48 protein-coding genes and 2 pseudogenes are annotated in these 51,908 nt (G+C 68.3%); 24 read left to right on the top strand and 26 right to left on the bottom strand.

The features are described 5' to 3' along the window. Positions 1–143 precede the first annotated feature (143 nt). Positions 144–551, bottom strand: coding sequence for a phage holin family protein (locus EUC46_RS09810; RefSeq protein ID WP_128773979.1), 408 nt, complete (start codon positions 549–551; stop codon positions 144–146). Positions 552–598: 47 nt separating this feature from the next. On the opposite strand from EUC46_RS09810, the gene hisC reads away from it, so the two are divergent. Next, positions 599–1,687, top strand: a complete 1,089-nt coding sequence (hisC, locus tag EUC46_RS09805) for a histidinol-phosphate transaminase (protein ID WP_421701667.1) — start codon at positions 599–601, stop codon at positions 1,685–1,687. 4 nt (positions 1,688–1,691) lie between these two features. Here the strand turns inward: hisC and EUC46_RS09800 are convergent, their stop codons facing one another. Next, positions 1,692–2,825 (bottom strand): YwiC-like family protein, encoded by a 1,134-nt coding sequence (locus EUC46_RS09800; protein WP_206645960.1) that lies wholly within the window; start codon positions 2,823–2,825, stop codon positions 1,692–1,694. 255 nt (positions 2,826–3,080) lie between these two features. Then, positions 3,081–4,763, bottom strand: a complete 1,683-nt coding sequence (gene pgm / locus EUC46_RS09795; RefSeq protein WP_128773977.1) for a phosphoglucomutase (alpha-D-glucose-1,6-bisphosphate-dependent) — start codon at positions 4,761–4,763, stop codon at positions 3,081–3,083. Between the two features lie 419 nt (positions 4,764–5,182). Between pgm and EUC46_RS09790 the strand changes: the two genes are divergently transcribed. Next, entirely contained in the window at positions 5,183–5,578 is a 396-nt protein-coding gene (locus tag EUC46_RS09790) for a RidA family protein (RefSeq protein WP_128773976.1), read from the top strand. Positions 5,579–5,709: 131 nt separating this feature from the next. Beyond that, on the top strand, positions 5,710–6,579 hold the full coding sequence (locus tag EUC46_RS09785) for a DUF5926 family protein (protein ID WP_128773975.1): 870 nt from the start codon (positions 5,710–5,712) through the stop codon (positions 6,577–6,579). Positions 6,580–6,725: 146 nt separating this feature from the next. On the opposite strand, the gene EUC46_RS09780 is transcribed toward EUC46_RS09785, so the two are convergent. The 3 genes from EUC46_RS09780 to EUC46_RS09770 all read right to left on the bottom strand — a co-directional run bounded on the left by EUC46_RS09780 (position 6,726) and on the right by EUC46_RS09770 (position 9,745). Beyond that, entirely contained in the window at positions 6,726–7,313 is a 588-nt protein-coding gene (locus tag EUC46_RS09780; protein ID WP_128773974.1) for an NAD(P)H-dependent oxidoreductase, read from the bottom strand. A 393-nt stretch (positions 7,314–7,706) separates the two neighbouring features. Beyond that, positions 7,707–8,765 carry an ABC transporter permease gene (locus EUC46_RS09775; RefSeq protein WP_128773973.1) on the bottom strand — a complete coding sequence of 353 codons (1,059 nt, stop codon included), beginning with the start codon at positions 8,763–8,765 and terminating at the stop codon, positions 7,707–7,709. Next, the gene (locus EUC46_RS09770) at positions 8,762–9,745 is read right to left on the bottom strand and encodes an ABC transporter ATP-binding protein (RefSeq protein WP_128773972.1); all 984 of its coding nucleotides are present in this window, start codon (positions 9,743–9,745) and stop codon (positions 8,762–8,764) included. The genes EUC46_RS09775 and EUC46_RS09770 overlap by 4 nt, the downstream gene beginning before the upstream one ends. Before the next feature lie 453 nt (positions 9,746–10,198). On the opposite strand from EUC46_RS09770, the gene EUC46_RS09765 reads away from it, so the two are divergent. From EUC46_RS09765 to EUC46_RS09755, 3 genes are all read left to right on the top strand, one after another. Continuing rightward, positions 10,199–11,890 carry an aspartate kinase gene (locus tag EUC46_RS09765; protein ID WP_128773971.1) on the top strand — a complete coding sequence of 564 codons (1,692 nt, stop codon included), beginning with the start codon at positions 10,199–10,201 and terminating at the stop codon, positions 11,888–11,890. Next, positions 11,887–12,972, top strand: a complete 1,086-nt coding sequence (locus EUC46_RS09760; RefSeq protein WP_128773970.1) for an aspartate-semialdehyde dehydrogenase — start codon at positions 11,887–11,889, stop codon at positions 12,970–12,972. Before EUC46_RS09765 ends, EUC46_RS09760 begins: the two co-directional genes overlap by 4 nt. Positions 12,973–13,116: 144 nt before the next feature. Further along, positions 13,117–13,812, top strand: a complete 696-nt coding sequence (locus tag EUC46_RS09755) for a GNAT family N-acetyltransferase (RefSeq protein ID WP_206645959.1) — start codon at positions 13,117–13,119, stop codon at positions 13,810–13,812. On the opposite strand, the gene EUC46_RS09750 is transcribed toward EUC46_RS09755, so the two are convergent. From EUC46_RS09750 to EUC46_RS12760, 4 genes are all read right to left on the bottom strand, one after another. Beyond that, entirely contained in the window at positions 13,726–14,502 is a 777-nt protein-coding gene (locus EUC46_RS09750) for a hypothetical protein (protein WP_128773969.1), read from the bottom strand. The genes EUC46_RS09755 and EUC46_RS09750 overlap by 87 nt on opposite strands. A gap of 84 nt (positions 14,503–14,586) precedes the next feature. Next, the gene (locus EUC46_RS09745; RefSeq protein ID WP_128773968.1) at positions 14,587–15,846 is read right to left on the bottom strand and encodes an ATP-binding protein; all 1,260 of its coding nucleotides are present in this window, start codon (positions 15,844–15,846) and stop codon (positions 14,587–14,589) included. A gap of 207 nt (positions 15,847–16,053) precedes the next feature. Then, the gene (locus EUC46_RS09740; RefSeq protein WP_128773967.1) at positions 16,054–16,737 is read right to left on the bottom strand and encodes a GNAT family N-acetyltransferase; all 684 of its coding nucleotides are present in this window, start codon (positions 16,735–16,737) and stop codon (positions 16,054–16,056) included. Next, complete coding sequence (locus EUC46_RS12760) at positions 16,734–17,390, bottom strand: TetR/AcrR family transcriptional regulator (protein ID WP_206645958.1); 657 nt, start codon at positions 17,388–17,390, stop codon at positions 16,734–16,736. The genes EUC46_RS09740 and EUC46_RS12760 overlap by 4 nt, the downstream gene beginning before the upstream one ends. Positions 17,391–17,762: 372 nt before the next feature. Here EUC46_RS12760 and trxA point away from each other — a divergent pair, with 372 nt between their 5' ends. Continuing rightward, positions 17,763–18,125, top strand: a complete 363-nt coding sequence (gene trxA / locus EUC46_RS09730; protein WP_128773966.1) for a thioredoxin — start codon at positions 17,763–17,765, stop codon at positions 18,123–18,125. Between the two features lie 114 nt (positions 18,126–18,239). Here trxA and EUC46_RS09725 read toward each other — a convergent pair whose 3' ends face one another. Further along, entirely contained in the window at positions 18,240–18,500 is a 261-nt protein-coding gene (locus EUC46_RS09725; RefSeq protein ID WP_128773965.1) for a PspC domain-containing protein, read from the bottom strand. A 228-nt stretch (positions 18,501–18,728) separates the two neighbouring features. On the opposite strand from EUC46_RS09725, the gene EUC46_RS09720 reads away from it, so the two are divergent. From EUC46_RS09720 to EUC46_RS09710, 3 genes are read left to right on the top strand one after another with little or no spacing between them, the layout of a single operon-like run. After that, entirely contained in the window at positions 18,729–19,541 is an 813-nt protein-coding gene (locus EUC46_RS09720) for a TetR/AcrR family transcriptional regulator (RefSeq protein WP_128773964.1), read from the top strand. After that, a complete protein-coding gene (locus EUC46_RS09715; protein WP_128773963.1) occupies positions 19,538–20,632 on the top strand; it encodes an ABC transporter ATP-binding protein in 1,095 nt (364 codons plus the stop codon). The genes EUC46_RS09720 and EUC46_RS09715 overlap by 4 nt, the downstream gene beginning before the upstream one ends. After that, positions 20,629–22,320 (top strand): hypothetical protein, encoded by a 1,692-nt coding sequence (locus EUC46_RS09710; protein WP_128773962.1) that lies wholly within the window; start codon positions 20,629–20,631, stop codon positions 22,318–22,320. Before EUC46_RS09715 ends, EUC46_RS09710 begins: the two co-directional genes overlap by 4 nt. A gap of 138 nt (positions 22,321–22,458) precedes the next feature. Here EUC46_RS09710 and EUC46_RS09705 read toward each other — a convergent pair whose 3' ends face one another. Continuing rightward, positions 22,459–23,283 carry a sulfurtransferase gene (locus EUC46_RS09705; protein WP_128773961.1) on the bottom strand — a complete coding sequence of 275 codons (825 nt, stop codon included), beginning with the start codon at positions 23,281–23,283 and terminating at the stop codon, positions 22,459–22,461. A gap of 202 nt (positions 23,284–23,485) precedes the next feature. Next, positions 23,486–24,184, bottom strand: a complete 699-nt coding sequence (locus tag EUC46_RS09700) for a DUF1345 domain-containing protein (RefSeq protein ID WP_128773960.1) — start codon at positions 24,182–24,184, stop codon at positions 23,486–23,488. Positions 24,185–24,662: 478 nt separating this feature from the next. On the opposite strand from EUC46_RS09700, the gene EUC46_RS09695 reads away from it, so the two are divergent. Together EUC46_RS09695 and EUC46_RS09690 are read left to right on the top strand one after the other, a co-directional pair. Continuing rightward, entirely contained in the window at positions 24,663–25,472 is an 810-nt protein-coding gene (locus EUC46_RS09695) for a chlorite dismutase family protein (RefSeq protein WP_128773959.1), read from the top strand. A 163-nt stretch (positions 25,473–25,635) separates the two neighbouring features. Then, positions 25,636–26,127, top strand: coding sequence for a Dps family protein (locus tag EUC46_RS09690; RefSeq protein ID WP_128773958.1), 492 nt, complete (start codon positions 25,636–25,638; stop codon positions 26,125–26,127). 64 nt (positions 26,128–26,191) lie between these two features. Here the strand turns inward: EUC46_RS09690 and EUC46_RS09685 are convergent, their stop codons facing one another. From EUC46_RS09685 to EUC46_RS09670, 4 genes are all read right to left on the bottom strand, one after another. Further along, entirely contained in the window at positions 26,192–26,677 is a 486-nt protein-coding gene (locus tag EUC46_RS09685; protein ID WP_128773957.1) for an NUDIX hydrolase, read from the bottom strand. A gap of 4 nt (positions 26,678–26,681) precedes the next feature. Continuing rightward, a complete protein-coding gene (locus EUC46_RS09680) occupies positions 26,682–27,440 on the bottom strand; it encodes a type 1 glutamine amidotransferase (RefSeq protein ID WP_206645957.1) in 759 nt (252 codons plus the stop codon). Then, complete coding sequence (locus tag EUC46_RS09675; protein ID WP_128773956.1) at positions 27,437–28,963, bottom strand: Mur ligase family protein; 1,527 nt, start codon at positions 28,961–28,963, stop codon at positions 27,437–27,439. Before EUC46_RS09675 ends, EUC46_RS09680 begins: the two co-directional genes overlap by 4 nt. Before the next feature lie 81 nt (positions 28,964–29,044). Next, a complete protein-coding gene (locus EUC46_RS09670) occupies positions 29,045–30,625 on the bottom strand; it encodes a bifunctional phosphatase PAP2/diacylglycerol kinase family protein (protein WP_206645956.1) in 1,581 nt (526 codons plus the stop codon). A gap of 403 nt (positions 30,626–31,028) precedes the next feature. Between EUC46_RS09670 and EUC46_RS09665 the strand changes: the two genes are divergently transcribed. Next, on the top strand, positions 31,029–31,421 hold the full coding sequence (locus EUC46_RS09665; RefSeq protein ID WP_241655520.1) for a transcriptional accessory protein: 393 nt from the start codon (positions 31,029–31,031) through the stop codon (positions 31,419–31,421). A 170-nt stretch (positions 31,422–31,591) separates the two neighbouring features. Here EUC46_RS09665 and EUC46_RS09660 read toward each other — a convergent pair whose 3' ends face one another. From EUC46_RS09660 to EUC46_RS09645, 4 genes are all read right to left on the bottom strand, one after another. Continuing rightward, positions 31,592–32,848, bottom strand: a complete 1,257-nt coding sequence (locus tag EUC46_RS09660) for an ATP-binding protein (protein WP_128773954.1) — start codon at positions 32,846–32,848, stop codon at positions 31,592–31,594. A 232-nt stretch (positions 32,849–33,080) separates the two neighbouring features. Beyond that, a complete protein-coding gene (locus EUC46_RS09655; protein WP_128773953.1) occupies positions 33,081–33,296 on the bottom strand; it encodes a hypothetical protein in 216 nt (71 codons plus the stop codon). Positions 33,297–33,575: 279 nt separating this feature from the next. Next, positions 33,576–34,172, bottom strand: coding sequence for a DUF4352 domain-containing protein (locus tag EUC46_RS13080; protein WP_241655519.1), 597 nt, complete (start codon positions 34,170–34,172; stop codon positions 33,576–33,578). A gap of 786 nt (positions 34,173–34,958) precedes the next feature. After that, positions 34,959–35,981 (bottom strand): AAA family ATPase, encoded by a 1,023-nt coding sequence (locus EUC46_RS09645; protein WP_241655518.1) that lies wholly within the window; start codon positions 35,979–35,981, stop codon positions 34,959–34,961. A gap of 277 nt (positions 35,982–36,258) precedes the next feature. On the opposite strand from EUC46_RS09645, the gene EUC46_RS09640 reads away from it, so the two are divergent. Beyond that, complete coding sequence (locus EUC46_RS09640) at positions 36,259–37,674, top strand: plasmid pRiA4b ORF-3 family protein (protein ID WP_206645955.1); 1,416 nt, start codon at positions 36,259–36,261, stop codon at positions 37,672–37,674. Positions 37,675–37,807: 133 nt separating this feature from the next. After that, a complete protein-coding gene (locus tag EUC46_RS09635; protein WP_128773950.1) occupies positions 37,808–38,089 on the top strand; it encodes a hypothetical protein in 282 nt (93 codons plus the stop codon). Here the strand turns inward: EUC46_RS09635 and EUC46_RS09630 are convergent. From EUC46_RS09630 to EUC46_RS09620, 3 genes are all read right to left on the bottom strand, one after another. Further along, positions 38,073–39,146, bottom strand: a complete 1,074-nt coding sequence (locus tag EUC46_RS09630; protein ID WP_128773949.1) for a Gfo/Idh/MocA family protein — start codon at positions 39,144–39,146, stop codon at positions 38,073–38,075. The two genes, EUC46_RS09635 and EUC46_RS09630, sit on opposite strands and share 17 nt — an antisense overlap. Before the next feature lie 27 nt (positions 39,147–39,173). Continuing rightward, the gene (locus EUC46_RS09625) at positions 39,174–40,292 is read right to left on the bottom strand and encodes a Gfo/Idh/MocA family protein (protein WP_128773948.1); all 1,119 of its coding nucleotides are present in this window, start codon (positions 40,290–40,292) and stop codon (positions 39,174–39,176) included. 300 nt (positions 40,293–40,592) lie between these two features. Further along, a complete protein-coding gene (locus EUC46_RS09620) occupies positions 40,593–41,594 on the bottom strand; it encodes a sugar phosphate isomerase/epimerase family protein (RefSeq protein ID WP_128773947.1) in 1,002 nt (333 codons plus the stop codon). A gap of 261 nt (positions 41,595–41,855) precedes the next feature. On the opposite strand from EUC46_RS09620, the gene EUC46_RS09615 reads away from it, so the two are divergent. Continuing rightward, positions 41,856–43,013, top strand: coding sequence for an ROK family transcriptional regulator (locus EUC46_RS09615; protein WP_164918804.1), 1,158 nt, complete (start codon positions 41,856–41,858; stop codon positions 43,011–43,013). On the opposite strand, the gene EUC46_RS09610 is transcribed toward EUC46_RS09615, so the two are convergent. Next, the gene (locus EUC46_RS09610; RefSeq protein WP_164918803.1) at positions 42,957–44,039 is read right to left on the bottom strand and encodes an FUSC family protein; all 1,083 of its coding nucleotides are present in this window, start codon (positions 44,037–44,039) and stop codon (positions 42,957–42,959) included. The two genes, EUC46_RS09615 and EUC46_RS09610, sit on opposite strands and share 57 nt — an antisense overlap. Positions 44,040–44,213: 174 nt before the next feature. On the opposite strand from EUC46_RS09610, the gene EUC46_RS09605 reads away from it, so the two are divergent. The 8 genes and pseudogenes from EUC46_RS09605 to EUC46_RS09575 all read left to right on the top strand — a co-directional run bounded on the left by EUC46_RS09605 (position 44,214) and on the right by EUC46_RS09575 (position 50,991). Next, positions 44,214–45,383 (top strand): ROK family transcriptional regulator, encoded by a 1,170-nt coding sequence (locus EUC46_RS09605; RefSeq protein WP_128773944.1) that lies wholly within the window; start codon positions 44,214–44,216, stop codon positions 45,381–45,383. A 155-nt stretch (positions 45,384–45,538) separates the two neighbouring features. After that, positions 45,539–46,834, top strand: a complete 1,296-nt coding sequence (locus EUC46_RS09600; RefSeq protein ID WP_128773943.1) for an MFS transporter — start codon at positions 45,539–45,541, stop codon at positions 46,832–46,834. A 34-nt stretch (positions 46,835–46,868) separates the two neighbouring features. Continuing rightward, positions 46,869–47,321, top strand: coding sequence for a C-glycoside deglycosidase beta subunit domain-containing protein (locus EUC46_RS09595; RefSeq protein ID WP_128773942.1), 453 nt, complete (start codon positions 46,869–46,871; stop codon positions 47,319–47,321). A gap of 44 nt (positions 47,322–47,365) precedes the next feature. After that, positions 47,366–48,490, top strand: coding sequence for a hypothetical protein (locus EUC46_RS09590; protein WP_206645954.1), 1,125 nt, complete (start codon positions 47,366–47,368; stop codon positions 48,488–48,490). Further along, positions 48,487–49,665, top strand: a complete 1,179-nt coding sequence (locus tag EUC46_RS09585; protein ID WP_128773941.1) for a lactonase family protein — start codon at positions 48,487–48,489, stop codon at positions 49,663–49,665. The genes EUC46_RS09590 and EUC46_RS09585 overlap by 4 nt, the downstream gene beginning before the upstream one ends. A 193-nt stretch (positions 49,666–49,858) precedes the next feature. After that, positions 49,859–50,035, top strand: a pseudogene (locus EUC46_RS09580) (transposase); the annotation flags it as partial. Beyond that, a pseudogene (locus EUC46_RS13470) lies at positions 50,023–50,159 on the top strand (IS256 family transposase); the annotation flags it as partial. The pseudogenes EUC46_RS09580 and EUC46_RS13470, both read left to right, overlap by 13 nt. A gap of 112 nt (positions 50,160–50,271) precedes the next feature. Further along, entirely contained in the window at positions 50,272–50,991 is a 720-nt protein-coding gene (locus EUC46_RS09575; protein ID WP_128773940.1) for a hypothetical protein, read from the top strand. Positions 50,992–51,381: 390 nt separating this feature from the next. Here EUC46_RS09575 and EUC46_RS09570 read toward each other — a convergent pair whose 3' ends face one another. Further along, a complete protein-coding gene (locus EUC46_RS09570; RefSeq protein ID WP_277750488.1) occupies positions 51,382–51,777 on the bottom strand; it encodes an integrase core domain-containing protein in 396 nt (131 codons plus the stop codon). Positions 51,778–51,908: the final 131 nt, after the last annotated feature.

Genomic DNA, 51,908 nt, shown 5'->3' with positions numbered 1-51,908 from the left:
AACACGACACCCCCGAGCAGACCTACACCGCGTTCACCGACTACATCACCAGCCGCACCTTCGACTACGACTTCGAACACCTACCAACAATACGGCCCGACAACGATCTTGTTTAAAGCCGGCCATAACTGTCCTTTCGCCCTTTAACTGTCCTTGGGGCGGAACACCGACACAATGATTGCCGAGACCACTGACACGATCACCGAGCCGGCAATGGCCGAACCGAACGAGGACACCTCCAGGCCCAGGGCCACCGAGCCGCCGGCGCCAAGAGCATCCAGGTGGTCGGTCAGCCACCCGGCCAGGGTGAGCATCGCCCCATTGACCACCAGGGCGAACAGCCCGAACGTCAGTACGTAGACGGGGAAGGCCACGATCTTGGCCACCGGCTTGACCAGGGTGTTCACCACGGCCAGCACTGTCCCCAGCACAATGAGATTAATCCACAGGTGGGCGGCCGTGCCCTCCCCGGGCACGCTCAGGCCGGACAGGACACGGGTCGCCAGCCACAGACCGGCCGCGTTCCCCAGGCATCGAACAACGAGTTCCATAAGACGCATCCTGCCCGGAGAACCTGAGAGGTGCCAGGATGAGGGCCATGAGCACCGGCAGCACCGTCCGTATCCGCCACGCCGTCCAGACCCTGCCCGCCTATGTGCCCGGGGCCCGCCCCGGCACCGAGCAGGTCGCCAAGCTTTCCAGCAATGAACTGCCCTGGCCCACCCAGGAGCCGGTGGCGCGCGCTATTGCCCAAGCGGCCGCCGGCGTCAACCGCTACCCCGAGATGACCGGGGAGAGCCTCCTCGCCGCGCTCGCCCAGCATTACGGGGTCGGCGCCGAGCAGGTCGTCGTCGGGGGCGGCTCGGTGGCCCTCATCCAGCACGCTCTGGACGCCGTGTGCAATGAGGGCGACAACGTGGTCATGCCCTGGCGCTCCTTCGAGGCCTACCCCATCTGCGTGGCCGTGGCCGGGGCCAACGCCATCACCGTGCCGCTGACGCCACAGGGCCGCCACGACGTGCCCGCCATGCTCTCCGCCATCACCCCGCGCACCCGTGCGGTCATGGCCTGCACCCCCAACAATCCCACCGGACCCGCCCTGAGGGCCCACGAGCTCAAGGCCCTGGCCGACGGCGTCCCGCCCGAGGTGCTGCTGCTCGTCGACGAGGCCTACCTGGACTTCGTCACTGACGCGGCCGTCTCCAGCGCCTTGGACCTGCTGGGCGAGCACCCCAATCTGGTGGTTTCCCGCACCTTCTCCAAGGCCCACGCCCTGGCCGGCATGCGGGTGGGTTATCTCGTGGGGGAACCGGGAGTCCTCGGCGCCATCCGTGCGGTGGCCACCCCCTTCGGCGTCAGCCTGCCCGCCCAGGCCGCCGCGCTGGCCGCCCTGGAACCGCAGGCCCTGGCCGAGACGGCGCGGCGCTGCGCCGTCGTCGTCTCCGAACGCGACCGAGTGACGACGACGCTGCGAGCCCAGGGCTGGGAGGTTCCCGACGCTCAGGGCAACTTCTTCTGGCTGGGCGTCGGCGAGCAGGCCCTGGCCCTGGCCGCCCACTTCAATGCCGCCGGCATCCTGGTGCGGCCCTTCGCCGGGGAGGGCGTGCGCATCTCGATCGGCACCCGGGAGGAGAACAACCGGGTCATCGCCGCCGCAGCCGCCTGGTCGGGGGTCCGCGAATCCTAGGCGCCTAGTGGGGGGCGATGGTAATGAGGAAGGCCAGGCAGAACACGATCTCAAGGACCCCCATGGTCCCCGGGCGCAAGGGCCGGCTGCGGGCGCGCACCAGGCGCCACTGCCAGATGGGCATGGCGCAGGAGCGCACCGCCAGCAGCACCCACAGCACCGCATGCGGCCAGGGCAGCAGCCCGGACGAGGCCAACCACAGGCTCGCCCCCGCCACCGCGGCGTGCACCGCCACCGTCCCCGCCAGCAGCCTGTAGTTGAAGCGCTCGCGGATCATTGACTTAATGTAGGGGACCGTCCCGCAGAAGTAGGCGGCCGTCAGGGCGGTGACCAGCCACATCCACGGCCAGCCGCTCAACTCCCCGTTCGGGCTCGCACCGGGCAGGCCCTGCGCATCGCCCAGGCCCAGGAATCCGCCCGCACCGCCGACGGCCAGGGAGTAGGTGACGGCCGACATGAGGCTCGCGGCCGCCGTCGTGGCCAGACCTGAGGCCAGGGAGCGCTCCTTGCCCCGCCACACCTGGTGCGCGGCAATGGCGAGGAGAGGCGCCAGCGGCACGGCCCACTGCAGCAGGTAGGGGGCCACCAGCACCGTGATCAGCCCCAGTGCCGCCGTCCCCGCCGAGTACATGCCCAGTGGCAGCAGCAGGACCGCCCGCTTGCGGGCGCTGCGGGTGCGCAACCACTGCGACCACGCCCAGTAGGCGAGGTAGGCGCCCCACCAGGCGGGCAGGAACAACAGGTTCACCCAGCTGAAGCCGCCCACCACCCAGCCGACCATGGGCGGCAGCACCAGCATTGACCAGGCGCCGTGCTGGTTGGGCACCCAGGCGCGCCGCCCGGGCTGGCGACGAATCTGCTCCTGGGTGGGTTGGGGCGCCGCCCGTTTGCGGCCGGTGGCGAGCATAATGTCGTCCTCGGGTCCGGGACGGGACTGCTGGGAGGGGATGGCGCCCTGCCGGCCGGCGCCGGTGGCCGGGTCCGACCTGCTGTCCGGCGTCGCCCCCTCCCGGCCGGTGTCGGAGTCGGTGGGGGCGGCTTCACCGGAGTCATCCGGGCCCGCCGAGGTGGCCGGTTCCTCGGCGCGGATGTGCTCGACGTTGCGGTCGGAGGGGCGGGATGGACGGGATTGACTCACATTGGTCAGCCTAGTCGGGCCGGGCGCTCCCGCGCCGGGCAGAGGCGGGGGGCGCAGCCGCGTCGACGATACACATTGCCCCCGGATCCGCAGTGCGGACCCGGGGGCAACGCCGGGCAGGCGACCTGGGTGGACAGGTTGCCGCCACGGGCCACGGCCGGCCGTCGCGGGGCTAGGTGGCACGCCCCGCGGCAGCCGCGCCGAGGTCAGCTGCTGAGGAGTGGAGGTCGCACACCCCTCACCAGTTGCATGGGGTCAGCTGCCGAGGGCGGCGGCGACGACCTTCTTGGCCTCCTCCTGGACCAGTGCCAGGTGCTCGGCGCCCTTGAAGGACTCGGCGTAGATCTTGTAGACGTCCTCAGTGCCCGAGGGGCGGGCCGCGAACCAGGCGTCCTCGGTGGTGACCTTGAGGCCGCCAACCGGAGCGTCATTGCCGGGGGCGCGCACCAGGCGCTCCTTAATCTCCTCGCCGGCGAGTTCGGTGGCGGTCACGTCCTCGGGGGCCAGGGCCGCAAGCTTGGCCTTCTCCGCCTTGGTGGCGGCGGCGTCAATGCGGGCGTAGGCGCTGGCGCCGAAGCGCTTGACCTGCTCCTCGTGCAGGGCCGACGGCGACTTGCCGGTCACGGCAATGATCTCGGAGGCCAGGAGCGCCAGAATAATGCCGTCCTTGTCCGTGGTCCACACGGTGCCGTCCTTGCGCAGGAAGGAGGCGCCGGCGCTCTCCTCGCCGCCGAAGCCGACCGAACCGTCCAGCAGACCGGGCACGAAGTGCTTGAAGCCCACGGGGACCTCGACCAGGCGGCGGCCCATGGCGGCGACGACGCGGTCAATGAGGCTGGAGGAGACCAGGGTCTTGCCCACGGCGCAGTCCTCGCCCCAGCCGGGACGGTGGGTGAACAGGTACTCAATGGCCACCGCCAGGAAGTGGTTGGGGTTCATGAGCCCGCCGTCGGGGGTGACAATGCCGTGCCGGTCGGAGTCGGCGTCGTTGCCCGTGGCGACGTCGTAGGGGGTCTTGCCACTGGCGTCAGGGGTCATCTTCTCGCGCAGGGAGGCCATGGCGTTGGGCGAGGAGCAGTCCATGCGGATCTTGCCGTCCCAGTCCAGGGTCATGAAGGACCAGGCCGGGTCGACCTTGGGGTTGACGACAGTCAGCTCCAGGCCGTACCGCTCGCCAATGGCCCCCCAGTAGTCCACTGAGGCCCCGCCCAGCGGGTCGGCGCCAATGCGCACGCCGGCCTTGCGGATGGCCTCCATGTCCACGACGTTCTCCAGGTCGGAGATGTAGGTCTCAAGGTAGTCGTGCTTAATGACCAGGGGGCCGTCGAGGGCTTCGGCGATGGGGACGCGGGGGATGTTCCTCCATTCCCCGGCCAGCAGCTCATTGGCGCGGTTGGCGATCCAGCCGGTGGCGTCCGAACCGGCCGGGCCGCCGTGCGGCGGGTTGTACTTGAAACCGCCGTCGCGGGGCGGGTTGTGGGACGGGGTGACCACAATGCCGTCAGCCAGGCCCTTCCCGGTGGTACGCACACCCTCAGGGGTCTTGGCGCCGTTGGCCAGAAGAATCGAGTGAGACACCGCCGGCGTGGGGGTGTAGGAGCCGCGGGCGTCGACTGCTGTGGGGACCCCGGCGCCGACAAGCACCTCGATGGCGGTGCGCCAAGCCGGCTCGGACAGGGCGTGGGTGTCGCGGCCGATGTAGAGGACGCCGTCAGTGCCCTGGGCGCGGCGGTACTCGACAATGGCTGCTGTCGTGGCCACGATGTGGGCCTCGTTGAAGGCCGTGTCCAAGGAGGCGCCGCGGTGCCCGGAGGTCCCGAACACCACCTTCTGGGCCGCAATAGCCGGATCGGGGACAAGGTCGTAGTAGGCGGAAATGACCTCGTCGACGTCGATGAGGTCCTCTGGCTGAGCTGGGAGTCCTGCGCGTGCGTGCATGAGGGCAGTGTGTCATGCACCACTGCCCCTCGGGGTCGTATTCCGCTGAGCGAAACACGAATGTTGTCCCTTGCGGACCGCACTTCTCCGGTTCAGAGCCGACTTTCTGCCGAATTCTCCAGGGCCACGGCTAGGACGTTGGTCCGCCGCCCTTGTTGCGGCTCGGCCCGCTGCGCCCGCCGCGCAGCAAGACGGCGAGCGGTTCAGCCGGTGGGGCGCCCCGGGCGGCGACTGCGGGCCTGTTGCCGGTGCCGGCCGCGGCCGCCTCCCCGTGCCGCAGGCGCGAGCGCACAGTGAGACGTTCCGCAACAACATGGTGGCGCCGCCTCCCCGTGCCGCAGGCGCGAGCGCGCCGCGGGCCCGGCGGGCTCTAGTCTGGCCGGGTCGCAACAGTCGGTTCAACCGTGAAGGAGTCGCACATGCCCACCGCCATTCGTACCGCTCATGCTCCTGCCGCCGTCGGCCCCTACTCCCAGGGCGTCAGCACCGGGGAGGGCTCGGGCTCCCTCGTCTTCGTCTCCGGGCAGGTGGCGTTGGATCCCGCCACCGGGGCGCTCGTCGACGGCGGCGTCCAGGCCCAAGCCGAGCAGGCCCTGACCAATGTCGGGGCCATCCTGGCTGAGGCGGGCCTGGGCATGGACGACGTCGTCAAGACCACGGTGCTGTTGGCGGACATTGCCGACTTCGCCGCCGTCAACGAGGTCTACGCCCGTTTCTTCACCGGTGGAGTGCTTCCTGCGCGCGCTGCTTTTGGCGTGGCCGCCCTGCCCCTGGGCGCTGAGGTTGAGATTGAGGCCATTGCCGTGCGGCCCTGAGGGGTTGCCGTGCGCCCCTGAGGGGGCGTGCGGCCCGGGGGTCGAACCGCGGCGGGGCGGCTCCGGGTCGGCCGCGCTGGGGAGGCGGGCCCTGCTCCTGGGCGCCCGACGTCGCCGGTAGGCTGACCGGCATGTCGAAGAAGAAGCGCCAGGCGCGCCGCAAGACGACGACCCGGGTCAAGAGGCAGAGGATCGAGTTCGTCGCCCGCCCCTTCGAAGGCCTCCCCAACGAGCGGGGCCTGGTGGCAATGACGCAGATTATCCCCGCAGCCACCGCCACTGCCCGTCTCACTCAGGACCGCGGCGGGCGCGAGGTCCAGATTGTCACTCTCCTGCCCGACCTCGCTCAGGGCATGAGGCGTGCCGACGGCGAGGTGCTGGTGGCCCTGCAGACCACCATGCACTCCGGGGACGCCTCCCGTGATGTGGCTGCTGCGCTCCTGTCCGCCCTGGAGCTTCCCGACGCCGCCGGCCTGGTCAAGGACGGCCTGCCCGAGCCCGGCCCCCGCCTCCAGGACATTCTTGACCCGTCGGTGGTCCCCGAGGTCAATGTGCGCGACTCCTTCGACTTCTGGCTCGACGCCCAGCGGGCGCAGGACCCCGAGGCCCGCAAGGCCATTGAGGATACCAAGGGCGAGATCGTTCCTACGCGTCCCGTGCCGGGGGTCGAGCACGCCTACTGGTGCCGTATGAACGGCAAGGAGTACGTGCGCTGGGTGCGTGGCGAGGACGAGGACGACTTCTTCGACGCCCTGGCCCGTGTTCACGCCGCCCGGGAATCCGACCTGGAGGAGGGCGCCCGATTCATCGGGGCCTTCCGCGCCTGCGGCCTGGCCATCCCCGTGTGGGAGCTGGTGCCCGGCACTGAGGCCGAGGAGCTCAGCGGCCCGCTGCAGGCCATGGAGGAGCGGCTGGATGCCGCCCTGGCGCAGACGGCCCCTCTGGACGCCGCCGCGCGCCGTGCCAAGGCCGGGATCGTCTCCCGTCAGGTGAGTCTGTAGGCGCTCGGCCGACGAGCCTCCCTCCAACCCTCCCCTCCAACCCTCCTCTCCAACGAAATCCTCACCGCACAACGTCCATGGACGTTGTGCGGTGAGGATTTCGTTGGAGAGGAGGAGGGGCGGGGATGGGCGCCGTCGTCGGCGTGTCAGGGGCGGGCGAGGCGGGCGACCCTCTTCAGGTGCTTGTTGTGACGGCGCTTGCCGCCCTTGTCGACCTTCCCGAAGTTCACCCAACGGCGCCTGCGTATGCCGAGCTGGCGCAGGGTGGTGCCCAGGAAGACCTTTTCAATGGCGTTCCCGCAGCGTCGACGCAGGTGCCGGGTGGGAGATGTCGAGGTTGACAGGTACAGGACCTCGCGAATATGTCCCAACTTGCCGCGCACGCCCCTGACAGTGATCTTATAAGCCCAACCCTGCTTCATCACCTTCTCCACAAAACCGTTGAGGATGGACGGCGCGCCGGACCACCACACGGGGGCGATAATGATGAGGCGCGTGGCGGTGTCGAGCAGATCCTGGTAGCGGGTGACCAGCGTGTCGAGCGTGCCGCCCTCGTGGAATAGGGCCAACTCCTCCGGGGTGTAGCGCGGGTCGAAGCCGTCGGCGTAGAGGTCAATGACGTCGTAGGGCCGGGACTTGCGGTCCAAAGAGTCAGTGACCGCTTGCAGCACGGCGTGATTGAAGGAGCCGGGGGATGGGTGGGCGTAGATGATGAGTGTGTGGGGGCGGGTCATGGCTGGCCTCCGATCGTGAGGAGTCGTGCGGGGCTGAGGGTGCGTCGGCGGCTCGTGTCGAGCAGGCGCCTCATCATGAAGGTCAGCATGACATTAAAGACCCGTCGCCGTCCGCCCCAGGCCCCGGCAGGACGGTGTCGCCATCCTGTGATGGTGAAATGCTGAAGGCGTTAATGTTCCGCGCCGACCGGGCCCGACGGCGTTCGTCGAGTATAGCGCGTACGCCAATGGCAGGGTCGGCGCGGTCGGCGCGGTCGGCGGGGACAGCGCGGTCGGCGCGGCCAGCAGGGCTCAGGGCCGGTGCAGCCGGCTGACAGGGGTGAGCAGCAGGACCGGTGCAGCCGGCGCGGCCGGCGGAGGCCCGGGCGGCCGCGCCGGTCACGGGAGGTCAATTCAGGCCAGGCGCACTCCCCGGGGCAGGGGGCCCACAGGCACGCGCAGGCGGCGTGCCGCCGTCCACACGCCCCCGACCCCCAGCAGGGCCAAGCCCAGAAGCGTTATTGGCCAGAAGGCAGGGTGCGTTGGCCGCGCCTTGAGGTAGTCAATGTCTGTGTCCGGCTGGTTGTAACTGCAGCCGTCATGGATCACGTGGGCCGGTGGGGTGTCGCGTATGGTGTCAATGGACGTGCCCAGCATCTCCAGGGGTGAGTAGTTCCAGTAGAGGGAGTCGACATTGCGCGGGGCCCGAACCGCCACGTCGCTCAGGGCCACAAAGGGGTTGGGGATGAGCTGCCACCAGATGAGGTCGGTGCGCACGGCCATGTCCGTGCGGTTCATCTCGGTGCACGTCGATTGATCTTCCTCCCCCGGCAGGAGGGTCTCTGGGTAGCGCACCGTCACCTGCTGCTCAAAGCGCGCCGGGATTGTCGACATGCCGGTGACCATGGGTGTTCCCACAACCAAGAACGTCACCACAAGGTAGGTCAGAACCGCCGAGGCAGAAGTCCTGGCCGTCATGGCCGACAACCCCAGGCCAATCGCGCACACAACCCCCAGGACCACCAGAAGCACCAGCAGATTCACCGGCAGTCGCACCCATGTCGACCCGCCCAATGCCGTAAGCAGAATCAGGAAAGGCGCGGCCGTGACCAAGAAGGCCAGGCTCGCCGCCCACGCCGCCAGGAGCTTGCCGACGGCGATCTCCCAACTGTTCAAGGCCGTCGCCTGGAGAAGGGCGAGGGTGGCGTCCGCGCGGTCACCGTTGATGGACATGGCTGACAGTGTTGGCGCCACCACCAGTCCAATGGCCAGAACGAAGCAGAGGATGAGGTCGTGGATGGTGGGTATCGCGTCTGGGATGCTGCCCTCGAAGGCCGCCACTAAACCCAGCATGCCCACGGTGATGATGAGGAGCACCACCGCCCACACGATCAGGGCCGCCCTCCAACGGGTCGCCCGCACCCGCTGCCGCAACTCCAGCACCATGACGGTGCGCACGCCCGACCATCTCATCGTCGCTCCTCCTCCAATGCCAGGTAGGTCTGCTCCAGCACTCCCGGCACGGGCGCGAAGGAGCAGACCTCTACCCCCGCCTCCAAGGCCTCGCGCAGCAGCTGCGCCGCCGCGCTGTCATCGGGGACCGCCAGACGTACGCCGTCGCCGGGCGACGTGGGTGCGGCCAGGGTCCGCTCGGCCGCCCACGTCCGCAGCCTCTCATCGTTCAGGGCCCGCATTCGCCACATAGTGCGCACCGGCGCGGGAGACGACGGCTCGGACGGCTCGGACGGCTCGGCTGCTGCCGGGCCGTCCCGGTGCGGCGTTGCGGTCGGGGAGGGAGCCCGGTCGCCGGGCGCGCTCACGGTGCGACCGCGCGCCACGAAGACGACGCCGTCGACCATTTCCTCCAGCTCGGACAGGACGTGGCTGGAGACCAGGACAGTCGTCCCCTGGTCCGCCAGGCCGCGCAGCAGGGTCCGCATGTCGGAGCGCGAACGCGGGTCCATGCCTGCGGCGGGCTCATCGAGCAGCAGCACTGACGGGGAGTGGATCAGGGCGCGGGCCAGTCCCAGGCGCTGCTTCTGCCCGCGCGAGAGCACCCGTGCCGGGGCATCGGCCATGTCCGTTAAGTGGACTGCCTCCAGAACCTCGTGGGTGCGCTCCCGGACAGAGGCGGCGCCCAAGCCCTGGGCGGCAGCGAAAGTCGAAAGGATCTCGGTGCAGGTCAGGGAATCCCAGGTGCCGAAGGCGTCGGGCATCCACCCCACCGCCAGGTGCACCTCGCGGGGCTGGGTGACCGGATCGAGGCCCGCCACGCGGATGGTGCCGGAGTCGGGGCGCAGCAAGGCCGCCAGCATGAGCAGGAGCGTGGTCTTCCCCGCCCCATTGGGGCCCACCAGGCCGGTGATGCTCCCAGCCGGCACGGACATGCTCATCCGCGACACCGCCAGTGTTCCCCTGAAGGACCGGCTCACCTCACTGACTTCGACGCTCATGGGCCCATGCTATGAGGCGTTGCTTTACCTGAGGAACCATGAGGGGCCAGGGTGTTGCGGCAGGCGGCGGGCCGTGCTCCCCATGCGAAGGGGCGCAGGCGCGTCCACGGGCGGGCAGCGGCGACGGTCGCCCCTGCTCCCCATGCGCTCCCCATGCCGGTCCGGCCCCCGACGCCGTCCTGCCGAGTCCGGTCCACGGGACCAGTCACACCGGCGCCGTCGTCCACCCGGGCCCGGCGCCGTCATGGTCCACCCCTGCCTCGCGCACCACCCGGCGCCGTCGTCCGCCTGGGCCCGGCGCCGTCATCCCACGAAAGGAGATTCACAGTGTTCGTCCTTCTGACACGCCGTATGCTGGCGCCAACGCCACGCCGCCGTGGGCCGGAGCCCACTTAAGCGCCCCGCCCACCTCAGGTGCGGCACGTGCTGGCCGCGAGGTGAGGAGCACCCCACATGGCATTGGTCGTGCAGAAGTACGGCGGGTCGTCCGTCAGCGACATTGAGGCGATGCGTCGCGTCGCCAAGCGGGTCGTCGCCACCCGTGAGGCTGGGAATACGGTCGTCGTCGTCGTCTCGGCCATGGGGGACACCACCGATGATCTCCTTGATATGGCGGACGCCATTACCTCCAACGCCCCCGGCCGTGAGATGGATATCCTCCTGTCCGCCGGCGAGCGCATTTCCATGGCCCTGCTGGCCATGGCCATTACCGAGCTCGGCGTACCGGCCCGCGCCTACACCGGGGCGCAGGCCGGGGTCCTCACCGATTCCAGGTACGGGCGCGCCTCTATTGTCGGGGTCCTGCCCGAACGCATTGCCCGCGCCATCCAGGTGGGCGCAGTCGCCATTGTCGCCGGCTTCCAGGGCCTCAACGAGGTTGAGGATGTCACCACTTTAGGGCGCGGCGGCTCAGACACCACCGCCGTCGCCCTGGCCGCCGCCCTCAACGCCGACGTGTGCGAGATCTACACCGACGTCGACGGTCTATTCACCGCCGACCCGCGCATTGTGCCCACCGCCAGGCGGGTGGAGGCCCTTTCCAGTGAGGAGACCCTGGAGTTGGCTGCTCACGGCGCCAAGATCCTGCACTTGCGGGCCGTGGAGTACGCCCGTCGCTTCGGGGTGCCCCTCCACGTGCGCTCCTCCTTCTCAGACAAGACCGGCACCTGGATCTACGACGGCTCCCGCGCCGGCGCCTTCGTCCCGCCGTTCATCCCCGCCTTGGCCGACGACGCCGAACTTCTCGCCACACCGGCCCCGTCCGCGGCGCCCATTGCCTCCCCCGCCTCCCCGCCGTCTACCGCGTCCGTTATCCCGACTGCTCCCGCTCCAACGGCGGCCGCCGTGGCCCCGGCTGCGGCCGCCCCGGCCGTGGTTCCAGCCGTGGTCGACTCGCCCGCCGCGGTTCCAGCTGCGGCCGGGGCGGCCGTGCCCGCTCCAATCCCAGCCACCGCCGTGGAGGTGCCGGAGGGCCAGCGCCCGGTCGACGATGCTGTCACCGGTCTGGTCGTGGCCCCCGTCGGAGCCCAAGCCCCCACCTCGCAGAGCGTGGATGCCGCCCACCGCCGCGCCATTAGCAGCCGGGCCCAGGCCCGCCCCCGTTCGTCCGCCAAGGAGGACACCGTGGAAGCCCCCGTCATCTCCGGCATCGCCCACGACCGCAGCCAAGACAAGATCACGCTCGTTGGCGTACCCGACATCCCGGGCGCGGCCGCCCGCATCTTCGCGATTGTCGCCAGCACTGACACCAATATCGACATGATTGTCCAGGATGTCTCCGCCGAGGGCACGGGCCTGACCAACATCTCCTTCACTTGCCCTGACGGCGACTCCGCCGCCGCCCGCACCGCCCTGGAGGCCGCCCAGACCGAGCTCGGTTTCCGCTCCCTGCACTTCAACCCCGACATTGGCAAGCTCTCCCTGGTGGGCGCCGGCATGCGCTCCAACCCGGGCGTGTCCGCCCGGCTCTTCAACGCCCTGAGCGAGGCCGGGGTCAATATCCACATGATCTCCACTTCCGAGATCCGCATCTCGGTGGTGGTCGACGACACCGTGCTCGACGAGGCCGTGCGTGCCGTCCACACCGCTTTCGGCCTCGACGCCTCCACCACCGAGGCGGTCGTCTACGGAGGGACTGGCCGATGAGTAGCACCGTGGTCAATGAATACGCAGGGCCCGACGACGGCGTTGTTGTCGCTGTTGTGGGCGCCACCGGCCAGGTGGGGCGCGTTATGCGCGAGATGCTCGCCGAACGCGACTTCCCGGCGCGCACCATGCGCTTCTTCTCCTCGGCCCGCTCCGCCGGGACCGTGGTGGACTTCCGCGGCGCCCGGGTGGAGGTTGAGGATGTGGCCACCGCCGACTTGGGCGGCATTGACGTGGCCATCTTCTCCGCCGGCGGGGCCGCCTCGAAGGAGTACGCCCCGCGTTTCGCGGCCGCCGGCGCCGTCGTCGTGGACAACTCCTCCGCGTGGCGCCAGGACCCGCAGGTCCCGCTCGTGGTTTCCGAGGTCAACCCTCACGCCCTGCGCGAGCGCCCCAAGGGGATTGTTGCCAACCCCAACTGCACCACCATGGCGGCCATGCCCGCCCTCAAGGCGCTCCACAAGGAGGCCGGGCTCGTCCGGCTCATCGTGTCGACCTACCAGGCGGTCTCCGGCTCGGGGCGGGCCGGAGTAGCGGAGCTGGCGAGCCAGGTGCGCGCGACGGCCGACCAGAACCTGGAGGCGCTCGCCCTTGACGGACGCGCTGTGGAGTTCCCGGCCCCCGAGGTCTACGCGGACACGATTGCTTTCAACGCCGTCGCCTGGGCCGGGGACGGCGTCGACGACGGCTCCGGGGAGACCAACGAGGAGCAGAAGCTGCGCAACGAGTCCCGCAAGATCCTGGAGATCCCCGATCTGCTGGTGTCGGGCACCTGCGTGCGCATCCCCGTCTTCTCCGGTCACGGCTTGAGCGTCAATGCGGAGTTCGCTCGCGAGATCTCCGTGGAGCGCGCCCGCGAGCTGCTGGAGGCGGCCCCGGGCGTGACCCTCCAAGACCTGCCCAGCCCCTTGAAGGCCGCCGGGCGCGACGGCACCTTCGTGGGCCGCCTGCGCGCCGACCAGGCTGTCGCCCCCGGGCACGGCCTGCAGTTCTTCGCCGTGGGGGACAACCTGCGCAAGGGTGCGGCCCTCAACGCCGTCGAGCTGGCCGAACTCGTGGCCGCCGAGATTCGCGCCGACTGACCGGGCCCCCCAACGAAATCCTCACAGCACAACATCCCGGGACGTTGTGCTGTGAGGATTTCGTTGGAGGGTGCCGTCTATCGTGTCCACGGGGCGCCTTCGTAGCGGCCCCTGCTGCGCTTCGTCTTGCGAAAGGACCTTGCCGTGCCCCAGGCCTCCAGCAATCATTCGGCCGGGTTGACCTCCCGTCCCGTGACCCCCTTGCTGCCCGAGTACGACCAGGTCAAGGACCTCTACCGGCGCGCCTTCCCGGAGTCGGAGCGCGAGCCCTGGTGGACACTCATGGGGCTCTCAATACACCCCGGCAATGCTTTTCGCGCCTGGTTCGACGGTGAGGTCCTGGCCGGGATGACCTACACGATGGCCAGTAAAACAGCACTGCTCGCCCTCTACCTGGCCGTCAATGACGCAGTGCGATCACGTGGATACGGCACCAGGATCCTGTCCATCCTGCGCAAAATCGCTGGGCCGCGCCCGCTCCTGGTGGAGATCGAGCCCGTGGACGACGACGCCCCGAACGCCGAGCAGCGCCGTCGCCGCCTCGCCTTTTACGAGCGCGCAGGCCTGCGCCTGACAGGGTTCACCCTCCAGGAGGGCACTGAGTGCTATTCGATTATGACCAGCGCAGGCTCCTTCGATCCGTTGGCCTACCAGCGGCTCCTCAGTCGGGCGGGCCTGGCGCTGCGGCCGATCACCGTCACCAGGACCCGGGCGTTGCCGGCACCGACGACGGCGCCCCCTCGGCCCCCGGTCTCAGGCGGGTGTGCGGGGGCGGGCGCTGGAGGGCGCGAGGATGAGCGCCAGGCACACGGCGAGGGTGAGCGTCTGCCAGGCCGTTGAGTTCAGGACCTGCCGGTAGGCTGCGTTGAGGGGCGTCGAGTGGGGGTCGAGCCGCATCATGGTCACCACGGCGACCGTGGACATGATCGGGCCCAGTGGGCACAGGATGGCCGTCAGGGACAGCACGGCGCCCACGGACGGGAGCAGGAACACGTCCCCCCGCCCGGTGCCGCCCCTACCCACCGTGCTCAAGGTCTGGGCGAATACCCCACCGACCACCAGGCCGGCACTCAGACCAGGGAACATGCGCCCCGGGAGGAACGGGTTCTCCAGGGCGAAGGGCGGGGGCCCACCCGGCCAGTCGTCCCGTTTCCCCTGCTCCAGGATTGTGCACACCACCGCGTGCCCGAGTAGCACCCCTCCGGCCAGTGCGGACAGGACGGCCAGATCGCCCAGGACGGCGGAGCTGCCCCGGACGTTGCTGACACCGCGGGCCAACACCGCCTCGACGCACGCCACCAGGGTCAGCGCCGCCCCGCTGCTTGCGGCGACACGGGCGCTGCGCCACACCAGGAGCGACAGGACGATTGCCGCGACCACTCCGCCGACAGTGGTTGCGTTGACGACGATCGCGGCGTGGCGGCTTTGCTCGAAGTCGTCGATCGTCCCGGTGCCGCCCACCACGAGCAGGCCGGCGACGACGAGGGCGCTGGGGGTGCGCAAGGCCTTCCACGGACTGGGCTGGGACATCTCAGGGACTTCCTCGAGTGAGACGGCCCACATCCTATCGTGGGGGCCACAGCCGAGCTGCGGGGCTGAGGGGTACCGCCGGCCTCACTGCCACAGCACGGAGACGGGCAGGCCCCACAACCCGGGCGCGTAGCGCAGTGGCGCGTCCAGGGGAGCCAGGACGATACCCGCGCGCAGTCGCTCACCCAGGCGCTCCCGGAGGAAGTCCAGCCCGGTGAAGTGGCGTGCGGTCAGGGACCGGGCACTCTTGACCTCCAGGGCGATGGCTGAGCCGTCGGTCAGCTCGATAACAACATCGACCTCCTTGCCGGATCGGTCGCGCCAGTGGAAGAGGCGGTAGTCGGTGTCGGCCCACTCCTGCTGGGCTCGTAGCTCGCCGACGACGAAGCCCTCCAGGAGGGATCCCAGGGCCTTCGCTCCGGCCACGACGTTGTTGAGGACGGCGGAGGTGATGCCCATGAGGCGGGCGGCCAGGCCGGAGTCCGCGACCAGGACCTTGGGGCGGCCGATCTCTCGCGTGGTCAGGTTCGGTGACCATGGGCACAGGGTCTCCACCAGGTAAAGGCGGCTCAGCGCGTCAAGATACGCCGTCACCGAGGACGCTGGCAGAGCACCCTCCTGTGCCAGGCGTGCCTTGACGAGCTCGCCGGACTGATTGGCGGCGAGGAGCCGCAGCACGGCCTCCAGGCGCCCCGGGTTGAGGCGGCTGCCGCCCTCGACGGCGTCGACCCGCAGGAGGTGGTTGGCGTAGTCGCTGAGCCAGCGGCTGCGAAGGCGAGGGCTGGCGTTGCGGATCGCCGGGTAGCCTCCGCGGACGACCCGCTCTATGAGCTCGTGGCGATCAATGGCAGGGGCGTCGTGCAGGGAGTCAAGGTCGGTGCCTGCAGCGAGGAGACGGTCCACGAAGGTGGTGGGCGCGGAGCCGTCAGCCTCCGCCTGACTCAGCGGGAACATGCGCAGACCCATGGCGCGGCCGGCCAGGGAGTCCTTGTCCCCGCGTACCCGAGCGAGGTCGGAGGAACCGGTGAGGATGAAACGACCAGGCCTGCGATCACGGTCCACCGAGGCCTTGACAGCGATCGTCAGCTCAGGCACACGCTGAATCTCGTCAATGATGAGTGTGCGGTCGGGCGCCTGGTCGACGAAACCGCGAGGGTCGCGCCGGGCAGCAGCAAAGGCGCCTGGGTCGTCCAGGGTGATGGCTGTGGCGGGACGTGAGGCGGCCAGCATCTGCGCCAGTGTCGACTTGCCGACCTGCCTGGCACCCTCCAGCGTCAGGACGGGAGAGAAATCGAGAATCTCCTGCGCGCGAGGCTCCAGGGCGCGAGGGAGGAGTGTGCTCATAGGGCGATGGTACCCGCTTGACCAGATCTGCTCGTAGATTTGCGGAGTTGAACTCGCAGGTTTGCAGGGCTGAACTAGCAGGTTTGCGGAGCTGAACTCGCAGGTTTGCAGGACTGAGGGGCCCGCGTAGATACGGTGGCGCAGAGACTGGCCCGAGGGTGCCGCCAGGAGGTGGGACGCTTAGTGTTTACTCCGGGGTGCACTGCCTCAGCCAGCGGCACTGGAGCTGAGGCGGCTGAGGGCCTGCTCCGGGACGCGCCCGGTGTAGAGGTAGACCTCCACAGCGCCCGGCAGGCCCTCCACGCGCAGGGCCATGTCCTCCTCGGCGACGCGCACCATCCCCTTGCGCTCGTAGAACTGGTAGGTGCACAGCGAGTCGGTGTACAGGTAGAAGCCGGTGCGGTCGTGGGCGCGCAGATGCGCCATGTAGTCGCGGAACAGGGCGCTGCCCACCCCGAGTCCCCGGGCCGAGGCGTCGACGGCGAAAACCGTCACCTCATTGCTCAGCGGCTCGCGCACCGAGGCGCGCAGGCGCTCGTAGACCCGCTCGAACTGCGAGTAGTAGCGCAGGGTCCTCCTCTCGGGGAAGCCGGTGAGGAGCAGGCACAGCATGTCACCGACGACGCGCAAGTGGTTGCCAAGGCGGCCGGGCAGGCGCGGCTGGCCTTTCACGCGTCCCGCAAGGATGCCGATGACGCGCCCGTCCTGCTCGGCAACCCGGGCGTAGGTGGACTCCAGTAGGACTTCTCGCAGGTAGGCGTCTATGGCGGCGGTGTGCAGGCGCGGGGCGCGGGCGTAGCGGTGAATGTGGAAGGCCTCGTCGATAATGGACTTCACGGCCTCGGCGTCCTCAGGTTGGTAGGGACGGTAGCTCACGGTTGTGGTGGTCATGCGCTTTCTCCTGCATCTGGCTGATCAGTTCGTATATGGGTAATGAGCACGCTGGCCAGCTCATCCATGGTGGAGCGGGCGAGCCCGGGATCGTGGCTGGTCAGCCACATCCAGGTGGCGCCGTCGAGGGCGGCGAGGATGAGTCCGGCCAGCGGCCGGACGGGGCTGGCGAAGCGAAATCCGGCCTCCTCCTGGAGCCGGGTGAGGCTGGCCGCGGCCAGGTCGAGGGAGGCCTCGTACTGCTGGTCGAGCAGGTCGCGCAGCTCGGGGCTGCTGAGCACCGTGGACTCCAGGTCGAAGAGGACCCGCTGGGTGTCGGGGTCGACCTCCACCTGCGACCACAGGGCCCGCACGAGCATCGCGATCGCCTCGTCAGGTGAGGCGTGGGTCACCTGTGACCAGGCCTCGGAGAGGTCGGAGATGACGTCCATGGACAGCACCTCGGCGTAGAACTCCTTCTTCGTGCGGAAGCAGTAGTGAAAGGCGCCGTGAGGCATGCCCGCCTCGGCGCAGACCGCGCGGGTGGTGGCCGCGGCGACGCCGTCGCGCTTCATCACGCGCAGGGCCGCCTCTGCCAGGAGGCGACGGCGCTCTCCGACGGCCAGGCGCGTGCGTCCCGGGGGGTGGTGTTGATGTGAATCCTCAGCGCTCATGCCGGAACACTAACTATTGGCCATTTGACTTGTCCAGATGGCCAAGTAGGTGATTGCGGCCGTGTCGGGATGTCGGGGTGCCGAGGTGTCGGGGTGGGGGGACCCCGGCTCAGTTGCACAGAGCCGCTCTCTGTACTGTCCTCGATGTCGTCAATACCCTGAAGAAGGACGGCGACCCGCGCCGGCTCCTGGAGCCTGGCCGGGCAAGCGGTCCGTAGCGTTCGGCCAGCCAGTCATGAGAGTCGAGGTTCTCCGGCCGTCGGGCCGGCACTGTGGGCGAGAAGACAGGTCCTGCCCCACCTCGGGAGGGGAATAGGGGCTGCCTGGGTCTTGTTGCCCGGATGATCACGTTAGCTTTTGAAAGGACACGAGATGGCCACTCAGAACATCACTGGCGAGCAGTTCAACGACACCGTCCGCGGCGAGGGCATCACGATCGTCGACTTCTGGGCCTCCTGGTGTGGCCCGTGCAAGCGCTTCGCGCCGGTCTTCGAGAAGGCCTCCGAGGCCAACCCCGACATCACCTTCGCCAAGGTCAACACCGAGGAGGAGACGGCCCTGGCCACGGCGCTGGGTATCTCCTCCATTCCGACCCTCATGGTCTTCCGCGACGACGTCCTGGTCTATCGCGAGGCCGGCGCCCTGCCCTCCTCCGGCCTGGAGTCATTGATCACCCAGGTGCGCGAGCTCGACATGGACGCCGTCAAGGCCCAGGTCGCTGCCGAGCAGGCTTGAGCCCGCCAGGCGCCGGGCCCTCCAGCCCAAGCTGGACGCCGCGGCGCTCTCCTCGTCTCCTTTTGCGGCGTTCACCCGCCTTCAGCAGTGGGTGAACGCCGCAAAACGTTGCAACTAATAGGCCTGTGCCGGGCGAAGCGATTCGGCCTCCGGCATGAGCGCCCAGGCCGCAACATAGACCACCCACATGGGTCCCGGTAGGACGCACAGGGCCAGCGTCGTCAAACGCATCAGGGTGGGGTTCATGTTCCAGGACTCGGCCAGACCCGCGCACACACCGCCCAGCAGACGGTGGCGCGAGCGGCGCGGCAGGGCCGACCGCCAGGATTTGGTGTCGGCGGAGAAAGCGGGGTGAGAGGGGCGCTGCTGTGTCATGCCTCCAGAATGATTGCTGGCGCCGCCAGTGCCCATAGGGGAACCCCCTGGAAGACCCCTGGTCGTCGCCTCAGTGCGCGGGGGTCTGTCGCGTTGCGGAGGCCGCATCGAGGGGCTGAGTGGGGGCCTGTCGCGTTGCGGGGGCGGCGCCCGGGGACCGCATTGGGGCGGTCGTCCCAGCGTCGACGCCCTTGCCCCCAGGTTGAACACACGTATAGGGTATTGGTCATGTGTTCAGCAGTGCATGCTTCTGCGGCGGATCTCACCGCCGCCGCCCGCATTCGCAACGCCGCCATTCTGCGATTCGCCCGCGACGGCTTCACCGTCAGCCTGCGCGTCATCGCCGCCGACGCCGGCGTCACCGCGGGCCTGATCACTCACCATTTCGGCTCCAAGGAGGGGCTGCGCCGCGCCTGTGATGCCGAGGTGCTGCGCCTGACTGCGGAGGTCAAGGGCTCCTCGACCTATTTCGGCGGCCCCGTGGATCTGGTGACCCAGATGTCCCAGATGGAGGAGTACATTCCGGCCACCGCCTACGCCATGCGCTCGATTATGGAGGGCGGCGAGCTCGCCACCGCGCTGCTGGACCTCTTCGTGGAGGATGCCGTGTCCTACATGGCCGACGCCGTCAAGGCCGGGACTATTACCCCCTCTCACAACGAGGAGGCGCGGGCCCGCTACCTCTTCTACTCCGGATTCGGCGCCATGCTGATCTTCCTGCGCTACGAGGCCATCGACCCCTCCGACATCGAGTCCGCCACCAGGCAATTCGTTGAGAGCTATGGCCCTGTCGTCGCCGAGCTCCACTCCCGGCCCCTGTTCACCGATTCCGGCCTCTACGCCGACTACACCCGGGCGGTCTCCGTCGACCGCGCCGCAATACCCGCCTCCTCCGGCTCCCCGACCGAGGCCGTGCCTGGCGCCACCGCCCCCGCCGAGGCCCCTGAGAGCGATGCCGTCGATGCTCCGGCCGGCCCCCGGCCCGCGGAGACCTCCCAAGCACCTCTGACCACATCCCCCGACCCCCAGGAGGAACTATGAGCACCAGCGAGCCCAGCGACGTCGACCATGTCATCGACGTCAAGGGCCTGACCAAGACCTTTGGCCGTGGCGCCGGCGCCACCCGCGCCCTGGATGGGCTGGACATGAGCGTCACCGCCGGGGAGGTCGCGGGCTTCCTCGGCCCCAACGGCGCGGGTAAGACCACCACCCTGCGCATCCTGCTCGGCATGATCCGGGCCGACTCCGGGCGTGCCCGCCTCTTCGGAGCCGATCCCTGGGCTCACGCGGTCGCTCTCCATGAGCGTCTGGCCTACGTGCCCGGCGACGTCGCCCTGTGGCCGGGGCTCACCGGGGGACAAACCCTTGAGGCGCTGGCCTCACTCAGGCGACGCACCGGGCCCGGGGCCAAGGAGGTCGCCGTCCGCCGAACCGAGCTCATTGAGCGCTTCGACCTGGACCCGAGCAAGAAGGTGCGCGCCTACTCCAAGGGCAACCGTCAGAAAGTCGCCCTCGTCGCCGCCCTCAGTGAGCCGGTGGACCTCCTCGTCCTCGACGAGCCCACCTCCGGCCTGGACCCCCTCATGGAGGAGGTCTTCCGCCAGTGCGTGGCCGAGGCGGCCGAGCGCGGCACCGCCGTCCTGCTCTCCAGCCACATCCTGTCCGAGGTGGAGAGACTTTGCGACACCGTGACCATTATTCGCGCCGGGCGCACAGTGGAGCGCGGCTCCCTGGCCTCCATCCGCTCCCTGCTGCGCACTCGCGTTGACGCCGTCGTCGAGCGCGACCCGCGCACCCTGGCGGGTTTGGCCGGCGTTCATGACCTGAGCGTCGATTCTCCAGCAGCCGCCAGGGACGACGGCGGGGCCGGCACCAGCCGGAGCGCCCACCGGGCCGACGGCTGGGACGTGGGCCTGAGCGTGGATCCCGCCCACAACCCGGAGGTGATGAGGGCGCTGGCGGATCTGGGCCTGCGGTCCCTGACCGCCACCCCGCCGAGCCTGGAGGAACTGTTCCTGCGCCACTACGGGGCAGGACCGGCCGAGTTGAGCGGGCCGGGTGCGGGCACCACCGGGGGCGCCGTCGGCTCCTCCGCCACAGTCGCGGCCCGGGGCGAGGGGGTGCGGTCATGAGCACGGGTCTGACTGCGCTCGCCCCGTCCACGGTGGGCCGCGCGGCCGCCACCTACTCCCCGCTGACCCGCCTGACCCTGCGGCGCGAGCGGCGCAGCCTCCTGGCCTGGGCGCTTGGCGCGGGGCTGCTGTCCCTGTACTGCGCGACCGCCTTCACCGGCATGTACGGCACGCCCCAGGAGCGCGCTACTGCTGCTCTGACGTATACGACGCCGGGCAGCCTCGTCTTCACCGGGCCCGGCTTCGGACTGGATGCCCCCGACCCCACGCTCGGCGCCCTTTTCGCCACCGCAGTCCTGGGCTACCTGGCCCTGGTGGCCTGCCTCATGGGAGTGCTCACGAGTGTGGCGCGCACCCGCAAGGACGAGGAGGACGGTCCCGGCGAGCTCCTGCGCGCCGCGCCCGTTGCGCACGGAGAGGGCGCCCGCGCCGCTGCGGCCTGCGTCGCATCGACCTCCCTGGCCATTGGACTGCTTTCGGCCCTGGCCGCGATCTGCGGGAGCCTGGAGGTGGTCGACTCCCTGGTCATGGGCCTGACCCTGGCCCTTGCCGGAATGGTGGCCGGGGGCGCCGGTCTGATCCTGGCGGCCCTGGCACCCTCCGCGCGCGCCGCCAGCGGCAGCGGCTCCCTGCTCGTGGTGCTCTGGTTCCTGTTGCGCGGTATTGGCGACGTCAGCGACTCGGCGGGCCTCCTGTCCTGGCTCACGCCCATCGGCCTGGTCCAGCAGGCCCGCCCCTATGCGGGCCTGCGCTGGCAGCCGGCGGCCCTGCTGGCCCTGGCCGCAGCGGTCCTCATAGGTGTCGGCCTACTCCTGCACTCCCGGCGCGAGCTGGGCGAGGGGCTGCTGGCAGGGCGCCGCGGCGGCGGGCGCCACCGCCCGGGCCCGCGCGGCGCCGTGGCCCTGGCCCTGCGCACCTGCGCACCCACCCGGTGGTGGTGGATGCTCGGCGGAGTCGTCTTCGGCGCCTGCTACGGGGTGTTCGCCCCCAGTATTGAGGACACCTTCGCCGAGATGTTCCGGACCAGTCCTCTCCTGAGGGACTTCATGGGCGGCGACCTCACCGTGCGGACCTACCTGTCCCTCCTCATTGGTTACGGGAGCCTCCTGGGCGGGGCCTGCGCCGTGGCGCTCGCGGCCGGCGGCGTGACCGAGGAGGGCAGCGGGCGGGCCGCGACCGTCCTGGCCGCCCCCGTCTCCCGGGTGCGCCTGCTGGCGGGCCGGGTGGCCGTGGTGGCGGTCGGCGCCGGGGGCGTGCTCGCGGCGACCGCCGCGGCGCTGTCAGCCACCGCCGTGTCCGCGCTTGTCGCCTCCGGTTCCCCGGTGGCCGACGAGCCCTGGCGGCTGGTTGCCGGCATTGCCGTGGGTGCCGTGTCCGCGTGGCCGGCCGGGCTGCTCGCGGGGGCTATCGTCCTGGCCCTGCACGCCCTGGTGCCGCGCCTGGCCCGTCCCGTGGGGTGGGGGCTGTTCCTGCTGGTCACGACGATCCAGGTCCTTGGCCCCCTGGCCCGCGCCCCCCAGTGGCTACTCAACCTTTCCCCGTTCGCGCACAGGCCGGACCTGCCCGCTTCGACCGGGCTGTGGGGGCAGGCCGAGTCCTGGGCGGGGCCGGGAGTGTGCCTGCTGGGCGCTGTCGCGCTCACGGTACTGGCCGGGTTCGTGGCGCGCAGGCGGGACCTGGTCGGCTAATGCCGGCCGAGTCCGCCCCGGCGGGTTGGCTCACCGGGCCGGGCTCACCTCGGCGGGCGGGGTTCACCTCACCGGGCGGGGCTCACCGCTCACCTCGGCGGGCGGGCCGGTCCCAGGGCGAGTCCGCCCCGCGACCGGTCACGACACCGAGGCGGCAATGGGCAGGCCGGAGAAGGCGTACTGCGACCATGAGCCCACGTACAGGCGGCCGCGTCCCAGACCCGCGCGCTCCATGGCGAGCAAGTCATGGCAGGCGCTCACCCCCGAGCCGCAGTAAACGGTCACTCCAGCCGCGTCGGTGATGCCCAGGGCCGCATAGTGCTCGGCGAGGACGGCAGGGGGCAGGAAGCGCCCGGCGTCGTCAAGGTTGTCGCTCATAGGAGCGCTGAGCGCCCCCGGGATGTGCCCGGCGGGGGCCTCGGTCGGCTCCACCTGCCCGCGGTACCGGGCGGCGGCGCGGGCGTCGAGCACCGGTGGCGCCGCCGGGTCGGCTGCCTGCGCGGCCGCTTCCCCCATGGTGGCCAGGGCGTCAGCGGGCCAGGGGCGGACGGTGAGATGCGCGGGGAAAGGGACGACCGGCTCGGTGGACAGCTCCCCATCCCAGGCCCCCAGGCCGCCGTCGAGTAGCGCCGCATCCACGCCCATGAGGCGCAGCATCCACACCAGGCGTCCCGCGGACAGCCCGCCGGCATCGTCATAGGCGATGACTACGGCGCCGTCCCCAATGCCCAGGCGGGACATGGCGGCCGCGAAGTCCTCCGGGGCGGGGAAGGGGTGGCGGCCCTGCTCGCGCGAGGGCGGGGCGGCGAGATCGGCGTCGACGTCGACCCATACGGCGCCCGGGATGTGTCCACTGGCGTGGGCGGCGGCACCGGAGCGCCCGTCAAGATACCAGCGCACATCCGCGACGACGGCGTCAGGGTGGCCGCGCAGCCAGGTGGAGTCGACAACAGGAGGCATCATGGGACCAGGCTACAGGTGGCGCCCCGGGATCTATGGAGGCTTCGCCCGAGCACCCCCGGGCTCCATGGACGGTGGCGTCCAGGTCCGTGCAGAGCCCGCTGCCGCACCACTGGGGCCCGGTGGGAACGACTCGCCTGGGGCGCGCCTCACCGGCGTTGGGCGGAGGCCGGGGAGGCAGCGGAGCGGGCGCGGCGGCGCGTCCTCAACCGTCCGTCAGGAGCTTGACCACCACACCGACCACGATGGCGTTGTAGAGGAAGGCCAGGACCGTATGGGTCATGACGATCCACCGGGTCCGGGACGAGCGCACCTCCACGTCAGAGGTCGCGAAGGTGGCCCCGATCGTCATGCCCAGGTAGAGGTACTCGACGCTCGTGGGCGCCGCGGCCCCGGGGAAGCGGAAGCCGCGGTGGGACTCGAGTTGGTCGTAGCGCTCGTACATCTGCGCGAACCCGATGTGGAGCACCAACCACCCCGGCACGCCAATGAGCACGGTGAGGGCCTGGCTGCGGTCCAGGGCCAGGTAGAAGCGGCAGATGCTGTCGATCGGGGAGGTTCCGGTCACATTGACGGTGGGATCGTTGAGGTGGATGACCGCTGTAATGAGGCCGATGAGGGCGGCCAGGAGCGGGGTGAGGTCGGACAGCTGGCGGAGCCGGGCGCGGTAGGAGGCCGGCATCCGGGGCTCCAACGGCGTCCGGTCACCGGCGCCCTCGTCCCCGCCCTCACCGGGGCGATCGCCCCGGGCCACCCGCAGGGATTCGACGATGTAGACCACGGACAGGACCACCCAGGCCAGGGCCCCCACGGCGGCGACGATCAATCGGGGGGCGAGGACCTGGGCAAGGCCCGCCGCGAGGAGCAGCACCTCACTGACGGCCAGGGCGCGGGATTGATACATGGCCTCTATCCTCTCAGCCCCTGACCCGTCCCCCGCACGCGGCCCCGGCCGACCACTGGGCCGGCTACAGGTGCCCGGGCAGGTGCCGCACGCCCCGCGGCTTGGCCGGTTCCCGCGGTCCCCGCAGTGCGAATGCCGTCTCGACAATCGGAGGAGCATTCCCCCGGCCCCCGCACCCGTCCGCAGTGCGAACGCCATGTCGGGTGGGGAGAACGCCGACGACGGATATCGGCCAAGAAACGGGAAGGCGAACGCCATGTCGGGTGGGGAGAACACCGCCTGGACGTGCGTTCGCATTCCCTGCGCAGGGTTCACATGCGGGGCTGTCTGGCACGAAATCCCCCACGGGGTTCGGCGGAGCGGGCATGCTGGAGCAGGGTCGGCCGGAGGGCGGGCCCGCCGGCGCCCCTCGTCCCCACCGCGGCGGCGTCGAGCACCCCTGAGACCACGCTCCGACCATAGACACAAGGAGATCCCCATGACCGCCCCCCACGAGAACAGCCACCCTGACGTCGACAGCGGCGACGGCGCCCCCCGTCTTCAGCGCTTCGAGGACGACGAGCGCCGCGCCCACCACGACCCGCGCGACGCCGCTGACATTGACCCCGATGTGGTCAACAGTCGGAACCACTACGCCCTGTTCGCCGTCTTCCGCCTCACTGCCCCCCTGCCGGCGCTGGGGTCTACGCGCGAGCGCATTATTGAGGACACCGTGGGCTTCGTGGAGGGCAGCGGGGCGACCACACGCGGCTGGTACGACATCGCCGGGCTGCGCTCGGACGCCGACCTGCTCGTGTGGTGGCTTGACGAGAGTCCCGACACCCTGCAGGACGCCTACCACCGCATGCGCGCCAGCTCACTGGGGTACCAGCTCGGCCCGGTGTGGTCCTGCCTGGGCCTGCACGCCCCCACTGAGCACGACCGCAAGTACGTTCCGGCGTGCCTGGGCGGGGTGGCGCCGCGCGACTGGTGCTTGGTTCGCCCCTTCGTGCGCTCCCACACCTGGTACCGCCTGCCCGCTGAGGAGCGCGCGCGGATCACCTCCGCCCACGGCGGCGGTGGCGCCTCGTCCCACCCCGACGTCAAGGACTCAATGCTGGCGGCCTACGGCATGAGCGACTACGAGTGGATCCTGGCTTTTGAGACGGACACCCTGGAGCGTCTGGAGAGTGTTGTCCACCACCGGCGCCACACTGACGCCCACCTGCACGCGAGCGTGAGCACACCCTTCTACACCGGCAGACGGGTGGGCCCGCGGGAGTGGGGCGAGCGTCAGCCCCGGGCCTGAGAACGGCGCGCCGTGCGGGTCTGCGTCCAGTGCAGCGGGTCGGCTCCCGGGCCTGAGGAGCCTCGGTCGGCTCGCAGGCGGATTCCTGTCTTCTTGCTCCCACTTATCCGAAAACAATCTTTTAAAGGTTGTTCTTTCAGGAAAAATCCGTAGACTCGCGGTCATGAGCATGAAGCCTGTCAAGGACCCGGCCGTTACACCCTCTTTCACTGCCTCGGCGGAGCTGGCCGCCAACCTCCAGCGCGCCCTGGTGGACATCACCGCCCTGAGCCTGGTGGGCAAGCAGGCTCACTGGAACGTCGTCGGCCCCAACTTCCGCGACCTCCACCTCAACCTCGACGAGGTCGTCGACATCTCGCGCGAGGGCTCGGACACCATTGCTGAGCGCATGCGCGCCATCAACGCCTTCCCGGACGCGCGCCCCGCCACCATTGCGGCGCAGACCTCGGTGCCGGTGGCCCCGGAGGCGGCCGTCATTACCTCGGACACAGTGGACTACATTGTCTCCGCCATTAACGCCGTCGTGACCACTCTGCGTGACATTCACGACGCTGTTGACGACGAGGACCCGTCCTCCTCAGGCATCCTGGAGGACTTCACCCAGCGCCTGGAGCAGCAGAGCTGGTTCCTGGCGGCGCAGAACTACAGCGCCTGAGCGCGGAGTCAACGTACGGGGCGGCCAGGACGGGGCGCAAGGTGCACCAGCACCTTGCGCCCCGCTATCGGAAGGAAGCCCCGCCGGCGGGGTCGGCCAACCAGGCCAGGGCGGAGCGGATGCGCGGCGGCGTCGATGCCACCACCGGCTCGGGCAGGGCGCCGGGATCGAACCAGCCGACCTGCGTGGATTCCTCGTCGGCCGGGTGCGCCAGGTGCGGGTCGCCGGTACGGGCCGCGAAGCAGATGTCCATGAACACGCAGCGGTCCCCGTTGGGGAAGACCAGGGGAGTCCCGGCCTCCACGCCGCACACCCCGAGAAGCTCGGGGACGATCCCGGTCTCCTCAATGCACTCGCGCACCACCGCGGCGCCGGGCTGCTCCCCCGGTTCAGGGATGCCCGAGACCACCGCCCAGCGACCATTGTCTGCGCGCCTCCCGAGCAGGACACGGCCCTCATCGTCCAGGACGACGACGCTCACGCCCGGCAGCCACAACTGCTCATGGCCAATCTTCTCCCGCAGGGACAGGATGAACTCGGGGGTGGCCATGTGTTCAGCGGGGACGGGTGCCGGCTACGCGACGGGCGTTGCGCGCCCAGGTGTCGTCGAGGTCCTCGCCCTCCCAGGTCAGGCCCGCCTGCTCGACGGCCCGTGCTAGAAGCCAGTCGGCAACGGCCGGATTCTTAGGCAGCAGGGAGCCGTGCAGGTAGGTGCCAATGACATGGTGGACGCGCCCGCCCTCGGTGCCGTCCGAGCCGTTGTTACCGGCGCCTTCACCCAGCACCGTCCCGAAGGGGCGCGCTCCCGGGCCGAGAGTGGTGAGCCCCGAATGGTTCTCGTAGCCCACAACTCTCCCCAGGTCCGGGGTGTCCAGGGAGATATTGCCAATGAGGCGTTCGCGGCCGGCGACAGTTTGAGCGTCGAGGAGTCCAATGCCCGGGATTTCGGAGCCCTCGGCCGTCAGGAAGCGGTGCCCGAAAAGCTGGTAGAGCCCGCAGATGACGAGCATGGGCACGCCGTCGGCCGCCCAGGCCCGCAGTTCGGGACCGCGGGCCGCCAGGTCCGTCTGGATCCGCTCCTGCCCCGAGTCCTGGCCCCCGCCGCCGACGAGTAGGTGCACCTCGTCGGGCAGGTCCTCGCCCGGGTCGTAGGAGAGCAGTTCGACGTCGTAGCCGTGCCACTGGGCGCGGCGCGCCAGGACCAGCGTGTTGCCCCAGTCCCCGTAGATGTTCATGTCCCGGGGGTAGAGCTGGAGCAGGCGGAGGCTGCCCTTGGCGGCGCCCTGCGTGGTATGCGTGTACATAGTCGTCACGACATGACCTCCTCAACCTCGGTGAGCTCACCCAGGCGCGCGCGCAGCGCCAGCATGGCGGTGTAGGTGGTGAACACGCGCATGGGGCGCTCCTGGCGCGCGGCAGTCTCGCGCCAGGCGGCGATCGCCTTGTCCAGATCCGGTTCAACCACCCCGATCGGGACCTCGTCGTAGCGCAGGCGCAGAGCCATATCCCAGGCCCTCACCCCGGTGACCACCGCGACCCCCTCGGCGCGCAGGGCGGAGAAGTCCACGTCCCATAGCCAGGACATGTCCCGCCCGTCAGCGTACTCGTCGTTAATGGCGATCATGATGGTCTCCGGGCCTGCGACCGTCGCGGTGGACAACAGGCTCATGCGGAAACCCGCGGGGTTCTTCACCAGGGCCAACTGGACGTCCCGGTTGTCGAGGCTGAGGACCTCTCCACGGCCGAACGCGGCCTGTACTTGGGACAGGGTGGACAGAAGCCGGGGCAGGTCGGCGTCCTGCCCCAGCACCTCCAGGCACAGAGCCAGGGCCGCGCAGGCGTTGAGCTGGTTGTGGATGCCGGGGATGGCGAAGTTGATCGTGTGCACTACCCCGTCAATGGAGACCTCCGCCCGCTGCCCGGTCAGGGACATGAGGAGGACCCGCGCGGGCCCGGGCGCCGGGGCGTCGGGCTCTGCGGGAGCGGCGCCGGCCGGGGAGGCGCCGTCGCCGGCGGGCTCGGGTGCCGAGCCGGGGGCGTCGCCAGAGACGACGGCAGGGCCGGGGGCGTCGTCGGGGGCCGGGACGTCGCTGGGGGCAACGGCCGGGGTAGGGGCGTCACCGGCGGATTCGGGCGCCAGGGCGGGGATGTCGCTGGGGGCAACGGCCGGGGCGGGGGAGTCGTTGGGGGCGCCAATGCGCAACTCGTCGTCGGATAGGAACAGGGAGCGCAGGCCCGGCCCCGCCCCGAAGGCTCGGGTCCGAGCACTCAGCCCCGTCAGGAAGTCCGGGCCGGACAGGCGCGGGTCGTCAGCGTTAACGACCACCACCTCGGTGGTGGCCGCGGCCACCTTGCGCAGCAGGGCGGCGGTGTAGTCGATCTCACCGAAGCGGTCGAGTTGATCGCGCATGACATTGAGCAGCAGGCAGGCCCGGGGGCGCACCAGCCTCACGAAGCGCACGGCGTGCGCCTCATCAAGCTCCAGGACGGCGACGTCGGCCGCCAGCTTTCCAGAACGGTCCACCTCTGTGAGCAGGGCCGCCAGGACCCCGCGCACAAAGTTAGAGCCGGTGCGGTTGGTGAAGACCCTCAGCCCTTGGTCTCGCAGAAGCTCGACGACCATCTTGGTGGTGGTGGTCTTGCCGTTGGTGCCTGAGACAACAATGACGCCCATGGGCAGGTCTCCCAGGGTGCGGGCCAGAAAGCCCGGGTCGGTGCGCTCCATGACGAGGCCGGGGAACGCGGTGCCACCTGAGCCGCCCCCGCGCAGACGGGCGGCGACGCGGGCCGCGCGCCCGAGCGCGACCGTGACTCGGGAACGGGGACGAGAACGCATGGGGCTCCTGCCTGGTCGGGGTCGTGGCGTGCCGTATGGCAGCGCGGTCAGTGTAGGCCAGGCCGACGGGGTGACGGCCGCTCAGCGCCGGGGCGCGACCACCAGCAGGGCGCGGGGCTCAACCGTCACCTCCAGGTGGCGGGTGAGGCCCACCGTGTCCCCGTCGAGCTCGAAGGGGACCGCCTCGTTGGTGGTGATCGACAGCCTCCGCGCCTGCGCCACCTCGAAGCCCTCCATGTTCTTGCCGGTGATGATGTGGGCGCCCAGGCGCGCCCAGTCCACGACGCTGTCGGGGCTGGCCAGCATGAGATCCAGGACGCCGTCGTCGGGATGCGCCTGGGGGAATAGGGCCATTCCGCCGGTGATGGTGCCCACATTGCCCATCAGGGCCATCACCATCTGTTGTTCGGCGGGCTGGGCGTCATCCAGGGCGACGACGGCGGTGAAGGGGTCGGGGACGGCGTTCTGCACCGCGGCCACGGCGTAGGCCCCGGCGCGGAGCACTCTCTTGAGGTCGTCGTTGGTGGATTCCATGATCTGGGCGTCGAGGCCCAGCCCGGCCATGACCACGAAGCGCTCTACGCCCTTGTCCCAGGTGCAGCGGACCACGTCAATGGGGCGCGCCCGCCCGTGGAGGGCCAGGTGGAGGGCCTCGTCGGTGTCCAACGACACCGAGAGGTTGCGGGCCAGTAGGTTGCCGGTGCCCGAGGGCAGGAGCGCCAGGGGGGTAGTGGTCCCAGTCAGCTCAGATGAGACGGCGCGCACGGTGCCGTCCCCGCCGGCCACCATGACCAGGTCGACCCCGGCCTCCAGAGCGCGGCGGGCCATGTCGTGCCCGGCGTCCTCCGGGGTGGTCTCCAGCCACATGGTGGGCCGCCAGCCGACGGCCAGGACCTCGGCCTCGACGCGCCTTCGCAGTAGGGAGAGGTCGTCGAACTTGGTGGGGTTGACGATGATTGCCGCGTGCTTGTCCACTGTGCCGGGGGGCAGTCCCAGGTGGGCCCAGCTGCTGAGGATCGAATCAATTCCCCCAATGGACAGGCCCAGGTTCGCCGCTGTGGCGCCCAGGAGGAGCCCACCAACAATGTCGGAGACGCTTGCCAGGCCCATGGCCCACTGACTCAGCGCGGTCAGCAGGACGGCGGCGATGCCGGCCAGTGACCAGGCGAGCACCGATGTGGCCCGACGACGGTGGGCGCGCGTGAGGGTGACCATTACCCAGGCGGCCAGCGTCATGGCGGTGACATGCCCGCTGGGGAAGGCCCCGGCGATATTGGACAGCGAGTCCGCGAAGAGAGTGACCGGTCGGGGGTGGTCGATAATGGCGGACAGCAGGTGTTGTACGGGGATGCCCAGGGCGGCGATCCCCAGGGCCACCCCCAGGCGACGCATGCGCGCCTTGAAGGAGACCACTGCTGCCACAAGGATGGCGATGAGGATGAGCACTGGATGAGTGGCCAAGGCGAAGGCCTCGGCGATCTGCCCGACCATGGAGCGCGGCTGCAGAGCCGGCGCGGCCAGGTGCGCATCCAACGCGTTCATCCGACCTGCGGCCACCATGAGGGACCAGGCCAGGAAGCACAGGCAGAGGACGCCGAACAGGCCGGCCTCGCGGTCCTCCAGGCGCGAGTGATGTTTTGAACGGGTGGTGGCTAGGGCCATAGCACCTCCTGCGGCTGGGTGTGCTGCCCGGTGCGCGCGGCCTGACGGGCGTGCGCGCGGCCTGACGGGCGAATATCCCACCGAGCGCGACCCAGTGGGCAGTGCTGTCGGGCGGGGCGGGCAGTGCTTCCAGGTGAACGTTGCATCATGGCGACGCTTCCTCAAGCCTACAGTCGTCGACCCGCCCATTGGAGACGCCCACAATGTGGTTCGGGTGGGTCGGAGTGGGTCGGGCGCGGCGGAAGCAGGAGTGGCGGAAGCAGGAGCGGCAAGGGCCGGTAAGAGCGGCGCATTGCGGGGCCACGATGTCTTCAGTAGTATCCGAATCGTGATTATTTGGCGCGGTTGGGGAATATTGGCCCTGTTTGTCACACTGGCCTGTATCTTCGTCATCAGCTTGCCCATGGAGGCTCTTCTCGGCCGTGACGCGGTGGGGTCTTTCGGGGTGGGGTTGGGACTCGTGGCGGCGGGGGCAGGCAATTTCTTCCTGGGGAAGTGGCTCAATGAGAGCCGGCCCCTGAACCAGGTGGGGGAGCACAAGGAGAAGCTGCGCACCGAACTCAGGCAGCGTGCCGCCGTCGGACAGTTCCAGGCGGCACCCGGCGTCCCCGTCCCCACCAACCCCTACGAGGCCGAGGCTCAGATCAACGCCGTCGTCGAGGCCCAAACGCAGAACATTGCTAGCCGGCTGCGCAACATCCACACTCTTTTCTTCATCCCCATCCAATGGGTCGGTGTTCTTGAAGGCGTCGGCGGTGTTGTCCTTATGGTCATCGCGCCCCTGACCGCGTCCTAACTCGCGGCCCTCGTGTCGGTGAGAAACGCACACATACCGGCTAATGCCGATTCCCATGAGAAGGTCTGAGGGACTGTGTGCGCCCGGGCCTGGTGCGAACGGTGTTCTGACCGGACCCCTTCGTGTTGGTGGAGCAGTTGCAGCCCGCGCCCTGCCAGTACGTCGCCCGCTCAGCACTCCCACAGTGCGGCGATCGGTAGCGCGTACAGGCCGGTGGCGTACTGGTACCCGTGGGATACCATGCACAGCACGACGCCGGCTACGAACCTCTCGCCCAGCCGTTCCTGAAGTGCTCTCAGCCCTTTGAAATGCTTGCCCTTGGGTGTGGAGGAGGACTTCACCTCGATGCCAATGACGCGGCGGTCCGGTAGCTCGACGACGATGTCTACCTCCGCCCCGGAGCGGTCGCGGTAGTGGAACAGGGAGAACTCGGTCTCGCTCCAGGTCTGCTGCTTGCGCAGCTCGGCGGCCACGAAGCCCTCGATGTACCCGCCGATCGCCACGCTGATCAGTGGCTCCAGCTCCTGGGGTCGCACGCCGCCCAGCCCCAGTGCCAGCGCCGAGTCCGTAATGTAGACCTTGGGGCGGGCCACCTCCCGTGTGGTGAGGTTCGGGGTCCACGCGCGCAGCCGCCCCAGGAGGTAGACGTCCTCCAGCGCTTCCAGGTAGCTGGTGACCGTGCTCGGGGAGACCTCTGCCTGCCGCCCGATCCGGGCCTTGATGAGCTCGCCCGCCTGGTTCGCCGCCACGAGCCTGGCGATGGTGGACAGTCGCCCGCGCGCGACGGCACCCGCCACGGAAGGAGCGTCCTTCTCGAACACGCGGTCCACATACGAGGTGAGCCACCGCCTGCGCAGCCGCGCGGGCATGGACTGCAGTTCTGGGTAGCCGCCGGTGGCCAGCAGCTGGATGTAGGACTGGCGCGTCTCGTCAGTGGTGACGTCCAAGACGTCCTGGACGGTGGCGGTGGTCAGCCAGGTGACCAGGTCGTCCTTCCGACGTCGAAGCTCGCCCTGACTCAGGGGCTGCAGCGGCAGGTCCAGGGCGCGCCCGGCCAGGGAGTCCGTCTCGCCGCGCAGGCGCAGTAGATTCGCGGAGCCAGTGAGGATGAAACAGCCGGGGCGTCGGTCGCGGTCCACACTGGCCTTGACGGCGAGGAGAACCTCAGGGCGCAGCTGGACCTCGTCGATGAGGAGCGTGCGATCAGGTGCCTGAGACACGAAGGCGGTGAGGTCCGCGTCGGCGGCGAGGCGCTGCTCGGGCTCGTCCAAGGTGACGGCGCGGCCACGACCCTGGATGAGCCTGTCGCCCAGCGAGCTCTTGCCCACCTGCCGTGCGCCCTGGATGACGAGCACGGGAGCGTGGGCGAGGATGTCCTCGGCGAGCTCCTGGCTGTGTCGCGGGTACCAGACAGGGGCAGCGACCATGGCGGTAGTTTACCTGGAACGACGCCGAAAGATGGCGCTTCACCGACGATTCGCAGTCCGTCCACCAACGATTCGCAGCACGGTCGCCGACGATTCGCAGCTGACTTCAGGGCAGGGCGCGCGCCCGGATGAGTAGCGGTCGATGACCTCCTGGACGGCTGCGACTATCCCCTCGGAGGTGTGGCGCGCCGTCGTCCGGATCGAGTCTCGGTCCGCCGCCCTTGCTGGGAGACTATTTCCCCACACCGAGCTGCTCGACGAGATATGTCGCCGTAGTCAGATCGTAGTCGAGCTCGCTTTCCCTGAGCAGGCGGATCGCCTGCATCGTGCCGGTCACGCCTTCCCGGTCCAGGACCGCGCGCGCATCTGCAAGGGCCTTCGCCTCGGGGTCGGCCTCTGTGGGGTACCGCTTGCTGATCTTCCGGAGCGCCTTGCTCTTGCCGATCATGGTTCCTCCGTCCCTGTGACGTACGGTCGTTGCTCTGATGAGGTGGCTCAGCATTGATGTCTGCTCAGAGCGTGGTGATCAAACCATGTCCGGGCCCCTTTTGGCTAGGTTGGTTCTGGCTAGGTTGGTTCCCCCGCTGGTTCCGGTGGCGAGCAAGCCGGTCTTGGGCGGCTCGGGTTAGGCCCTCGCGGATCGCCTTGCCGCGGCCGGCATGTTCCTCATGGCACGAACAGATCTGTTGCTGGACTTGGTGGAGGCCGAGCGGCACCGCACCGCCCGTCAGAACTCGTTGACCCAGGCCATGCGGTTGGAGAACAGGGTGTACACCGGCTCGTACAGCAGGATGTACTGTCCACCACTAGACAGGTTGGAGTCGAAGCAGACATCACCACTCAACGTGCCGCCGGCGATGAGAGTGGCGGCCGAGATGTGATCATCCGTGCCGAAGAAGCCGACGCTCACAATGACCCCGTTCGGGTCCTGAAGACTGAAGTCAAGAGCGTTGACATCGAGCGAACCGGAGCCATTGTTGACGATCGTCACGGTGGAGCAGGCAGTTGGCCCGAAGGTCGAGTCTCCGGCGGCCAGAGGGGTGGCTGTGACCTGGACGCCGTCGTCGTCGATCGTCTCCCCGGCCGTGGCAACGAGGTCGCCCCTCTTCATCCCGGGGAAGGTCACGCCTGACGCGGTCTCCTCCTGTGCTTGCGCCGTGGGCTCGGCTGGGGCGGCGGCGTCGGGCGATGCGGTTCCAGGGGCGGAGCCATCCTGATCCGCAGTGACTACTGAGGAGCGGGAGGCGACGGCGTTGGAGGCAGGGGTGGGCTTGGTGTCGCTGCCACCGCCACCTAGGGCGCTGCCGACAATGACAAGAGCCACCACTGCGCCGACGCCGGTGAGGACCTTGTGGCGTGCGAACCACGATCGCTTCGCGGGCGGTGTCCGGTAGGGAAATGGTCCGCCCGGGGGTGGTCCGGGGTGGGCGGGGCCGGTGGGGATCGCACCGGTCGGTGGGGTCGGCCCGCCCGGGACAGCGCGAAATGGGGCTGTCTGCGGGATCTGGCCTCCCGGGGTAGGACTGCCGGCGTAGGGTCCGCCCGGGGGTGGTCCGGGGTGGGCGGGGCCGGTGGGGATCGCACCGGTCGGTGGGTTTGACTGAGCGTGCAGGTCAGACTGCGGGTCGTGGGATCCGCTGGGAACGTAGCTGCTCATGATCGATCCTTGGTATGTGGGGGCAGTGAGATTGAATCTAAGTCATTTTATTTTAATGCCCTGGGGTCAGTTCGTGAAGAATTTGCTGCGCGATGTCCGTTGATGTTGATGATGACTTCCTGGAGTCTGCGCAGTTCGTAGATGATTCGTTTGATATCCATGTCGGTTCTCTATTGTAAATAGAGGATTATTCATGGGGCGTTGTAGGTTAAGATAAGGACAAGTACTGTGATGATGGTTGTTTTTGAATGTGTAGAAGGGTCGTCTGTAGTCAGAGTGAAGTATGGGGAGACTTCCTGGCTGCGTTCACGAGCCAGACGAGCCAGTTGGTCCAGATAGGTCCTCTCCGTGACGGCGCCATTGGTGACAAGGAGGACGGTGCGTTTCTCCTGGCGAGGCCGGTGGCTCCTTCGCTTCCCGGTCTGACGGCGGTCCTTCTCCCGCGGTGCCGCCTCAGGGCGCCTCGTGGTCGGTGGCCAGCAGGCGCCGGATCTTGGAGGTGTCGACTGTCGGAATCGCGCCGAAAGAACCCACGAGGTACCGGCGTTGCTTGTTCGTGCCTTTGCGCATGCTGGTGAAGTCCGCCAGGGAGAACAGCTCGCTGCTGCCTTCGCTCGACTTCTCGCACATCCAGACCTCGCCGCTGTCCAGGAGCTGGGTTGGGGAATTATCCAGGAGAGAGGTGTCGTGGGTGGTGAAGACGAGCTGGGCGCCGGTGCGGTTGAGAGTAGGGTCTTTGAAAAGTTCCACCAGGGTGGTGCTCAGTGTCGGGTGCAGGCTGGCGTCGAGCTCGTCGACGAACAGTGTCTGCCCCTTCTTCAGGGCGTCGAGTGCTGGACCCACCGTTGCCAGCCATGTCAGGGTGCCCTGGCTCTGGGCGCCGAGTGTGAGGCGGTACTCCCGGCCGTCAGCGCCCCGGTGGTAGAAGACAAGCGATCGCTTGAGCACAGCGAGCATCTCCTCGGCGATGGTGACCTCCTCGTCGTCGCTCGTGCTCAGTATGCGGCGCAGGTGCTCAAGAAGCTCCGGTGGAATATCCTTCTCCTCCAGTTCCACCCGAGTGATGCCGAGGTCTGCCGTGTGGGCGATCGCGTCTGCAACATCGCTCCACCATTCGGGCTTCTCCGCGAGCCGGCCCATCATCCAATGAAGCCGCGCCGTTCTCTCCTGGTCGCTGTGGAGGACGAAGCGGAATGAACGCAGGCCGCGAGCCACCGGCGTCAGGGTGGTGTGGCGGTACTTGAGCGCCACGGCCAGGAAGAGGTCCTGGGCGGTGGTAATGCGCCGGACCTCGGCGGTAGCTCCCTTGAGAGAGGGGCCCGAGTCGATGGCCGGCTCCGCGTCATGCTCGCCCTGGGTGCGGATGAAAAGTTTCTTGTGACGTGGGCCCACCTCCCAGAGCTCTTCGCGAGCAATGCCCCAGGCGTTCGCCTCGACGCTGTAGGCGTAACGGGTGCCCTCATGAACGAAGTCCACGCCAGACCGTGGGGGAGCCTGGTCACGTTCGGTGCTTCTGGGCTGTGTGCGCCGCCGGTGCTCGATCAGGTCCACGACCCGCGGCGAGCTCCGGGGGACGGCGCCCCGGAGCGTCGGATACGGTGAAGGGGCATCGCGGCCATCGGAGCGGTAACAGCGGTAACGCGGCATCCACTCCAGCCGACCAGCTCATGACTCACACTCATGACCCACAACAACGAGGACGATTACTCGCGCTGGTGCATCGTGGCGCAACACCCTCGACGTCAGGAGAAGGATGATGGTAACTGAGAAGTTCGAGCCACCGGATCTGCAGAAATTCATTGCTTCGCTGGGCCTGAACGCCGACCCCCTGAAGGCTCCCTGGCGCCGGCCCGAACCTGAGCTCCTCCCCGTCCCCGCAGCGGTGCGGGGTTTCCGCATCCGTGTTGATCTGCAGGGCACGAAGCCACCGGTGTGGCGACGCATCGAGGTTCCCGGCGACATCCTCCTGCCGCGGCTGCACGAGGTGATTCAAGCGGCGATGGGATGGAGCGACACCCACCTGCACCGCTTCCGCACGAACCACGATCTGAACGCACCAGAGTTCCTCACGCAGTTCGACCTCGATGAGGGCGAGGAAGGGATGCTGGAGAACGACGTGCGCCTCGATCAGATCCTGTCCGCCAAGGGCGATCGGCTCTGGTATGAGTATGACTTCGGCGACGGTTGGCGCCACGTGCTGCGAGTCGAGAAGGTACTCCACTCGCCCCCATCAACTCCGGTGTGCCTCACCGGCAGGCTCGCCTGCCCGCCCGAGGACTGCGGCGGCGTGTGGGGTTACAGCGAACTCGCTGCTTGGGTGCGCAGCGACTACGACGATGATCTGCGCCCCGACGTGTTCGACAGTACGGAGGAGGCGCTCGCATGGCTGCCCAACGGCTGGCATCCCGACATGTTCGACGTCGACGAGACCAATGAGGCGATCGCTGTGATCAGCGCGGAGCCGATCCCGGTCGTCGAGGGGCTCGCCTCGCTGCTTACGCTGGAAGGCCTCCGCGGTGCGCGGGGCCTGCGGGACCTGCTCGCGCATCCGGCGGTATCCGGGGCGACCGAGGTCAGCGCCGAGGAGGCCGCAGAACTTACGGAATCATTCCGCGTCCTCCTCGACGTCATTGGGGACGGCATGCCGCTCACCGCCGCCGGGTATCTCAAGCCGGCCGCCGTCGAGCAGATCGCACAACGCACGGGCATGACGGACTGGTGGATCGGCAAGGCCAACCGCGAGGACATCACCTGGCCCGTCGCGGAACTCCGCGCGACGGCGCGGGCGCTGGGACTCATATCGGTGCGCAAGGGCCGCATCGCTCCAACTCGGGCCATCACCAAACACCGAGACGATCCGCAAGCGATACTGCGGCACATCGCTGGCCGACTCCCGCTGGGAAACTCTGCCCTTGAGGATCAGGCTGGATGGCTGGCGCTGGCCGTCGTCGCCTGCGAGACACCCGCGCAGCTGTGGGAGCAGAGCATCGGCGAGCTCCTTTTCGGCGTCGGCTGGCAAAACCGCGACGATCCGTTCCGTCTGCCCACGGCCGAGAGCCCCACCTTCGACGTGCTCCGCCTGCTCGCGGGGACGATGCGCACGGGTCGGAAGCTTCAGGGCGTCAACACAGCCCTCGCCGCCAGCGCGCGAGCCGTCATACGGGCCTGACCGCGAAAGGGATCAGACAACATCGATACGGTCTTGGTGAGGCCCGCGATCGCGCCGTCTACCCTGCCCGCCCGCCCTCCGAGCACTAGAGGCCGGTCCCGAGGGGCCTGGCGGCGTCGAGAGCATGCGCAGGATGCCGACTCTGACCTACTCGGCCTACGTCGAGTCCGACGACGTGCCCGCTTTCATCACGAACCTCATTGACCCCGACTACGAGACCTCGAAGGTCGGGCGAGGCCTCTTCTCAACGGTGCAATCGACCGTGGAAGGGAGCCATCCCTGCACCGGATTGCGGCTCGGACCGTGGACGGCGGCGGCCCCGCGCCTTGCCTGGACAGCGCGGGGCCGCAGGGGGATCGCCTCAGGGCAGGGCTACGACAGCTCCGGTGAGTACGGGCTCAGGACTCGACGTTGACGCTGCGGCCGGTGGCGGCGGACTCGCGCACCGCCTCCATGACCACGAGCACCCGGCGGACCTGCTCAGGGGTGACGAGGATCGGCTCGGTGCCGAGATCCCACGCCGCCTTGAGGTTGATGTAGTAGTCGGATTGCTCCGTGGTGACCGCTGGCAGGGGCTCGGTGACGATGAGGCCCTCCTTCGGCACCCCGAAGGACCGGGTCGGCCCGTAGGAGGCCGCTGACTTGTCCTGCTCGCCGGCGACGTTCTCCAGCAACTTGGTGGTACGGACGATCTGGCCTTCCGGCTCGAATTTCACCGCCTCCATGGTGCCGGTGGAGCCGCCGAGGAACCAGTGGCGGTTGAACCAGTCCTTGGTCGCCGACAGGAAGTACGTCCCGAGTTCGAGTTCGGCGTTGATTCCGTTGGCGAAGCGCATCTGGATCTTGAAGTAGTCGTCGACTTCGGTGTTGATGACGTTGTTCAGCTGGGCGTAGACGGTGCTCAACTGCCCGTCGACCATGTACAGGATCTGGTCGATGAGATGGACTCCCCAGTCGTAGAGCATTCCGCCGCCCTCGGCCTTGTACACGTGCCAGTCGTGCATATTGCCGTTGTAGCCGTAAAGGGAGGACTGGATGGTGTAGACATCCCCGATCGTCCCGCTGTCCAGGACGGCCTTGGCGGTTTGGAAGTCCTTGTCGAAGCGTCGCTGCTGGTGGACGGTGAGCCGGACCCCGGCCTTGTCCACCTCGGTCATGATCTCGTCGAACTCGGCGACGGTCATCGCCGCCGGCTTCTCCAGGAGAATGTCCTTGCCAGCGCGGGCCGCCGCAATGGTGATCTCCTTGTGAAAGCGGTTGGGCGCCGAGATGACGACGGCGTCCAGATCCTCCTTCTCCAGGAGTTCGCTGTGTGTGGCGTAGACGCGAGTCTCCGGATGGAGGGCCTGCACCTCTTCGAGACGTGCGGCGCTCGTGTCCGCGACGGCCGGGACGAACCAGCCGTCGATGCCCCGCAGGGACTCGACGTGGCGGCGGCCGATGAAGCCGTAGCCGATAGCTGCCCATTTCATGATGGTGTCTCCTCCTCGCCGTCGTTCTCAGTCGAGGAAGACCTGCTTGCCGCTGGCAGCGGATTGGTAGATGGTGTCAAGGATCTGAGTGACGCGGAAGGCTTGCTCCGGGTGGACCACGGGCTCACCGTCGGTGATGATGGCGTCGATCCACTGCTTGGCCTCGACAACGCCCGGCGGTTCCTCGCGGCCCTCAAAGTACGCGACGGCGGAGACGTCGGACAGCGACTCGTGGGTGAGCATGCCGTGGCGGGTGCCGTTGTAGATGAGCTCGTCCTTCTTGTAGGAGGAGCCGGAGCGGATTTCGGCGCCCATCTCGGTGCCGCACAGCGTGGTGGAGGCCTCACGCGAGTCGAGGACGTTGAGGGCCCAGGAGGCCTTGAGGACGATGGTGGCACCGTTCTTGAACTTGATGAAGCCCATGGCGGAGTCCTCGACCTCGAAGGTTTCGATGTCCCACGGACCGTAGTAGTTGCCGGAGGCGGCGGACTCCAGGTGGCCGAGCTCGTAGTTGACCGATCCGAGGACGGACTCGACCTCGTAGTTGTCCATGCACCACAGGGTGATGTCGAGAGCGTGCGTGCCGATGTCGATGAGGGGGCCGCCGCCCTGCAGGGCCTTGTTCGGGAACACCCCCCAGGTGGGCACCTGACGACGGCGCACGGCCATCGCCTCACCGTAATAGATCTTACCGAGCTCCCCGGCTTCGCAGGAGGCGTGGAGGGTACGGACCTCGGGACGGAAGCGGTTCTGGTAGCCGACTGTGAACTTCTTGCCGGACTCGCGCCAGGCCTCGAGCATGGCGCGAGCCTGCTCGGTGGAGTGGGACATGGGCTTCTCGCAGAAGACGTTCTTACCGGCTTCGAAGGCGGCGACGGCGATCTCGGAGTGGGACACGTTGGGCGTGCAGATATGGACGGTGTCGATGTCCGGGTTGGCGAGGAGCTCGCGGTAGTCGGTGTAGATGAGAGCGTCGGCGTGGTCCGCCGCCGCGGCGGTGCTCACGGCGCGCTCCTCGATGAGGTCGCAGAAGGCCTCAATGCGGACCTTGTCCTCGCCGACGGCGGCGAGGGAGGGCAGGTGCTTGTGGTTGGTGATGCCGCCGCATCCGATGATGCCGACGCGGACCTTAGGACTGGTACTCATGGAACTACTCCGTTCTATGTGGTGGGGCGGCCGTGCCCCGACGCTCGAAGAGGCGAGCACCTCTTACGTGGCGATATGAAAAAACTAATGTCGATGATCGACGTAAGACAAGAGCATTGACTGTGACTTAGAACACTGTTCGCTAATCTAAGGTCGAGTCGCAGAGGACTCCTCGGCCCGCTCCGCGCCTGCCTGATGCAAGACGCGGAGCTCTGTCGCCGGGTTGCGGTTGGTGTGAGCCAACGGCACCATGCTCGGCCTGATGCGTGTTCTTGTTGGGCCAGGGCCCGGCCCGCGGGCTCAGCGGTTGTCGAAGTGGGAGTCGAAGGCCGCTTCGGGAAGGTCGTAGACGTGTTCGCGGGCGTATTTCAGGGCCAGCGGGGCGCCGTTGAGGCGGTCCATGCCGGAGTCCTCCCATTCGATGGAGACGGGTCCGGTGTAGCCGATCTGGTCCAGGGTGCGCAGGTAGCCGTCGATGTCGGCGTCTCCTAGGCCGGCGGACACGAAGGTCCAGCCGCGGTGGGGGTGGTTCCAGGGCAGGTGGGAGGACAGGCGGCCGTTGCGTCCGTCGAAGTGGGTCTTGGTGTCCTTAATGTGGCAGTGGTAGATGCGGTCGGCGTAGTCGGTCAGGAAGACGGCGGGGTCGATGTCCTGCCAGATCATGTGGGAGGGGTCCCAGTTAATGCCGAAGGCCTCGCGGTTGTCGATGGCCTCCAGGGTGGCCCGGGTGGTCCAGTAGTCGTAGGCGATCTCGCTGGGGTGGACCTCCAGGGCGAAGGTGACCCCCTCGGAGTCGAAGACGTCCAGGATGGGGTTGAAACGGTTGGCGAAGTCTTCGTAGCCATCGGCGATGACCTCGGGGTCGACGGGCGGGTACATGGCGACGTACTTCCAGATCTTGGAGCCGGTGAATCCGGTGACGGTCTTGGCGCCGAGCTTGGCCGCGACCTGGGCGGTGAGTTTGAGTTCCTCGGCCGCCCGCTGGCGGACCCCCTCGGGGTCGCCGTCTCCCCACACGCGATCGGTCAGGAGTCCCTGGTGGCGGAAGTCGATGGGGTCGTCGCACACGGCCTGGCCGGTGGAGTGGTTGGAGATGGCGTACACGTCCAGATTGTGGCGTTCCAGGGTGTCCCTCCACTGCCGGCAGTAGGCGTCGTCCTCGGCTGCCCGGTAGACGTCCAGGTGGTCCCCGGCCACCGGGACCTCCAGGCCATCGAACCCCCACTGCTGGGCCAGCGTGCACACCTCCTCAAACGGCAGGTCCACCCACTGACCGGTAAACAAATTCACATGACGAGACATGACGCTGCTCCTTCACAGAACTAGTAATGGCGTCGAACGCGGACCCCGACCCGCACGCAGGTGCTACCTGCAGCGGCGGAGCCTCATTGCTCCAGTAATGATGATCACAACGTATCATAATGTTGTTGTCGTCGCAAGAGTGAGATGGGTGTCGGTGCAGATATGATCGGCATCGCAATACTGGGCGGCGGCCGAGACCGTCGAGACCGGAGGGAACGGGGCGGAGCGATGGCGGGGGAGCAATCGGCGGATGCTCGCGAGGTGCTCGGGGTCCTCCGCGACGGCAGGCCGCGTACGCGCACCGAGCTCGCCCGCCTCACCCAGCGCGTGCGTTCGACCGTCACGGCCCAGCTCGAGCAACTCATCGAGTCCGGGCTCGTGGTCGAGGAGGGGGCGCAGGTATCCACTGGAGGGCGCCCCTCGGCCCGCTACATGCTCGCCCGGACCAACCGGCTCTTCGGCGCCTTCGATCTGGGCATCTGCGCGGGGCGCGTCGCTGTCACCGACCTGGCCGGCACCGTGCTGGCTCTGGAGACCCTCGAATACGACCTCGCCTCGGGGCCCGAGGTGGTCCTGGGACGGGCGATCGAGGTGCTCCGACGGCTCGTGGGGGATGCGGGCCACTCCCTCACCGATCTGCTGGGCGTGGGCGTGGGCGTCCCCGGGCCGGTGGACACGGATCACTCGAGGGCGGTGAATCCTCCGCTCATGCCGGGCTGGGGAGGGGTGGACCTGGGGGCGCTGATCCGCAATACCCTGGGCCTGGACATCCCGGTCCCCGTGGACAACGACGCCAACGTCTTCGCACTCGGCGAGTGGGTCAACCGCTGGCCGGAGCAGTCGGACATGATAGTGGTCAAAGTGGGTGCGGGGATCGGTGCGGGCATCGTGGCCAACGGCGCGCTTCTCCACGGCTTTGCCGGGGCCGCGGGCGATATCGGCCATATCTGGGTTCCCGAGGCTCGCGACCGGCTGTGCCGGTGCGGCCAGATGGGCTGTCTGGAGGCCTTCGCCGGTGGGACGGGAGTTGCGCGTTCCCTCATGCTCAGGTCCGTTCCGGCCGGCGGGACGCAGGACGTGGTCGAACTGGTCCGCTCCGGCAACCCGCTTGCCGTCCAGACTCTGCGCGAGGCGGGGCGGGTCGTCGGTGATGTCCTGGCCGCCCTGGTGGCGGCGCTGAACCCAGCCGTCATTGTCATCGGAGGGGCTCTCGTCAGTGCGGGCGACGTGCTCCTCGCCGGTATCCGCGAATCCATCGCGGCGCGTTCCCAGCCGGCGATCGTCGCCATGCTGCGGACCGTGGCCGCTGCGGACATGGACGAGTCGGCGGTTCAGGGCTGCATTCGCCTGGCGCAGAACGAGCTATTCGGACTGCCGTCGGAGCCGGTCATCTACTACGAGGCCGCGGCGTCGCCTTGAGGATGGTCGGAGGCCGCCACCCCCCATCGCGAGCGCTAGGAGCCGCCCGGCCACGAGGAGGACCACTGTGACCAGGACGCCTGCGCCCGCGGTCACCACACGGTCGATGGCCATGGCTCCCGCCTCGGCCGGTGCCGCGACCTGGGACATGACCAGGGCGATCGGCGTGATCGCGATGACGGCTATTCCGTAGTTGCGCGCCACGAACAGTTCGATGAGCACCTGCAGCACGGCGACGGCAATGAGTAGGACGATTGTGGGCGGGTCGGACGCCAGGATGCCGTAGGCGACCGCTGCGCCCGCAACGGTGCCGCCGAGGCGGAGTAGGGCGCGCCCCGTCCGCATGGCGACGGGGGCGGTGACGGCGAGCGGTGCCGTTGCCGCCACTGCGGCCCAGCCCGGGTGCGCCGAACCGGCCGCCATGGCCAGCAGGAAGGATGTGCAGGGCGCCAGTAGGTGGAGCGCAATATCGCCGCGGGCCGCGCTGTCGGCGAGGACAGCCCGGGGAGAGCGGCGCGGCGCAGGCGGGGTGCGTGGGCGCCGGGAGGTGGGCAGGATGCGACCGGCCTGGCCGACCGCGACGCTTCCGGCCACCGCCGTCGTGGAGACGGCCAGGGCGATGAGCAGGTCGATGCTCCTGTGGGCGCCGGAGGCCACGGTGGTCAGGGCGAAGGCGAGGAACAGGGAGGGCACCGGGTGCCATCCCTCGGCGCGGCTCGCTAGGGCGCCGCCCGCAGAGATGACGCCGACGCCGAGGGCCGTCCACCAGTGCGTGCCCGGGAGCAGCGAGATGGTCGTGCCCACGACCACGGCGAGGATGAGGAGCGCGCCTGTGCCGAGCTGGGCTCGCAGACGCTGCGTGTAGTCGGTCTGCTTGCCGTAGACCGAGCTCACCGCGCCGAAGACCGCGTAACCGGACCATTCCGGGTGCTGGGTGAGTACGGTGGCCGCCAGGGCCAGGGTGACGCACAAGCTTACGCGCAGCGCGGGCCAGTGGGCGTGGTTGTGCGGGCCGACATGCGTCACCGTGGTCCAGCAGGATGCGATAAACTTTCGGAGTTCGAACGATCGATTTCCGACGATGCGCTGAACCGACTGCAACATGAATGATAAGTACCATTCATTCACTGATCTGGTCAAGGTCGGTTCGACGGCTGACGGTTTTGTGCGTCACGCCCCCAATGAATCAGGAGCCCCGGCATGAATGTTCAGACCGCCGCCGGCACGGCCCGGCCGATTCGTTCCGCGAACACCGCCGCCGTGATAGAGGCGCTGCGCGCCTCGGGGCCGTGCTCCCAGGCGGCCATTGCCCGCGCAACCGGACTGGCGCCGGCCACGGTGTCCTCGATCGTTCATGAGCTGCGAGAGGCGGGTGTGGCCGAGATCCGGGCGGTCAATGGCCGACAGAGCGAGGTGAGCCTCGTCATCACCGACGGATTGGTGATCTCGGTGGAGATCGCGGACGGCTGGATCCGCGGTGCCGTCTTCGCACCGGCGGACAAGGTGCGTCGGGACCGGTCCGTCGCGGAGTCCCACCCGCGGGCGCTCGTGGGCCTCGTGCAGGAGCTGCTCGCCGCCGCTCCCGCGGACCGCACCCTTATCGGTGTCGCTCTGTCGATCCAGTCGCCGCTGGAGCACCGCACCGCCACGATCCCGGTCTGGGTGACCGGTCGCATTCCGCAGTGGCGGGACGTCCGCATCGGCGAGGGACTGCCCATTGCGGACGATGTCCCCATTGTCGTGGACAACGATGCCAATCTCGCGGCGCTCGCGGAGTGGCTGTGGGGCAGCGGGCGCGGAGAGGGGAACTTCCTGTACCTGCGCTCCGCGGAGGGCGTCGGAGGCGGACTCGTCGTCGACGGTGCTATCTTCCATGGCAGTAATGGGCAGGCAGGGGTGCTCGGGCACATGGTGGTCGACCCCTCCGGCGCGGTGTGCTACTGCGGCTCGCGGGGCTGCTTGACGACCAAGGTCTCCGAAACGGCCATCCGCGCGGCCCTCCCGCAGTCCCGGTCCTCCTGGAGCCTGCGGGAGATCATCGCAGCAGCCGAGCAGGGGGACCCCGCCTGTCGCCGCGTCCTGGCCGAGGCGGGGAGGAGTCTCGGGCGTGCCGTGGCCAACACGGCGCGGGTTGTGGCGCCCAGCGCCATCGCCATTGGTGGGGTGCTGGGCGCCAGCCCGGTGGTCCAGGCGGCGATCGACTCCTCGCCGGAAGTGACGAATCTCGCAATCGTGTCGCCTCAGACGTCACTGGTCCCGGCGCGCTTGGGAGAGGAGGCCGCGGTTCTGGGCGGCCTTGCGGTCGTCCTCGACCGTGTGGGGGCGGGAATGAGCCAGCTCCCCGACTGGGCGCGGCACGATCGGGATTGATCAGGCGACGAACGATCGAAGGATCGAATCCTTCGCCCAGCTAATGATCCAATCAAGTTGACCAAATCATCTCTCGATGAGCTCGAACAGTTCAGCTAGTCTCGCTGCACAACCTCAATAACTGTCGTTGTTACGAACAATCAAGGAGCTCGAGGATGAGTACCCTCTCCGAGGCCGCCGCCGCGGCCGCCCCCACACCACCGGCGAGCGTTGGCGCCGGTCGCGCCATCCGCCTGGTCGTCATGATGATGCTGGAGTTCCTTGTTCAGGGCTCCTGGTTCGCGACGGTCGGTCTCATGTTGGCCACGAACGGCCTGCCCACCATCATCGGCACCACCTTCACCCTTGCCGCCGTCGCGGCGATCATCTCCCCCATGTTCCTCGGGGCGCTCGCCGATAGGTTCTTCCCCTCCCAGCAAGTCCTCGGAGTAGCCCACGCCGTCGGCGGCGTCATCATGCTGTTCCTGCCCAGCCTCGTCCGCTCCGGCAGGGGAGGGCTGGTCCTGCTGCTCCTGTTCGTCTACTGCCTTTTCTTCCAGCCGACCCTTGGCATCGCGAACTCCATCGCCTTCTTCCACCTGTCCAGCAACAGGACTCTCTTCCCCTACGTGCGCGTCTTCGGCACCCTGGGATGGGTGCTGGCGGGTGTCCTGGTCGGCGCACTGGGGCTGTCCGCATCCCCGGATCTCTTCCGCGTCACCGCGGTGGTCAGCCTCATCCTGGGCGTCTATGCCTTCACCCTGCCCAACACCCCCGCCCCCGCCAAGGGCGTGAGCTTCTCCCTCGCGGACGTCGTCGGGGCGAAGGCCTTCTTCCTTTTCCGCAACCGCAACTTCCTGGTCTTCTTTTGCTGTGTCTTCATGACCTCGATCTCGCTCGCGGTCTACAACTCCTACGCCTCCACCTACCTCGGTGCCCTCGGCATCGAGAACGTCGCCGCCGTCATGTCGCTGGGCCAACTCAGCGAGGTCGTCTTCATCCTCACCATCCCCTGGGCACTTAAGCACCTCGGCATGAAGTGGTCCCTGTTCGGCGGCATGGTGATGTGGGGGATCCGCTTCGCCCTGTTCTACGCGGCCTCGGGAGGCAACCACTGGATGGCCGTCGTCGCGATCTGCCTGCACGGCATCTGCAACGATTTCTTCCTCGTCGTCGGCGCCATGTACATCGACGAGGTCGCCCCCGCGGCCGTCCGCTCCCAGGCGCAGAGCCTGCTCATCATGGCGATCTCCGGCGTCGGCGCCGTCATCGGCTCCTCCCTGGCTGGCCAGGTCTACAACGCCGTCGTCTCGCCTGGTCTGGAGAGCACCGGCGCCTCCGCCTTCCACCCCATGTTCGCGATCCCGCTCATCGCGGCAGCTGTCACCGCCGTCGTCTGGACCGGGTTCTTCCGCTACAACCGTCACGACGGCCTGACCCCCATTCCCATGCCCGGCGCCTCCGCGGACTGACCGACGCCACCCCATCCACAAGAAAGGAACCACTGTGTTCGACAACCTCCTCATCCGCCCCGACTCACTGCGCAATGAGACGCGCGACGGCGAGATCATCGGCTTCCAGCTCGCCGTCAAGATCGCCAACTACCGCGGCGTGTACCTCTCCACCCACTGCGGTTACTTCATTGAGGTTGACGGCGTCTCCTACCCCGTCTCGGCCCAAACCTTCGAGATCAACGGCAAACCTCCCCGCAGCTTCGAGGAGATCAAGACCGCCGTCTGGGAGCACTGGGACTATCCGGACGAGGCGATCCTCCACGTCGACGCCCCCGGCGGGCTTGCGCCCGGCGAGCACACCGTCCGCTTCCAGCAGTGCGTCATCGCCGCCTACGGCTACCAGCCCACCGACGAGGCCTGGGTCAAGGAGCCCCCAACCCCCGGCACCGGGGCCGGCTCGGACAAGACCCCCAACATCGTCACCTACCACCTTACCCTCAACTAACCGCGCCCGGACAGCACAACGACTGAAGACGAAGGAAGATCACTATGAGCATGAAACGGGGCGTCAGCCTCTACAGCTACCAGCAGTCCCAGTACCTCGGCGAGCTCAGCCTTGAGGAGCAGATCCGCGAGGTCGGCACGAATCTGGGCGGCGCCACCGGCATCGAGGTCGTCGACGAGATGTCCTTCCACTACCCCGATCCCGGACCCGATTTCGAGAAGCAGTGGTTCGCCTGGATGGAGGCCTACGGCACCACCCCGGCAGTCCAGGACGTGTCCATGGATGTCCTGCAGTTCCGCGATCACGTCATGACCTATGAGGAATGCGCCGAGCGTCTCAAGCACGACCTGCGCCTGGCCAAGCGGCTCGGTTTCGAGCGCGTGCGCGTCCTGTCGGTTGTCCCCCTCGAGGTGCTCGCCCTCGCCCTGCCCCTCGCGGAGGAACTCGACATCCCCATGGGCAAGGAGATCCACCAGCCCATGAAGCTCGACGGCAGGCAGGTCACCGAGGTCATCGACTATGTGCAGAAGACCGGGACCCAGCACCTGGGCATTGTGCCGGACTTCGGCATCTTCCAGTTCGCCCCCTCGCCGGTGCAGCTCGGCCAGCACCAGCGCCGCGGCGCCAAGCCCGAGGCGGCCACCGCCGTCACCGAGCTCAGCCTCGCGCTGCGCGCCGGCACCGCCGGTTTCGAGGTGCCCAAGATGGCCGCCCTCACGGCCGGCAACCTGCGTGCCGACTTCACCCGTTTCCTCGCCGAGGGCGAGTGCGATCCCGCCGAGCGCGACGCCTTCGAGGGCATCAGGGCCTTTGCCGATGAGCGCGTGCCCGCGCCGACGACCCGCGACTACTCCCTGGTGGCCGAGTCCATCATGTTCTCCAACACCGACCCCGATCTTCTGCGCCAGCTCGCCCCCCACGTCACGTCCGTCCACGCCAAGTTCAACTACATGAGCGAGGTCGAGGGGCGGCCGGGCCACTACGAGGAGGCCACCATCGACTACGAGGCCGCAATCGGCGCCCTCAAGGCCGGTGGGTACGAGGGCTGGATCAACACCGAGTACGAGGGGCAGCGCTACCTCCAGGACCTGCCCCGCGAGCAGCTCATGGACGAGGTGGACCAGGTGCGCCGGCACCAGGAGATGCTCACCAGGCTGGTGGGGGCATGAGCCGCCGTCTCGCCCTCGTCGGGGCCTACGCGCAGCTCGACGGCGAGGTCGGCGGCGTTAGCGTCGTGGAGGTCCGTGATGATGCCGATACGCTCACGCTCACCGTACTCGACCGCGTCGGCGAGCCCACCGAGGCCGGCTACCTCGTTCACGACCCGAGGACGCAGCGCGTCTACGTCGTCGACGAGCGCAAGACCGATGGCCGAGGCCCCGTCGGGCCGCCCGCCGCCATCCACGAGTTCGCTCTCGACCCGGTGTCGGGGCGCCTTGAGCACCGGGGAGCGACCCCGGTCCCAGGTCCGTTCCCCACCTACCTCGCCCTCGACGCCGACCGGCGCCTGCTCCTGTGCGCCGACCACGGCGGCTTCGAGCACGTCGAGAAGATCGTGCACCACGAGGACGGCACCTGGGGCACCGAGTACGTCTATGACGACTCGACGGTCCTCGTCCACCGCCTCGCCGCCGACGGCACTATCGAGGAGCTCAGTGACGTCGTCGTCCTCGGCGGGCACGGCCCGGACCCGAACACGTCGGCCCAGTCCGGTGGGCACGCCCAGGCCTCGGCCCACGCCCACTCGGTTACCATCGACCCCAGCGGGACCTTCCTGCTCGTGGGGGACAAGGGTGCGGATCGGATCCTCGTCTACCGTCTCGGTGAGACGCTTGAGCTCGCAAGCACCTATGCGAGCGAGCCCCAGACCGGTCCCCGCCACCTCGCCTTCGATCCGGTGAGCGGGCGCCTGTACTGCGACCTCGAGTTCGCCTCCGAGCTCCTCGTCCTCGACTTCGACGCCGAGTCCGGTGCGATCTCTCCCGTGTCGCGGTGCTCGACCCTCGCGGGCGACGTCGGGCGGACCAACGAGCCGGCGGACCTGCGTGTTCACCCGCGTGGCGGCCTCGTCTACGTCAACAACCGCGGAGAGGACGCCGTTGCCTGGTTCTCCATTGCCGACGACGGCACGCCCCGGTGGATGGGCTCCGTGCCCCTCGCGGCCTCCGCGCACCCCGGCGTGGCCGCCCGCTCGATCGCCCTGGCGCCCGACGGCGCTCTGCTGCTGGTCACCGACCGGCCTGCCGGCCTTCTGCGGGCCTACCGCGTCGCCGACGACGGCTCGCTGACGGGCGCGGCCACTCTGCCCGTCCCGGGCGCCGCCTTCGTGACGGTGGTCGTCTGAGTGGGCCGGAACCGTACTGGATGAGGCGCACCGCACAGGGGAAAGGGGCGAGGGCCGATGCGGGCATGTGTTCCGAGGCTCCCGTACGCATCTAGGCGCCGGCCGCGCATGGGAGCCATGGAAGGTTTCTGTGATGCTGGCGTCGACCCGCAGGGTGACGCGGGTCGAGGTGGGTCTCGCGGTGTGGTGACGATTCCGGCGGATGCTTCAGGCCGGCCTGCAGGACCTTGTCGATGCCGAGGCCACCGCCCACATCGGGGTCGGAGACTATGAGCGCACCGACAAGCGCACCAATCGTCGTAACGGCATGAGGGCTAAGCAGTTGGCGACCACCGCCGGGGAAGTCGACTCGGCCATGCCGCGGTCAAGGCCTCCCTGCCAGGAGCATCCTGGCAGGGAGGGCCGGGTGCATTTCGCCCGCAACATCACTTCCAGGCCCGGCTCGTTCCAGGCCCGCGGACGCGCTGATCTCGACGATCTTCGCCCGAACTACATCAAGAGACTCGACCGCCTGAGCGGGTGCACCCTTATCGAGCCGGCGGGGTTACTCCCGCCCCCGGTTCAGTCGCCACCCGTGACGCTCACCTCCTGAATAGAATCAGGCTCATGCCACGCCAAGCAGGCTACTTCGAATGGGACGACGCCAGCCTCACGCCCGGCCAGAGGAGCGAAGGTGGACTTCACCAGAATCTCTACGACGACGACGGTGTCCTTCAAGGGCATGCTCGCTTCATCCCTGATGACGACCTTGACCTCGATGACGAGGTCTCGTCAACCAGCTATATCCCTACTGAACAACGCTGGGAGTATGACGACGGTTTCGATCTTGCCATCGTTGTCGCGGCTGTCGTGGCGGCAAGCGTAATATATGCTACTCCTCACCTGAAGGGGTGGTGGGCTCAATCCGCACAACCGTTCCTGTCGACCCATGTAAACAAGATCACTGACTGGTGGCGCCGGGATAAGTCGGCTGTGGACGGTCAGGCAAAGGAAGTGGCGGAGGTAGAAGAGTCCTCCGTTCCCAGTCACGACCTGGATGAGCCGGGTGATCGCCCGGCCATGTCGAGTGCCGAGGCGCAGGCCCGTTTGCTAGCTGCGATGGCCGCTCATACCTACTGTCAGGAGCAGCTGCGTCTCGTTGAGCAGGCCTGCATCGTCGACGCGGAAGGAGTGGCCGAGGTCCGGCAGCGGCTGAGCGGTTTATCGCAAAAGAAGCTCGGTGCCATCATCGAGCAGATGGTGCGTGATCCTGCGCTACTCCAAGACTCCAGCTTGGCGAACCTAGCCAGTTTGCTCAGCCAGGAGCAGCCGACTGCTATCGAGTAGAACGACAGGGAATACGGCGGATAGTAAGGCATCGTCACGTGGTCGGCAGCCAGAGACGAGGACATGGAGGCGCAGAGAACACGGAGGAGATGGTCAGATTGGAGACTCCAGAGACTCCAGAGACTCCGAGCGACAAGGCTAGGAGTGACGACAAGGCCGGGGGTGACGACGAAGTCGGAAACCCCAGCCCCGCCACCGCACCACAGGCCCGCCCCCACGGCCCCGAACCGACCGAAACCACCCAAAACCAGCCGTTTTTCAACCAAAAACCCACGCCAGAGACCTCTCATGACGTGGGTTTGAGTGCTATGCAATTGGTCGGGGCGCCCATATCCCGTTCTAATCTCTGTGGAGTGCTGGGTGTTTTTCGGACTGTGTGTGTTTTGTGTGTCATGCTGCGATTTCGCAGCTCAGCAGTTCGCGCTCAACTTCGTTCGGGGTGCGATAGCCGAGTCCCGAGTGAAGCCGTTTGTGATTGTATGTCAGCTCTATCCAGGACGTGACATCCTTGATGGCGTGTTCTCGTGTGGGATACACCATGCGGTGTACTCGTTCGTTCTTGAGCGTGGCGTTGAACGACTCGGCCCAGGCATTGTCCCAACACACACCGGTCCGGCCCACAGAGGGGAGGATACCGTACTTACGTAGGTGTTCGGAGAATTGATCCGATGTGTACTGCGATCCGCGGTCTGAGTGAAAGATTGTCACGCCCCGAGTGTGGGGGCAGTTGCGCACGGCCATGTTGATCGCGTCGCACACCAGGCTGGTGCGCATATGGCTGGCCATACAGTGAGCCTTTCTCACTGGGAGTGGGGGTCGAGGGGTGAAGATGGTTGGAGTGGTGCGGGGAGGTGGGTGTGTCGTAGACGAAGGCACGCGGAGCCGTGCGTCAGAGTTGTTTTCGACCAAGAAAACCT

The organism is Actinomyces oricola (assembly GCF_004104015.1).
GTDB classification, from domain to species: domain Bacteria; phylum Actinomycetota; class Actinomycetes; order Actinomycetales; family Actinomycetaceae; genus Actinomyces; species Actinomyces oricola.
Note: the sequence above shows the minus strand (reverse complement) of the source record. Positions and strands in the feature narration are given on the sequence as shown.

Coding starts and splice junctions, on each gene's coding strand:
- EUC46_RS09740 (WP_128773967.1), bottom strand. CDS start 16,737: ATGACCACCACAACCGTGAGCTACCGTCCCTACCAACCTGAGGACGCC.
- EUC46_RS09575 (WP_128773940.1), top strand. CDS start 50,272: ATGCCACGCCAAGCAGGCTACTTCGAATGGGACGACGCCAGCCTCACG.
- EUC46_RS09745 (WP_128773968.1), bottom strand. CDS start 15,846: ATGAGCACACTCCTCCCTCGCGCCCTGGAGCCTCGCGCGCAGGAGATT.
- EUC46_RS09585 (WP_128773941.1), top strand. CDS start 48,487: ATGAGCCGCCGTCTCGCCCTCGTCGGGGCCTACGCGCAGCTCGACGGC.
- EUC46_RS09690 (WP_128773958.1), top strand. CDS start 25,636: ATGAGCATGAAGCCTGTCAAGGACCCGGCCGTTACACCCTCTTTCACT.
- EUC46_RS09710 (WP_128773962.1), top strand. CDS start 20,629: ATGAGCACGGGTCTGACTGCGCTCGCCCCGTCCACGGTGGGCCGCGCG.
- EUC46_RS09790 (WP_128773976.1), top strand. CDS start 5,183: ATGCCCACCGCCATTCGTACCGCTCATGCTCCTGCCGCCGTCGGCCCC.
- EUC46_RS09665 (WP_241655520.1), top strand. CDS start 31,029: ATGGAGGCTCTTCTCGGCCGTGACGCGGTGGGGTCTTTCGGGGTGGGG.
- EUC46_RS09670 (WP_206645956.1), bottom strand. CDS start 30,625: ATGGCCCTAGCCACCACCCGTTCAAAACATCACTCGCGCCTGGAGGAC.
- EUC46_RS09685 (WP_128773957.1), bottom strand. CDS start 26,677: ATGGCCACCCCCGAGTTCATCCTGTCCCTGCGGGAGAAGATTGGCCAT.
- EUC46_RS09750 (WP_128773969.1), bottom strand. CDS start 14,502: ATGTCCCAGCCCAGTCCGTGGAAGGCCTTGCGCACCCCCAGCGCCCTC.
- EUC46_RS09675 (WP_128773956.1), bottom strand. CDS start 28,963: ATGCGTTCTCGTCCCCGTTCCCGAGTCACGGTCGCGCTCGGGCGCGCG.
- EUC46_RS09625 (WP_128773948.1), bottom strand. CDS start 40,292: ATGAGTACCAGTCCTAAGGTCCGCGTCGGCATCATCGGATGCGGCGGC.
- EUC46_RS09695 (WP_128773959.1), top strand. CDS start 24,663: ATGACCGCCCCCCACGAGAACAGCCACCCTGACGTCGACAGCGGCGAC.
- trxA (WP_128773966.1), top strand. CDS start 17,763: ATGGCCACTCAGAACATCACTGGCGAGCAGTTCAACGACACCGTCCGC.
- EUC46_RS12760 (WP_206645958.1), bottom strand. CDS start 17,390: ATGAGCGCTGAGGATTCACATCAACACCACCCCCCGGGACGCACGCGC.
- hisC (WP_421701667.1), top strand. CDS start 599: ATGAGCACCGGCAGCACCGTCCGTATCCGCCACGCCGTCCAGACCCTG.
- EUC46_RS09810 (WP_128773979.1), bottom strand. CDS start 551: ATGGAACTCGTTGTTCGATGCCTGGGGAACGCGGCCGGTCTGTGGCTG.
- EUC46_RS09620 (WP_128773947.1), bottom strand. CDS start 41,594: ATGTCTCGTCATGTGAATTTGTTTACCGGTCAGTGGGTGGACCTGCCG.
- EUC46_RS09785 (WP_128773975.1), top strand. CDS start 5,710: ATGTCGAAGAAGAAGCGCCAGGCGCGCCGCAAGACGACGACCCGGGTC.
- EUC46_RS09640 (WP_206645955.1), top strand. CDS start 36,259: ATGATGGTAACTGAGAAGTTCGAGCCACCGGATCTGCAGAAATTCATT.
- EUC46_RS09720 (WP_128773964.1), top strand. CDS start 18,729: ATGTGTTCAGCAGTGCATGCTTCTGCGGCGGATCTCACCGCCGCCGCC.
- EUC46_RS09655 (WP_128773953.1), bottom strand. CDS start 33,296: ATGATCGGCAAGAGCAAGGCGCTCCGGAAGATCAGCAAGCGGTACCCC.
- EUC46_RS09725 (WP_128773965.1), bottom strand. CDS start 18,500: ATGACACAGCAGCGCCCCTCTCACCCCGCTTTCTCCGCCGACACCAAA.
- EUC46_RS09660 (WP_128773954.1), bottom strand. CDS start 32,848: ATGGTCGCTGCCCCTGTCTGGTACCCGCGACACAGCCAGGAGCTCGCC.
- EUC46_RS09700 (WP_128773960.1), bottom strand. CDS start 24,184: ATGTATCAATCCCGCGCCCTGGCCGTCAGTGAGGTGCTGCTCCTCGCG.
- pgm (WP_128773977.1), bottom strand. CDS start 4,763: ATGCACGCACGCGCAGGACTCCCAGCTCAGCCAGAGGACCTCATCGAC.
- EUC46_RS09605 (WP_128773944.1), top strand. CDS start 44,214: ATGAATGTTCAGACCGCCGCCGGCACGGCCCGGCCGATTCGTTCCGCG.
- EUC46_RS09780 (WP_128773974.1), bottom strand. CDS start 7,313: ATGACCCGCCCCCACACACTCATCATCTACGCCCACCCATCCCCCGGC.
- EUC46_RS09570 (WP_277750488.1), bottom strand. CDS start 51,777: ATGGCCAGCCATATGCGCACCAGCCTGGTGTGCGACGCGATCAACATG.
- EUC46_RS09715 (WP_128773963.1), top strand. CDS start 19,538: ATGAGCACCAGCGAGCCCAGCGACGTCGACCATGTCATCGACGTCAAG.
- EUC46_RS09630 (WP_128773949.1), bottom strand. CDS start 39,146: ATGAAATGGGCAGCTATCGGCTACGGCTTCATCGGCCGCCGCCACGTC.
- EUC46_RS09600 (WP_128773943.1), top strand. CDS start 45,539: ATGAGTACCCTCTCCGAGGCCGCCGCCGCGGCCGCCCCCACACCACCG.
- EUC46_RS09765 (WP_128773971.1), top strand. CDS start 10,199: ATGGCATTGGTCGTGCAGAAGTACGGCGGGTCGTCCGTCAGCGACATT.
- EUC46_RS09705 (WP_128773961.1), bottom strand. CDS start 23,283: ATGATGCCTCCTGTTGTCGACTCCACCTGGCTGCGCGGCCACCCTGAC.
- EUC46_RS09760 (WP_128773970.1), top strand. CDS start 11,887: ATGAGTAGCACCGTGGTCAATGAATACGCAGGGCCCGACGACGGCGTT.
- EUC46_RS09635 (WP_128773950.1), top strand. CDS start 37,808: ATGCCGACTCTGACCTACTCGGCCTACGTCGAGTCCGACGACGTGCCC.
- EUC46_RS09590 (WP_206645954.1), top strand. CDS start 47,366: ATGAGCATGAAACGGGGCGTCAGCCTCTACAGCTACCAGCAGTCCCAG.
- EUC46_RS09770 (WP_128773972.1), bottom strand. CDS start 9,745: ATGAGCGTCGAAGTCAGTGAGGTGAGCCGGTCCTTCAGGGGAACACTG.
- EUC46_RS09775 (WP_128773973.1), bottom strand. CDS start 8,765: ATGAGATGGTCGGGCGTGCGCACCGTCATGGTGCTGGAGTTGCGGCAG.